This window comes from Butyricimonas synergistica DSM 23225 (genome assembly GCF_000379665.1).
Classification (GTDB): Bacteria; Bacteroidota; Bacteroidia; order Bacteroidales; family Marinifilaceae; genus Butyricimonas; species Butyricimonas synergistica.
The window spans coordinates 57672-115342 of record NZ_KB903371.1; the positions used below are offsets into that span (position 1 = coordinate 57672).

Below are 57671 nucleotides of genomic sequence, written 5' to 3' on the forward strand. Positions count from 1 at the left end.
CCGAGGGATATAGAAGCTTATCGGCGGGGAGAATTGGTGGAACCGATAAAGCCGATTGTATTTTATTTGGATACGTTATTTCCCGCTTCATGGATGCAACCGATTCGAGATGGAATCTCCCGTTGGAATCTGGCTTTCGAGAAAATCGGATTTAAAAATGTGGTGTTGGTACGTGATTTCCCTTCCGATGATCCTGATTTTGACCCCGACAATTTGAAATATTCTTGTATACGATATATTCCCCAAGCTACGGAAAATGCCATGGGACCTTCATGGGTAGATCCGGAAACTGGAGAAATATTAAATGCAAGTGTCTTCGTGTATAATAACGTGATAGACATGCTGCGGGATTGGCGTTTCGTCCAAACCGCTCAGGTAGATGAATCCGTCCGGGGAAAAGAGTTGCCGGAGTCTGTTTTCAATGAATCGTTAGCTTACGTGGTAGCCCACGAGATCGGTCATTGCCTGGGATTAATGCATAATATGGCAGCCTCTCACGCCTATCCGGTCGATTCCTTGCGTTCTGTGTCATTTACTCGAACATACGGAACAACACCCTCTATTATGGATTACGCTCGGTTCAATTATGTGGCACAAACCGGGGACAAAGGAGTGCGGCTTACCCCTCCGAACTTGGGCGTGTATGACGAATTTGCAATACGTTGGCTATATACGCCGATTTATAATGCTTCCCCCGAGGAAGAGGACCGTATCCTGGAACAATGGATAGACGAGAAAGCGGGTGATCCCCGTTATCGTTTTGGGCGTCAGCAAATATTAAGTCGTTACGATCCGTCGGCAATTGAAGAGGATTTAGGTGATGATGCTGTGAAATCCAGCGAATATGGAATTCAAAATTTGAAATATATTTTGTCAAATCTCGAATCCTGGATTAAAGATGATGAAGATTTCACTTGCAGGCAGAAACTATACCAACAGATATTGGTGCAATATTATCGTTACATACGGAATGTGATATATAATATCGGTGGTATTTATTTGTCTGATGCCAAGGAAGAGAGTGGAATCAAACGAGTTGCTCCTGTGGAAAAAGCATTACAGAAAGCCTCCATGCGGTGGATAATGACCCAGTTGCATGACATGGCTTGGTTAAACGAAAGAAATTTGTTGAAGAAAATTACTTTATCTTCTTTACCCTCGTTGGATTTGACGAAAGCTATCGGGGACGTTTTAGCCAATTCTTATTGGAAAGTGGCACTCGCTTCCATGTGGAGTGACGATCCTTACACGTTATCGGATTATTTTGATGACTTATATTGGGGCGTGTGGGACAGCGCCATAACGGGCAGGAGGTTGACTCGGGAAGATCAAGTGCTACATCAAGTGTTTTTGAAACAGATGGAAGAAAATGTTCGTGCTATCGGGGGAAATCCTTTATGGTTCTTCGGTAATGATCAGAAAATAGATATGCAAAAAGTTTATGCGCCATTGGAGTATGACCTTTGTGCGTATGGATTGGAAAGCGGAAGTGAGAATGTATTCACACGAAATTTCGGATTCGGGTATGGGTGGCAACCCATGGTGAATACTAAAATGATCCATGATACACCCGTTTATTACCTGGAGCACTTGAGAAGGGTGCGGGAATTGCTGGAGACAAAGATGGATAGTTTTCCGTCAGAAGAAAAGGACTATTACGAGATGATACTTTATGCCGTGAAACAAATATTGGGTAAACAATCGCGAACTAAATAAATTATCGATATGAGTAAACAGATTATAGTAAATCTAATTTTTGTATTCCTGTTTCAAGTGGCGTTCTCCTTTTCTTCCGTTGCCGAAAAAAAGAAGAACAATGTTAAACCACAGGGCAAGTACGAAAAATTATTTAAAGATAAATCTTGCATAACTGTTTCCAGCGACTTTATGACCTTGCATAAGGTGAATGGCAAGTTATACGCGGAAATACCTTTACGCCTGCTGGGAAAAGAAATGTTGCTATCTTCCACGGCGGCAAAGACGAGTGAAGTGATGGCAGGCATTCCGGGGTACACGCCTAGTTCCTTGTACTTGTGTTTCACGCTACAAGATAGTACCGTGCAGATACGCCTTCTGTCGGATTTGGTGACGACAAACGCCGAATCCTCGAAGTCGGCTCGTTTAATGGCGGAGAATTACGGCAGACCGATATGGATGGGCTTCAATGTGTTGGCATACAACGCAGATAGTACGGCTGTTGTGTGCGATATAACTAAACTCTTTCAATCCAATATCCCGGAATTGACCCCCGTAATAAAAAGGTTCGGGAAATACGACATCTCCGGAACATTTGTCGAGTCGTTAGCTCGATTAGGAGAGATTCGTGCTTTTGAAAACAACATAATGGTTACCTCTAATTTATCTTACCAAGTAGACGCAATTTTTGTCTTATTTCCGTTTTTCCAACAGAAGCCTGTTGACATGGAGGTTGTACGTACCTTGATTTTGTTACCGGAGCAAACGATGGAAACCCGTCTGGCAGATCCGAGAATCGGGGTATTTTCCTCGGAAAAGATAAACATCCCGGAAGAAGGAGGAACGATGAATTCTTATTCTTTAGCTCATCGTTGGCGTTTGGAGCCGAAAGATGAAGCAGCTTTTCGGCAGGGGAAGGAGACGGAGCCGATTAAACCCATTGTGATGTACGTGGATAATAACTTTCCTGATGGTTGGAAAGAAGCTGTGCAGCGGGGTATTTTAAAATGGAATCGACTTTTTGAACGAATAGGATTTAAAAACGCTATACAAGTCATGGATTTTCCCTCGAATGATCCGACCTTTAATCCTGACAATATAGCTTATTCGTGTGTGCGATACGTGGCTCATGAGAATGAAACGGCGAAAACGATTTCTTGGACAGATCCCCGAAGTGGAGAAATATTGCATTCAACGATATGTTTATTCCACGGGCTCCGGAATCGTATTCTGATTGATCGTTTTTTACAGACTGCAACAATTGACCCGCAAATCCGGACAGGAGAATTGACCGATGAAATATGGACTGAGTCTTTGGAACAATATGTCACCCATGAGATGGGGCATGCGCTCGGTCTGCAAGATAACATGTGTGCATCCCGAGCCTATTCGGTCGATTCTTTGCGTTCTGCTTCTTTCACCGGGGTGCATGGCATTTCGGCTTCTATCATGGACGAATTGGGTTTCAACTATGTTGCACAGCCGAATGACCATGGCGTAAAATTGACGGCAGACTTAGGACCCTACGATGAGTTTGCTATCCAGTGGCTGTATTCTCCCTTGTTGGAGGTTCCTTCTGCCAAGGGGAAAAAGGATATATTATCCTCTTGGCTCGATCAAAAGAGTGAGAATCCGATTTATCGTTATGGGCGAGTATCCTGCGAATATGATCCGTCGTGTTTATCCGGCGATTTGGGCGATGATGCGATAAAAGCCGGTAATTATGCGTTGAGCAACTTGAAAGAAATCATGTTGCACATGAATGAGTGGATTCAAAACGATCCGGACGGCAGATTACGGAGTTTATTATACCAGGAACTAGTTTTTTATCATGAAAAATTGTTGGATTACGCCGTCAAAAACATTGGAGGTGCTTACATTAACGTGTCCAAAGAGAATACGGGCATGAATACTTATGACATTATTCCTCGGGAGATACAGGAAGCATCCATGCACTGGGTATTATCTCAGTTCAGGGATAGTGAGTGGCTGGAGAATCCTCAATTGATGACGTTGGGGACTTTCGGAACGCCGCCCCTTTGGCGGGTTCGCAAAAGATTTTTATCTGCTCCCATGTTGCGGGAAGATTACGTGTGTCTGTTTTCCGATCTTTCGGATAATCCGTACTCGCTAAAGGATTTTGCCGAAGACATGTACGAGGAGGTCTGGAAAAGAACTATCGAGAACAAACCTTTAACAGCAATAGATCGCTATATCCAGAAAGAGTGGTTAGGAGCATCGGAATACAGAATCCGGGTGATGGGTGGAAATGGTTTGTCCAAATCACTTGCTCTTTCTGTTTTAGCGGGAGAAGTTCCTGAAAAAATGATTTATGAAAGAGAAAATTTCAATAGTCTTGTTTTCCCTGGACAAATATCCGGAGAATTGGCTAAAATAAATGTCAAACACATGAACAACAGTCATATGTATTTTTTTAAAGTCATGAAAGAATGCGAACAAATGTTGGAAAAAAGAATATATGATAGCGTTGAAGCCGATAGAGCTCACTACAGGGCTATGTTGTATTGTGTGCGTGCATTATTGAAAGAAAAGAAATAATATAAAGATAAAAGTAAATTGAATATGAAAAATAACATTCTATTGTATATCGTTTTGTGTGTATTTTGTTTGTCTAGTATTTCGATGTATGCTGCGACAGACAAGAAAAAAAAGAAGAATGTCAAGACAGAACAAACGGAAGAGCAGAAACAGCCTGTAAAGAAAATAAGTAAATACGCCAAATTATTCAAGGGTAAATCCCACGAAATAGCTAAAAGTGCTTTTCTGACACTGCACAAAGTCGATGGGAAAATTTACTTGGAAATGCCGTTGGCTACCATGGGGCGGGAAATGTTGATTGCGGCAACGACAACTGAAACCAGTGATAATCTTGTGGCAACGAACGGTTACAAGTGCAATGACCCGATACATACCTATTTTACCTTGAAAGACAGTACCGTGCAAATGCACCAGATTAATGCGCAAATAAATTATAATTCAACAGACAAGCGAATAGCACGAGTGGTGGAACAAAATTATCTCAATCCGGTGATTGAAGGATTCAAGGTTTTAGCTTACAGTGAGGATAGTACTGCTGTTGTGTTTGATATGACTTCTATGTTTACCGGGGGAAATGCAAAAGTATCTCCCGTTTCAAGAGGATCATTCCCATTGATAATCAAGGCATCTGTAAACAAATCATTATCTTCCGTGGAAACAATCAAAGCTTTTGAAGATAATGTTTCTGTAAAATCGTCATTATCCTATAAAGTATCCGCGAAATATCTGAAAAACTCTCTATTTGAGGATAAACCATTGACAATTAAGGCAACTTGGAGCATCTTGTTATTACCGGAAGAACGTATGCATCCCCGGGTGTCAGATTCCCGCTTGGGAGTATTCTTGACGATGAAACAGCAATTGCCGACCGACAAGGATGGTTTCAAAAATTACTCTTTAGCAAATCGTTGGCGGTTAGAACCCAAGGATATGGAAGCTTACAAACGTGGAGAGTTGGTAGAGCCGGTAAAACCGATTGTATTCTACTTGGATAATTTATTCCCGGAAACTTGGCAGGTTGCTATCCGCAAAGGTATATTGCGCTGGAATAAAGCTTACGAGAAAATCGGATTTAAAAATGCCGTGCAAGTATTGGATTTTCCGACAAATGACCCGAATTTTGACCCGGACAACTTGAAATATTCTTGTATCCGCTACGTGCCTTCCATGACACAAAATGCGATGGGACCGTCTTGGGTAGACCCTGTCACGGGAGAAATTTTAAACGCATCAATTCTAATATATAGTGATGTCGCTAAGATGTTACAAATATGGAATTTTGTTCAAACCTCTCAGCTAGATGCTTCCGTGCGGAGTAAGGAGATGCCGATTGACGTGTTCCAAGATGCATTGGCATACGTGACTGCCCACGAGATGGGACACTGCTTGGGCTTGATGCATAATATGGGTGCTTCTAGTGCTTTTCCCGTGGATTCTTTGCGATCTGTAACGTTTACTCAAAAATACGGGACAACCCCGTCTATTATGGATTATGCGCGGTTCAATTACGTGGCTCAGCCTCAGGATAAAGGAGTCAAATTGACACCCCCGGAATTAGGCGTTTATGATGAATACGCGATCAAATGGCTATATACACCAATTCCCGATGCCGCTTCCCTGGAAGAAGAGAATAGAATACTGGAGTCTTGGATTGACGAAAAGGTCGGTGATCCTCTTTATCGTTATGGTAAACAACAAGTGGCAAGCCGTTATGATCCGAGGGCATTGGAAGAGGACTTGGGCGACAATCCGATGAAAGCAGGCGATTACGGGATCAAAAACTTAAAGTACATCCTTTCTCATTTAAACGAGTGGATTCAAAATGATCCTGATGCGGAATTTCGTCAACAAGTGTACGATCAGATTGTGACTCAATATGCTCGTTATATTCAGAATGTGGTATATTGCATCGGGGGTATTTATTTGAACGAAACGAAGGAAGGTACTCTGGAAAAAAGATTCCAACCTGTGCCGAAAGAACGCCAGAAAGCAGCCATGCAGTGGGTGATGAAACAGTTGAGAGATATGGATTGGTTGGATAACGAGAAAGTATGTTCTAAATTCAAACTGCAAATGAAGCAATCTGCTGTTCTAAAACAAGCAATTGCTTCGATAATGACAAAGCTTTATAATAATGTCACACTTTCGGCTTATTTAGCCGGGAAAAACTCTTATTCTCTGCACGAATTTTTTGACGATTATTTTAAGGGGACATGGGATGCGGCTATTAATAGCCGTCGGCTCACGATGAGTGATAAATTACTGCAAAAGGAAATGTTAGGTATTATGTCAAAATCCATCGCTTTCATTGGCGGGCAAAAACTGGAAACGGGTTTTACTTCTTCTCTCGCTTACCTCCCCTCGATTGATGAGATTTGTTGGTATGGATTGGATGAAACCGGTATTGTACCCCAGTACGCGGATGTTTTGAAGCAGCAGGAAAAAGAATCGGGATTAAATTATGGGGTTGAGGTTATGATGGAAGAGGTTTGCCTTGGTTATGGTTACGGATGGCAAAACACAATTCGTACTCAAGTAATTGATGAGTCTTCCACTTATTACTACGATATGGCAAGGAAGATTAAGTCATTGTTGGAGAAGAAAATTCCTTCTGTCCATGCCACGGACAGACAACATTATCAAGCGATGTTATTTGCCGTAAAACAAATATTGGCTGAATAATTATTCATATGCGATCTCCTTCACCATAAACAGAGAAGGTGATCGTCCCCAATATATCAGGGTGAATGAAATAATTGTGTGCTTTTATTTGAATTTCAGTTTGCTCAAGACAGGATAGTGGTCTGAATACTTGATGGTATCCCGTGTGTAGGATACCGTGTAGAATGAAGGCGTATGCAGGATGTGGTCGATGCGGAACGAGGGGAATTCCCCGATGTAGGTGTTCCCTAGACCACGTCCTTTTTCTGTGAAACTATCTGTCATGCCTGTGGATAACGTGTGGTAGGCATAGGAGAGGGGGGTGTCGTTGAAGTCGCCGCATATAATCACAGGATAAGGCGATTGTTGCACGTGGGACTTGACTTTTATGGCTTGGTTGGCTCGGTTGCGATTGGCATGCACCAGGCGGGAGGATATTTTTTTTACTCCTTGCGTGGCATTCTCCGTGTTGCCGCTGGTTAGATTCTTGTAAATTTCCTTCTCGTTGTTCCCCAAACGGTAAGATTCCAGATGAAGGGCATATACCCGAATGGTATCTCCTTTTACGTCGATGTCGGCATAGATGCCGGCGGCGGCGTTACCGGGTTCAAATTCAATCTTTCCCTTTTTAACGATCGGGTAGCGGGAAATCAATGCAACATCCTTGTTGCGATAACGATATTTATATCCCGGGAATTTCTGGAATGAAGCGTCCCGGGCTGGAAATTCCTGTATACACACGATGTCTGCATCGCTATTGTTAATGTAGTCCATGATCTTCTTGGGGGTGTCTTTCTCTTGCATCCAGTTGTTGGCGTTCATCTGACAAATATTGTAGGTCAAGATGGAAAGATCGTGGGGAGTATCCGTGGTCGTCTTGGGATTCAAGGCGTAATAAGTGGTGATGAACGGGTAGCCGGAGGCAATGGCTAAAAAAGAGAAGATGGCAATCTTTTTCCAACGGATGAGCCAATATAGGAACAATATAATATTTGCGATCAATAGATAGTGGTAGGCAAGCCCGAGGAGAGAGGACGGGTAGAACACGTTCGGATTCACGTACGGGGAAGTATAGCTTCCCAGCAAGCCGATCATTGCCGCTATCGTGATGATCCTCATAACCGTGTTGAATAGAAGAACCAATTAATTTTAGATTTTAGATTCCGACCGCACAAGGCTGTCGCTTATTCTGTGATTTCTGATTCATTTTCAATTTTCAATTCTCAATTTTCAATTGTTTGATTTGAACAGAATCTCTTTTTCCTCTTTTGTCAAACTCTCGTAGCCGTGTTTAGAGATTTTGTCCAATATATCGTTGATACGATTGTCTTTTTGTTTCTTGTACTCGTTGTATTCCGTGTCGTTCATGTCGGATACTTTCTTTTTGTATTTGACGTGCATCTTTTTTTTCGGTTTACCGAAGAGTTTGTCTAGTTTGCCGAGGAATGCCATAAAGCCTCCCGTGAGGTCTAGATTGCGACGAATGGACAATGTGAACAGGTAGCCGAACACGGCTCCACCCAAATGGGCGATATGTCCTCCGGCATTTCCCGAGGGGATGCTGATAACGTCGATCACGGCGGTGAAAATAGCTAGATGAATCAATTTCACGGGACCGATCAGAAAGACGTATATTTTGTGATTCGGGAGATAGGTACAAACAGCAAACACTATAGCCATCACGGAAGCGGATGCCCCGATCGCCCACGAGTAATATCGCTCAAGCTCGAACGCCGGGAATATAGCGTAGGCGGCAATGTACATGACAGCGCCGCTAATTCCCCCCAGAAGATATACTCCCGTGAGTTTCGGACCGGAGAAGTAACTCAAGAAGATCGACCCGAACCAATATAGCCATAGCATATTGAACAGCAAGTGGATAAATCCGAACTGGGTGAACATATACGTGATGATTGTCCACGGGGTATGGAGAAGATTTTCCGGTAAGGCTGCCACTCCCAGGTAAGGCAGGAGCAGGCTGTCGATATTCTTCTCGCCCATCAAGGTTAACACGACGGCAATCAATTTTATAACGATAAAAATACCGATATTGATGTAGATGAGCCGAGTGAGTGCAGACCCCTGTTTGAACGAGCTTTTTATCCCGCCCCAGATTCCATTTGAAAAGTTCGATCCATACGGGTTGCTATACATATCTCTTTCTAATAAAATCGTTTACTACTTTTTCGCCAGTAAAGAATCAGGAAGAAACCGAAAAGCATACCGCCGAGATGTGCAAAGTGAGCCACGTTGTCGCCTACCGAATTCTGGAGTCCGAAGAACAACTCGGCTGCACCGTAAAGGAGTACAAAATACTTTGCCTTTATCGGGATCGGGATGAACATCAAGAACAATTCCGTGTTCGGGAACAACATACCGAATGCCAACAAGATACCGAATACGGCACCGGAGGCGCCGATTGTCGGGATGTTGGTATATGCTTGAATGATACCTTGCATATAATATTCTGCCTGCCCCACGAGTTGCGCATTGCCGGGAGCCTGATTCCAAGTATCGACGAATTGCATCAATTGGGAGATCAGCCTGGGATTGCTTACATGGGAACGAACGAATTCGGCAAATATACCGGGATCCGGGGTGCTTTGAAAAGCGTAAAATTGTTCCTGCATATTATGCAAGCCGTACCAGCTCACGAGTGAGTGGAGCACTGCCGCTCCCAGTCCGGTCACGAAATAATAGATTATAAAGCGTTTCGTTCCCCACACCGATTCGAGAATTCTACCGAACATGAACACGGCAAACATATTGAAGAACATATGGGTAAGTCCTTCTTGCGTGAACATATGCGTGATGTACTGGTAGATATGAAAATATTGGGATTGAGGTAAATGCAGACCGAGTATGTTGACCAGGTCTATGCCTGACCTCTGTCCCATGATGTTAATCACCAGAAATATGATGACATTAATTATAATGATAACCTTTACCGCGGGGGTAATACCTGCGAATGGTCTATAATTATTCATTGTTCAGCGGGTTTATTGTTTTCTTTATTTTCCGGTTTATTATTGTTGTTTCTGTTTTCCGGTTTGTTATTCGGGTTATTCCCTTGCCGGCGAGGATTCCGATTCCCATTCTCTTGCCTGTTATTGTTAGGACGGTTCCCTTGACGGTTATCCGGTCTGTTACCGGGTTTATTTTCCGGTTTATTGGCAGGCTTGTTTATGGTTTTCTCCCCCAGAGCGTTTACGTTTTTCTCCCTCGGTTTGTTTTCCCCGCCGTTATTTTCCCGTTGAGGTCTTCGGTTCCGGTTGCGGTTGCGACGTCTGCCACCTTGTTCTTTTTTCTCGTCAAAGCGGTTCAGGCTCTCTTCGCCAACACCGTCCGTGTATTTGATGCTTGCGGTTTCTTCCTTGTTCGCCTCAAGTGCTTTTGCCGGGATGGTGCCCTTCTTGTTCATGGCGATGATTTCTTTCACTCGTTCCACGGGTAATTTGATTAGAGCCCCGCGTCCTTCTTTATCGAACGAGTAGGACATATTCCGTCCGAAAATGTCTGTCTTTTGGTGGTAGAGCATACCCTCACCCGTGTTTAGCCATACGTTGGATGACGGGAAATCCTTTTGTTCGTCGATATAGGCATCTACCTCATAGTTAAGGCAGCATTTCAACTTACCACACTGACCTGCCAGTTTCTGCGGGTTTAATGAAATATCCTGGTATCTTGCGGCGGAAGTCGATACGGAGATAAAATTCGTGATAAAGGTGGAGCAGCACAGTTTGCGACCACACGACCCGATTCCCCCGATACGTCCGGCTTCCTGACGGGCTCCGATCTGTTTCATCTCGATGCGTATATGGAATGTCTCTGCCAGAATCTTGATTAATTTACGGAAATCCACCCGGTCGCTGGCGATATAATAAAATATAGCTTTAGTTTTATCTCCCTGGTACTCCACGTCGCCGATTTTCATGTCAAGCCCAAGGTCGGCGGCAATGATGCGTGACCGGATCATGGTATCGTGTTCCAGCGCTATTGCCTGCTGCCATTTCTCAATGTCGTGCGGTTTAGCTTTCCGGTATACCTTTTTCAGTGGATTGCGTTCGAGATCAACTCTTTTGAGCAACATCTGTTCTTTCACGAGTTCTCCTGTGAGGGATACGATCCCAATATCGTGCCCGAGTGCCGCCTCGACAGCCACGATGTCCCCGACGTTCAAACTCAAGTTACTGTTATTGATAAAGAATCCCTTCCGCGTATTTTTGAATCGTACTTCCACGATGTTTGATGAGGTACAACTTTCCGGAGTGTCCTGCATCCAGTCGTAAACGGTAAGTTTTCCTGCCAACAAGCGATGGTCTATCACCGGAACTACCGGGGGACGTTGTTTTATATCTTTATTTTCCGTGTTTTCTTGTTTATCTTCTGTTATTTCGCTCATAGTGTATCAATTGAAAATTGAAAATTGAAAGTTGAAAATGAGAGGACTTCTGTCTCTTGGGCAAATATTTCCGTTTTTCAATGCTTCAATTTTTAGTTTTTATCTTTTATCTTTTTGTTCTCTTGTCACGGTCTGATATTTTGCATCACCTTGATGCAAAGATCCGTGAAGATGATCTTGCCATTCCCGTTTCGAATGATGTCGCTATATGCCCGCTCGAATTCTTCGAAAAGGGGAATGATATTGCCTTCATGAACAAAGGGAGAGAACTTCGTGGAGAACGTTTTCTCTCTTTCTGTCATGTATACTATTTTTTCTATGCCAAAGTTCCTGACAAAATTCTCCCGTAGCATCCGGATACAATGCAATAGGAAGCTTTTTTGTTTCTCTCTCCCGAGGGAAGCCAATTCGTTGACAAATTCGTTGACCGGTAACATTTTTCGTTCCCAGCACAAGCGCATCATTTGCATGAATTTTTCTTGATTATAGACCGACTCGTCGGTCTCGTTCAGCATACGAAGGGCTTTCAGCCAACTACCGGATGCCACGTGTGCTACTTCCTCGGCGGATTCCCGAACCAGTCGTTTTTGTTGCATCAGTTGTTCCGTGATGTCCTTTTGTGTCAAGGGCGGAATATTGATGCGTTGCGTGCGGGAAAGAATGGTGTTGATGATCTCTTCCGCGTGTTCTGCTACCAGAAGAAAGAGTGTGTTCGGGTACGGTTCTTCCAGTATCTTGAGTAGTTTGTTGGAGCATTCTGTTTTCATTTTTTCGGGCAACCAGATAATCATCACCTTGTATTCCGATTCAAATGATTTTAAATTCAGCTTCCGGAGAATATTGCCGCTTTCCTCCGTGTATATCAGGGCTTGAGCGTTCTCGTCCGCTCCCATGGCACCGAGCCATTCTTCCAGGTCGATGTACGGGTTCTCGAGTAAGAGGTTACGCCATTCGTTGATATACTCGTCGCTGATCGGTGTTTTCATCTTGGCTGATTTTACCACGGGAAACACGAAGTGTAAATCCGGATGGATCAATTTCTGCATTTTCCTGCACTCGGGGCATACACCGCAGGCGTCCTCGTGCTTGTCACCCGTGCAAAACAAGTATTGCGTGAAAGCAAGGGCAAGCGTCAACGACCCCGCTCCCGTGTCGCCAGCAAAGAGTTGCGCATGGCTGATTCTTCCCGATTGCAGGGAAGACACCAGCCGTTGCTTTATCTCTTCATGTCCTATGACGTCTTTAAAAAACACCTTGTCAATTTTAGATTTAATGATTTTGTGATTTAGTGATTTCGGATTCAGTGATTAATCACTAAATCTGCAATCGCGGAATCACTTAATTTTTCAATTGAATACCCAGTTCGTCCAATTGTTCTTTCGCGATTTCGGCGGGAGCGTCGAGCATGACATCACGACCCGAGTTGTTTTTCGGGAAGGCGATCACGTCGCGGATAGAATCCAGTCCGGCGAACATAGAAGCCAGACGGTCGAAACCGAAGGCGATACCTCCGTGAGGGGGTGCCCCGTACTTGAATGCGCCCATCAGGAAGCCGAATTGTTCTTGGGCGGTCTCGTGGGAGATTCCCAGGCAATCGAACATCTTGGATTGCAATTCCGAGTTATGGATACGAATGGAGCCTCCTCCAACTTCAACACCATTGATGACCATATCATAAGCGTTTGCCCGAACTTTTCCGGGATCGGTCGTCATCAAAGAGATGTCTTCCGTTTTGGGGGACGTGAACGGGTGGTGCATCGCGTAGAAACGTTGGGTTTCTTCGTCCCATTCCAATAGCGGGAAGTCAACAACCCACAACGGTTTGAACACGTTCTTGTCTCTCAATCCAAGGCGGGTACCCATTTCCAGACGAAGGTCACAAAGCTGAGCCAATGTCTTGAATTTAGGACCTACCAGAATCAGAATTAAATCGCCCGGTTGTGCTTTGCAGGCATCAGCCCACGTTTTCAAATCTTCCGGCGTGTAGAACTTGTCGATGGAAGATTTGAACGTCCCGTCCTCGTTGTAGCGCACGTACACCAAGCCTTTGGCTCCTGTTTGCGGACGTTTCACGAATTCGGTCAGTTCGTCCAGTTGCTTCCGGGTGTAAACGGCACATTTCGGTGCGCAAATTGCCCCGATATATTCTGCTTCGTTAAACACGGCGAAGTCTTTTCCTTTTGCCACGTTGGTCAGGTCAACGAATTTCATGTCAAACCGGATATCCGGTTTGTCACAACCGTATTGTTCCATGGCATCCATCCACGTCATTCTCGGCAGCGTGGGAATATCCACGTTGCGGATTTCTTTGAACAGATGTTTGATTAATCCCTCGAATATTTCCAGAATATCTTCTTGCTCTACGAATGACATCTCGCAGTCGATCTGCGTGAACTCGGGTTGACGGTCAGCCCGGAGGTCTTCGTCACGGAAACATTTCACGATTTGGAAATAACGGTCGAAACCGGAAACCATCAGAAGCTGTTTCAGCGTCTGCGGGCTTTGCGGCAGCGCATAGAATTGCCCTTGGTTCATCCGGGAAGGCACCACGAAGTCGCGTGCCCCCTCCGGCGTGCTTTTTACCAGCACGGGAGTTTCCACTTCAATAAAATTCTGGTCGCTCAGGTAATTTCTCACGAGTTGAGCCATCCGGTGGCGCAATTCGATGTTCTTGCGCACGATGGGGCGGCGTAAATCAAGGTAACGGTATTTCATCCGGAGCTCGTCACCCCCGTCGGTTTGGTCTTCAATCGTGAAAGGCGGAATTTCCGATTCACTCAGCACGGTGAGCCCGTTCAGTGAGATTTCGATGTCACCTGTCGGGATCTTATTATTTTTACTGGCTCTTTCGATCACGGTGCCTTTTACCTGAATCACGTATTCCCGTCCGAGTTTTGCCACGTCGTTTTTAATTTCTTCGGGTGCCGATTCTTCGACCACCAGCTGGGTAATGCCGTAACGGTCACGTAGATCCACGAAAGTCATGGCTCCCAGTTTCCTTACTTTTTGTACCCATCCGCTAAGACAAACGCTCTCTCCTGCGTTCTCTATCCTTAATTGCCCACAAGTATGTGTTCTATACATAATTATCAAATTTAGATTCTGGCATAAATATCCTGCGAAAATAGTAAGAATTTGTCAGTTTAAAGACATAAACCATCGAAAATTGAATGACGGAATTAATTTCTCCGGGCTTTCGGGGATGACGAATAATTTTGTTGAATATTTTTAGTTTGAATACTCGTGTAAAACGTGGACAATTCCTTATCTTTGAAATCTGAAATAAGGTGATTAAATATTTAGCGGTGAATTACATTGATGTGATAATATTGCTCCCGTTAGTATATGGGGCTTATAAGGGGTTTAGTCAAGGATTGATAGTTGAGATGTCAACGTTGTTTGCGTTGATACTGGGGGTTTTTATCTCGTTGAGATATGCCGTGAACGTGGAGGATTTTTTGAAAGACTTCGTGGCGATGCCCGAATCGTATGCCTATTACATTGCTTTTGCGGTTACTTTCCTGTTAGTTATTATCGTGATTCACTTGCTTGGAAAACTGCTTACGAAATTGATTGACATGGTGGCGCTTGGCTTGTTTAACAAGTTGTTCGGGATTCTGCTGGGGGTATTGAAGTCTGCCATTGTGGTATGCGTGATTCTTTTTGTCGTGAATGCGATAGACAACCGCTACGAATTTATCTCTGTAAAAACGAAAAGTGATAGCCTATTGTATCAACCTTTTGTTAACTTCGCGAATGGCGTCTACGAGAGCGCCTTTAAGTGAATGTAAAAGTTAGAGTTTAAAGTGAAAAACATGGGTTCGTGTGTCAGGAATCACAGAATCATGAAATCTAAAATGAATACGAACTATATAAATTTGAGAATCGATGAACTTTGTTGAAGAACTAAGATGGAGAGGGATGATCCATAATATCATGCCGGGTACAGAAGAGCAACTTGCAAAAGAATTGACGACGGCTTATGTCGGGATTGACCCTACTGCTGATTCGTTACATATCGGGCATTTGGTTTCGGTGATGATGATGAAACACTTGCAGATGGCAGGTCACAAGCCCATCTTTGTTATCGGGGGAGCCACGGGAATGATCGGGGATCCCAGTGGTAAATCGTTGGAGCGTAACTTGCTCGACGAGGAAACGATCGAAAAAAACATGGCTGGGATCAAAGGACAATTGTCCCGGTTTATTGATTTCAACTCGGATGCGCCGAATGCCGCGATTATGGTGAACAATTACGATTGGATGAAAAAATTCACCTTCCTCGATTTCATTCGGGATGTGGGGAAACATATCACCGTGAATTACATGATGGCAAAAGACTCCGTGAAGAAAAGGTTGAGTGCCGATTCCGCACAAGGATTATCTTTTACCGAATTCACGTATCAACTGGTGCAAGGTTATGATTTCTTGTATTTGCGTCGCAATTACAATTGCCTGTTGCAGATGGGCGGTTCCGACCAGTGGGGAAATATCACTACCGGGGGCGAATTGATCCGTCGTAAGGATGGTGGTGAGGCTTATGGTTTGACCTGGCCTTTAATGACCAAGAGCGACGGGAAGAAGTTCGGTAAAACAGAATCAGGCAACGTGTGGTTAGACCCGAAACGTACTTCTCCTTACAAGTTCTACCAGTTCTGGCTGAACAGCACGGACGATGATGCGGCCAAGTATATCAAGATATTTACCGTATTGCCCCCGGCGGAAATCGATGCCTTGATCGCCGAACACCAGGAAGCCCCGCATTTGCGTAAATTGCAGAAGGTGTTGGCTAAGGAAGTGACTTGCCTGATACACGGGGAAGAGGCTTATGATGTCGCATTGGAAGCATCGCAAATTCTTTTCGGTAACGCGACTTCGGATGCTTTGAAGAGATTGGACGAGGAAACCTTGTTGTCTGTTTTCGAAGGCGTGCCTCAATTTGACGTTGCCAGAGCCGATTTGGAAGCAGGTGTTCATATCGTAGACCTGATGGCGGAAAAGACATCTATGGTGACTTCCAAGGGAGAGGCAAGACGTTCCCTGAAGGGGAATGCCATCAGCATTAATAAAGAGAAAGTACAGGATCAGGAATTGATCGTTACTCCCGATTATTTGATAGATGATAAATTTATTTTATTGCAGAGCGGGAAAAAGAACTATTTCTTGATTATAGTAAAATAGTATTAAGAAGAGGGACTCCGAAAGTCCCTCTTCTTATTTTATTGTAATTTGAAATTGATTGGAACCGTGTAGGATACTCTTACCGGTTTGCCTCGTTGTTTCCCCGGAATCCATTTGGGCATGGATTTAATCACGCGTATTGCTTCTTTATCCAGTGACGGATCGACAGACCGGATGACTTTTATATCGGTGATACTACCGTCTTTTTCGATAACGAATTGTACGGAAACTCTGCCTTGGATATTATTCTCCTGGGCAATTACCGGGTATTTGACGTGTTTGGACAACCATTGGTTGAGGTCGCCTGCCGGGAAGCGTGGCATATCCTCGACAACGACGAAAATGTCTGATTCTCCGTAATCACCCTCTCCGTTACCCTCACCGTACTCGCTGTACCCGTTGCTCGAATGGTTGTTGCCGTACGAGTTGCTGTTGGCGGCGTTGGATTCTGCATCTTGGATGTCTAATGCCTCGTCGAAATCAAGTTCCTCTTCAACAATTTGAATAAGATCAGTCAGCCTGGGAGCGGGAGGAGGTGGAGGAGGTGGTTGCATCCGTGCTTGTTGCGTGATGGGGATGATGTCCTCCTCTATTGGCTCTTCTGCTACTGTTATGAAGACTTCTTCAACCTTCACGTTAGTTTTCCACTCGAAAGCACCGAGTAGACAGGCTAATGCTATGATTAGTCCTATCTCGAAGAAGATACCCTTCTTGTTTTCGAGGTTTGCTTTAGATGATTTCTTTGTTTCCATAACTTAATTGTTTAGGTTAAGCTTTTACCTCTAATATACAAAAAGTTAGCCGAAAAACCAAATTTCGACATTCTCTTTTATGTAAAAAAGGTGAAAGTTGTTTAACGCACGGATTCTGTGAGCGTGCCTTCCCGAGGAAAGCCCCTAGTGAATTCTCTTCTGTTTATAGAGGAGGTGGCGGCATAGCCGACGGAGGAGTTTTAGAAGGAAGTGGTAAAAGCCCACTCCCTCCATTCGTTTTATACTGTCGATTCAAACAGATTCTTGTGCTATTCTGTTTCGTCGTAGTCTTGATACAAGAAATCGTTAAAAGGAAAACGTGCGGAATGAATATCCTTGACAATGTCGTATAATTTTTCTTTTAATTCTTCGATGTTCTCTTTGCCTTTTGCCGAGATATAGACCGTTTCTCCGCCCTGTTTGGACATCCACATTTGTTTCAGGTCGTCCAAGCTATAATTCTTGCGTTCTATGGGTGTAAGGTCGTCTTCGTCTTTTTTCGTGTAAGTAAAGGCATCTATTTTATTGAATACCGTGATCGTGGGCTTCGGGTTTTCTATAAGCTCGCTGAGTGTTTCATTTACAACCCGTAGCTGATCTTCAAATTGCGGGTGTGAAATATCTACCACGTGAAGGATCACGTCGGCTTCTCTCACCTCATCGAGGGTAGATTTGAAGGATTCTACCAGGTGATGGGGTAATTTGCGAATAAATCCCACCGTGTCGGCTAGCAATAGCGGTACATTCTTGATAGCAATCTTGCGTACCGTCGTGTCGAGCGTGGCGAAAAGTTTATTTTCGGCAAACACTTCTGATTTACTCAAGAGGTTCATTAGCGTGGATTTACCGACATTGGTGTATCCCACGAGTGCCACCCGAACCAGTTTTCCCCGGTTCTTGCGTTGCGTGACCATTTGTTTGTCGATTTTTTCCAGCTGTTCTTTCAAGCGAGTGATCTTGTCCCGGATGATACGCCGGTCGGTTTCTATTTCTGTTTCACCAGGACCGCGTAGACCAATACCTCCCTTTTGCCTTTCCAAGTGTGTCCACATTCCCGTTAACCGGGGAAGTAAATACTGGTATTGGGCAAGCTCCACTTGTGCTCTTGCTTCTGCGGTGCGGGCTCTTTTGGCGAAAATATCGAGAATCAGGTTTGTTCGGTCGAGTACTTTTCTACCTTGTAGTTCCCGTTCGATGTTCCGGAGTTGGGTAGGGCTGAGTTCATCGTCAAAGATGACGAGGTCTATCTCATTCTCCTCGACGTAGTTTTTGATTTCTTCCAATTTACCTTTTCCCACGAAAGTTGCCGTTACCGGTTTGTCCAAATTCTGTGTGAATATTTTCACGGTTTCCGCTCCTGCTGTCTCTGCCAAAAAGGCTAGTTCGTCCAGGTATTCGCACATGGTGTCGTAGCTGATATTTTCTGATTGTAGTGCTACGCCTACAAGAATTGCTTTTTCTGCTTCTTTTTTCGTGTAAAAATAATCGCTCATATATAAGGAAAAGAAAGGGCTGACAAATATTTGACAGCCCCTTTATTAATTTTAAAGTGTTTTTTACTGTAATCTGAAGTTGATAGGTACAGTGTAAGAAACTCGTACTGGTTTGCCTCTTTGTTTTCCAGGTTTCCATTTCGGCATGGATTTTACCACGCGAACGGCTTCTTTGTCCAAAGAAGGGTCAACACCTCTCAGCACTTTCACGTCAGTGATACTACCGTCTTTTTCAATCACGAATTGTACGGTAACTCTACCTTGGATATTGTTTTCTTGTGCAATAACCGGGTATTTCACGTTTTTCCCCAACCACTTGTTGATATCTCCCGGGAACGTGGGCATATCCTCTACTACTTGGAATACGTCTTCTTCACCATAATCTCCTTCATCGTATCCAGCTCCGTCGTAATCATAACTATAATCGGTACGGTTCTCAACGTCTGCTTCAGCGTCTTGGATTTCCAATTCTTCATCGATATCCAACTCTTGGTCCACGATCTCGATCAAGTCTGTCAACTTGGGAGCTGGTGGAGGTGGTGGAGGCGGTTTCATCATCTGTTGAGTAATTGGAATGATTTCCTCATCGACTGGCTCATCAGCAACGGTAACGAAACCTTCTTCCACTTTAGAGTTTGTCTTCCAGTTGAAGGCACAAAGCAGAACAGCTAGAGCAAGTACCAGACCGATCTCGAAGAAAATAGCTTTCTTTCCTTCTAGGTCTGCCTTCGGTGTTTTTTTGATTTCCATGTTATTAGTTTAATATTATAAGCTCTATATATTTCTTGTCTAATTGCGTCGGTAAAAATAAACAAATTCGGATAAAACTGCAATAGTTGCTCTCTTTTTTTTGAAGAAAATGTTAAGATATAGCCTCTGTTCTATTAAAATCTTCTTAAATAAATAAAATAAAAAAGGACAACCATTGGGATTGTCCTTTTTCGGGATGTTCGTATTGTATGTAAATCACTGTATGTTTCAATAGTTTAAACGGAACGAGATCGGAATCGTGAATTTTACTCTCACGGCTTTATCTCTTTGCATTCCGGGTTTCCATTTTGGCATGGAGTTTACCACTCGCAGAGCTTCTTTGTCCAAGTCGGGATGAACGGAACGAATCACTTTCGCATCGGTGATGCTACCATCTCTTTCAATGATGAATTCGATGTACACTCTTCCTTGCACTCCCGCTTCTTGTGCTCTTACCGGGTATTTTAAGTTTTTACCGAGCCATTTTCCTAAATCTCCGTTAAATTGAGGCATAAATTCGGCTCTTACAAATATAGTTTCTTCACCAAAATTCTCTTCTCCATCTCCCGTGTAATCACTATAAGGATCTCCTGTACCATTTACCGAGCCTTTTTGATTTTCGTTGAAATCTATGATTTCTAAATCCTCAAATTCCGGAACTTCGTCCACGATCGTGATAACATCAATGGGTTTTACCATGATCTTCGGTAACGGTCTTGATGCTGTTTGAGGCATCGTGATCGGAAGAACTTCTATATCGTCACCACCTTGAACGGGAATAACAATTTCTTTCGTTTCTTCCTGGTAGAATTTTGTCTCAAAGGCAAAAAACACAGCTGCTAAGGCAACAATAAGCCCTATCTCGCGGAAAATGAACCGCTTGTTTTCCAAATTGGAACGGGATGTTTTTTTTGCTTCCATGGCCCTTGTTTTTGAAATGTTATCTAAACGTTAATTTGATGTTTCAAAATTAGGATATAAAAATGATATAAGCAAGTTTTTTGACCAGAAATGTGAATATTTTCTTAAAATTTTATTCGTTGTGTTTTAAAATAACGTTAAGAGTCCCGTGTTTATTAGGTTTTCTAAAATATTTGTCCTATTGAAAAGATTGTTATTTATATCTTTTCTAACTTTGTGCCATGATTAAAATATTATTTATTCGGGTTCCGTCAGATGAAATGTATGATGAGGTGTTCACTTCTTTGCAAAAAAAGGTGTCGGCGGAGTGTTTCGATGAAGCTCGGGGATTCAGGCATAAGGGGGTGGCAATTCGTCGTATGCTTGGCGAAACGTTAGTGGGGTTGGCACTGGAAAGATATTGGGGATTGCTTTTGGGAAATTATCGGATAGCCCGGGGGAAGAAAGGGAAGCCTTTTATTGCGGATAAGGAGAATATCTTTTTTAATATATCCCATTCGGGCGATTACGTGGTCTGCGCCGTTTCAGATCGTGAAATAGGGGTAGATATAGAGAAGCGGGCAAAGGCGAGAATGGAGGTCGCCGGGCGTTTCTTCCATAAGCAGGAGGTGCAGGCATTGAAAGCGGTGTCCGGTGACGAGCTGAATAAATTATTCTACGATTACTGGTCTGTTAAGGAAAGTTTCTTGAAATATATTGGCACGGGGCTTACCCGTCCCTTGAATAGTTTTCTGGTACAATTTTCAACGGGAGGTATTAATTTGTATGAGGGAGAAAAGAAATTATCCCTGTATGTACATCCTTGCCCGGTGGACTCCGGTTATGCGTGTTATATATGTAGTGAATGTGATGAGGAACCCGAAATGTATGATGTTACAATACAAGAGGTCATGTCCTGAAATTGCTTATTGAAGTATTCATCCCTAGTTGTCCCGCATATGGGAGGGGCTAGGGATGAAAGCGTCGCTCTATTCTTTTGAAAAGCGTGCTATTATATTGTTTATCCGGGAAGAGTTTTCCGGTTGAAGGTTTTTGGCGATCTCCTGTAAGTAGAAGCAAGCTTCTTTTTGTTGTGCAGGGGTTGCGGTCCTTTCAAAATTTTGCAGTTCTTGTAAAACATTCATGAGTTCCTGTTCGTTCTGTATTTGTTTGGGAAGATTTTGTAATACTTTAAGAATTTCGCCAACTCGCTTTGTTTGTTTATTATTGATGATTTGCCGGAAAAGCATGCAATATCTTAGTGACCGGGCTCCTTTGTAGTTATCTTTCTCGAATTGTTTTAGATCTTGCATCCGGCTGTCGAAATCCATATCCATCATTTTCATCATTCGAAATTCATTTGAATAGGTGTTCATGATTTTGTCTTCTACTTTTTCTTGCCCCAGTTGTCGGCTAAATGCTTTTCTGTTATTCACGAGGTAACGGAAAAGCGGGAGGTCGATATTTCCAATTTCATTTTTAATGAGATTCCAGTTCTCTGGTTTACATAATCTGTTTACGCCAAGGGAGAGCATCGTTTCGCTCAGTACTTCCTGCAATTGTTTTTTATCGCGTGTTTGCAAGAAAGCGATGTATTCTTTTAGAAAAGCATCGGAGCGGTCGCCTTTTTCGTATTGTAGTTTCATTTCGGTTAGCTTCACCACGTTCTTGACTTTTTGCACGAAATCGTCTTCCGGTTTGGAAACGGCGCCTCCGTCCAGACGGCAATAAAGGCTACCGTCATGATTCAGGATTAAATAGGTCGGGTACATCTTCACGTTGTATTTTTTAGCGATGTCAATGCCTTCGCCTTCCTGCATATCTTTCATGATACAGATATAATTACTGTTGAAATACTCGCCGCACTCCTTTAACGGGAAGATGAACTTGACCATATATTTGCAAGGGCCGCAAGTTTTCGTGTGGCAATCGATGAATAACTTTTTCCCTGTTTGTTTCGATTTTGCCAATGCTTCTTTAAAAGTGAGGTCTTCAAAATTTGTACCTTCCTGGGCTATGCAATTGCCCGTGAGGCAGATTAGTAAACTGATAAGATAAATGAATTTCATAACTATTGTTTTAACGTGTTTAGAATTAATGCTTTCATTTCCGGACCGGGACCAGGAGCGAACGTGGTCACGATCATCCCTTCTCGGTCTATAATGATGTAACGGGGCACTCCAACCACGAGGTATTCCTTTTCAAAATTGGAATTCTCCGAGGGTGCCGTAATCAGGTTCAACATCTCGCCCATGTGGTTCTCTTGAATTGCTTTCAGCCATTTGCCATGGGCGCTTTTGCGGTCGATGGAGAGAGACAGGAATAGAATATTGTTATTGTCCTGGAATTCATCTTTCAATTGCATGAACTTGGGCATCTTTTCGATACAATTGCAGCACCAGGTAGCCCAGATGTCCACGACAATCACTTTCCCCTTAAAATCAGCGAACGTGTAATTTTTACCGTCAACATCCTGTAAAGGCGACAAGGGGGCGGGCTTGCCTTCCCCGAGAGGGGCATATTGCGCATATAGTTTTAAGATCTCTTGTTTTAACGGAGAATCTGCCACGTGCGATTCGATGAGTGCTTGTAATTCGGCAATTTCTTTCGGGCATCCGTTATTTTGGAAAAGAAATTTCATCTTTTCCAGGTAAGTGTCGTGTAGTAGCGTGTTGTGGTGAGAAAAAATATCTTTCAATTTGGCGTAATCGTTGTGATTGAGCGGGCGCGAGGGAAATAGGGTGGACATGCTAATCCCGTCCCGGGCTGCATCAAATTCCTCGCCTTTTTTCATGGCTTGAAGCATATAATAATAGTCCGTGAATCGAGCTGCTCCGTGTCGGTTCATGAAGGTGGTCACTGTAGAATCTTCGATGTTTATTCGGGGAAGATGTTTTAATAATAATGCAATATCTTGAGTCTTGCCCCGTTGGGAAATAACGTAAGCCCCTCCTTGCAGGATGAAATGGCAGTTGTTCTGTAAACGGGTTGCCGGATCCTTGGAATTCGGGTAAGCGGTTAGGATTTCTCGGACGGAAGCGAAAGAAGTTTTCTGTTTGCCCGTCGATGGTGGTGTTTGTGCCGAAGAGGCAACAACAAGGAATAATGCGAGAATGGGTAATACAAATTTCATATCGTTTCATTTATGGGCATGATAGACGGGAGGGTGTGCTGAAACACACCCTCCTTTGAATTATTCTTTCGGTCCGTTTACGATACCGTCAATATCAAATCCTAAATCTTTCATGTGCTGCACAACCAAGTTGAATTTCTCGTTCACCAAGGGATAAGTCTCCGGTGGGTATTCTTTTTGGAATTCTTCTTGCGTGTACCAAAGAGCGGCTCTTAGATAACTGATGAAATAAACGTAAGATTTGCTTGTCGTTTTTTCATCCTTATAATCTTGGGTCGTTGTGGTATATGAAGTGACAGATAATATGGGCGTAGAAAAGTAAACAGGCGGTCGACCATTGGGGTTATTTGTGAATTTCTCGTTGATACGGTCGATAAACCCGCGGGTTTTATAGTAATTCTTATCATTTTTGTAAGAATCACTTGTTTGATATTTTGTCGTAAAATCGATGCCGTCTTCTAAGTTGGCGGGTTCACTAAGAACTCCTGCCATGAGAGCTTCGGTAAACATTTTTGCCAAGAATGTACAGCGTTTGATTTTATAGGCTTCTTTGTTCTTATTTGCCATTTCCGCAGCGGTAAAGGATACTGCCCAATAATCGAAACCGTTTGTTTTTAAAGGAACAAAGTTCGGATCTACCGGAGTTGTTCCGGTGCCTGTTCCAGTACCAGTACCCGTTCCGGTGCCTGTTCCTGTGCCTCCGGTTCCAGTGCCAGTACCCGTCCCGGTGCCTGTTCCCGTGCCTCCGGTTCCAGTGCCAGTACCCGTCCCGGTGCCTGTTCCCGTGCCTCCGGTTCCAGTTCCAGTACCCGTCCCGGTGCCTGTTCCTGTGCCTCCGGTTCCAGTTCCAGTACCTGTTCCGGTGCCTGTTCCTGTGCCTCCGGTTCCAGTGCCAGTACCCGTCCCGGTGCCTGTTCCCGTGCCTCCGGTTCCAGTACCAGTACCCGTTCCGGTGCCTGTTCCCGTGCCTCCGGTTCCAGTACCAGTACCCGTTCCGGTACCTGTTCCTGTGCCTCCGGTTCCAGTCCCAGTACCTGTTCCCGTGCCTCCCGTGCCACCGGTTCCTCCTGTCCCAGAGTCAGTGTTTTCTGTTACAATTCTAAAGTTATCCAACAAATAGATTTTAACAGGCAGGGCATGTCGTGCCACTTCCGGGGTAATAAAATCGAAAACGTGATTTTTAAAGAAATTGATATAAAACTCTGCTTGTTCGTCATTCAAATCGTTTCCGGCATAGAGGTCACCGCTTCCCAACGAGGTCCATTTGCGGTTTAAGTCATAGTCGGTAATGTCTTTGTATAATAAATAGACTTGGTACTTCTCGTAGATCTCTTCTGCGTCATGATCCCAAGGATTGTCTCCTTGCGGGAATTCGAATCGAAGCGTGGAGTAGTTTCCCGAGGGGGGTACTGCATCCTCATCATAACATCCTGTCGCTAAGGAGAGGAGTCCTGCCGCGAATAATGGTAATAGATGTTTCTTCATATCTGCTTTTATTTTAGTTGTTTGTTCTTGTCACTGTTCCTTTACGCGGGGATTCTGCCAATGGATTCTGGTGCAGGTAAGCATTCGCTTCCAATGCCGTATTGGGGAGCGGCAGAGTATAGCCCGGGTCATTTTTCTGTAGCGTGTACACGATTTTCGTGTCTTCGTCCGGATACCAGGTGTGTTGGATTTCCGGCATGCCCCAACGACGCAAGTCGAACCAGCGGTGATCCTCGAAGCACAGCTCTCTCCGCCGTTCATCCCGGATGAAATTGATCAACTCTTCCGTGCCGCTGATATTGGTCGCTTGGTAATCTTCCGGGGCAAAGCGTTTCACGCGCAATTTTTCCAAAGCCCGGATGGCTTCGCCTTGGGCAGCGGCCTCGCCTTGTTTTGCCAACATGGCTTTTGCCTCGCAATAGTTCAAGTAGGCTTCCGACAGGCGCAGGCTTCTTCCGAACATTAACGTACCGTTGGTTAACGGTTGGTAATAACGATCTTCGCTCATGGCGACTTTACCGAATGCCTGGTACATGCTTTCGGTTTCTCCGGGGGCTATATACCAACTGCGGCTGATGTAACGGTTCTTCCGTAAATCCTTCTCGTCAAACGTGTTCAATAAGGTCTTGGATGCCCGGAAATAGGAATGCTCGCCGTCTTGATTACGCGCGTTGTATAACCAGCCCACGCAATCCGATATGTTGGAATACGGGAAGATGGTTTCCGGTGAAGTCCGGTACGCGTGGTGGTCCATGTAGACAGGCATGCCCATGTTATTAGCGTCGGCAACGGTGTTCAGGTCTAACAACTGGAAATTCTTGTTCGTCATGACCGAGTCGGCGTATATGGCGGCCTTGTTCCACTCCTCCATGTACAAGTAGGCTCTGGAAAGCAGCAAATGCACCATGGGCAGGCTGGTCCGGTAGTTGGCATCCCATTGTTGGTCTTCCGGCAACAAGTGGTAGAGGCGTCCCGCTTCATCGAGATCCTTGATGATTTGGGCGTACACCTCCTCGACGCTGTTTCTTGCCAGGTCCTTCTGCTCCACTCCGCTGTTCAACTTCAACGGTACTCCCATCGCCGTTTTGTCTTGATTATAGGGGGCTCCGAAAATATTGACCAACGTCAGGTAATAGAAGGCGCGTAACGTCAACGCTTGTGCCGTCACATAATTTACCATGTTGACATCATCATCGTTGATGTCTTGGATGTAATCCAACACGGCATTTGCCCCCAGGATCAATTCGTAGTATCTTTTGTAGGTGGAGTAATTACTCCCGTTGGCTTTATTCATTTGGTCGTACATCTCCGGTTGCCAACTGAAGACTGCCGTCCAAAGGCTGGGATTGACCCCCGTGGCCGGTTTTTGATAAGGCGCACCGTCCACATCATCGTCCAACAAGCCGAGAAAGAGGTTCAGTTCTGCCCGGTCATAGCGGGGATAAGCTTCTCCCAGCAGTAATTCATTCATTGATGAGGCATCTTTGGGAACGAATTCGCTTTTGGCTTTCGGTTCCAGAAAATCACTGCAACCGGAAAGGAAACTGGCTAATAGTATAAATATAATGAGTTGTTTCATAATTCCTATTGATTAAAATCCGACACTCAAGCCGAAAGAGAAGATCTTCGGCATAACACTTTGAGAAGAATCATTACTTAATTCTGGGTCGAATCCGTCGAATCGTTTGCTGGCGATAACAAACGGATTGCTTACCGTGGCGCTCAAGCTGAAAGAGGTAGCCCTGAATTTTTGGCATAGCCTGGAAGGCATATTCCACGAGATGGCGATTTGGGTGCAACGCAGGAAGGAGGCGTCTACCACCATGGCGTCTGATTTTGCCCACATGTCGTACCGGGAATTGGTTGTGATACCGTCCGGGGTCGTCAAGTTATAGAGAGGGTCGACGGAGGTATACAGCGCCGGGATGATTGTCGATGCTTCGTCGCCTGTTTTCTTCCAACGCTTGGTCAAATCTTTCGACAAATTGTTGAGCGGATCGGGCAGTTTGCCGCTGACGAAATCGGCGTAGGGATTGGGCAAACGCTTCTTGGCTCCCACCAGCGCGGAGAAATAAGCCGACAGTTGCAATGATTTGTAACGGACACTGGTATTGAGACCTCCCGTGAAGTAAGGGTCTGACTGACCGGAGTACACCAGGAATGTAGTGGGATCTACTTCCGGGTCATAGGCTTCCACGTCGAGCAGGTTGAACTCCGGATAACCGTTTTCGGGATTCAAACCCGCGAACGAGTAGGACCAGAAAGAACTCAGGGGTTTGCCTTTCTTCAACGGACGCTGGCTGCTGCCGCTGAGGAATTGGCCTTTCGTGAGACGGTCTGCCTTGGCGGTCAAATCATCATTTTGCGACGTGTTCCAGTTTTTGGAAGCGTTCAAACCGATGGTCCACACGAAATCTTTCTGTTTGAACGGGGTCATGTTCAAGGAGAACTCCAATCCTTCGTTGTAGATACGTCCACCGTTCAACCGGAGGGAGGACATACCATATTCTTCAGCCACGTCTTCCGACAGGAATGTATTCGAGCGTCTGCCGTAATATTCGAATACCATGCTGATGCCCTTGAATACTTGCATATCCAAACCGAAGTTCCAGGTGTGCGTGCGCTCCCATTTCAAGAATGGATTGGGAATGCTGGAGATGGAGACCGCGTATTCGTTGTATCCGCCGATGACCCCTTCCTGGTGTGCGATCAATTCGGGACTGATAGAAGTTACCACGTATCCCTGGATCCCGTAAGTGGCGCGAAGGTTCAATTGGTCAAGCCAAGTGATGTTGTCCTTGATAAAGTCCTCTTCCGCCATTCTCCACGACAGACCGAAAGAGTAGGTCGGGTCAAAGCGTTTCCGCATATCCTGTCCGAACCGGTTGGATCCGTCCCCCCGGATATTCGCGTTGAGGACGTAACGATCTTTTAGCGAGTAAGCAATCGTCCCGAAGAAAGACAAGGAGTTGTTCGTGACGGTCGTGTTTCTCCACCCTCCATTGAAAAGGTCTTCGTATGCCGCCCAATTTCCGACATCACTCATCCCGATGGGTTTGATTTGAGAGGGTGCCGTGGGTTTTACCAAAATTTCTCCCCGGTCCGGGACATATCCCCACACGGTATTGGCGTTGTTCCGGTTTACATTGGAGGTAAGCTCTAACGCGAACATGGCATTCAGTCGATGGATCTCTTTGAACGTGTGCGAGAGGGTCACCTTGTGCTGCATGTTATAGTTGGTGGCGTTCGTGGTGTTGGTGGTCAACTGTCCCCCGAAAGGCAGCATGGCGGCGTTGAATTTGTCCGAGTTGGGTTTTTCCGTCCCGTAATCGTAGCCCCGGTAGTTTTTAGCGATGTAGGAAGTCTCTTCCCCTGCGTACGCGGTCGATTGGTTCACGTTGGAGGAGATGCTGCCGACAAACGAGTACTTCAACCATTTGGTGACATCCCAGTCCAAGTTGACCGACGTGCTCAGGCGGGTCAGTTTGTTCTCGGAATAACTGTGGTCAAATTCGTTCATGAAATTGAACCCGTATTCGATTGTCCCGTTCTCCAAACCATTCCATTCATACGATCCGTATGTTTTGTAAAATGCGCGTTCGCCGTTTTCTTCAAAAGCGGGGACAGCGCGGCTCATTTTCGTGGCATACGATAACGGCGACACGCCGGGACCGAATCCGTCACTCTCGTTCAGCGTGGCGTTGAGGTTGATGCTTACCCGTACCTGATCCCACAAGGTGGACGTGATGTTCAAGCGGGAGGTTAATTGTTCGGATTCATCCCCGATTTCTATACCGCGGCTGTTGTTATACCCGAAAGAGGCATTGTAGGTCGTTTTTTGCGATCCCCCGGAAATACTGATATTATGGTTGTGGCTGAATGAATTGCGTGTCAGCAAATCAAACCAGTCCGTGTTGTTCGTTTCCAGCCATTCCATGTAATGCATGAATTCGCTTTCCGTGATTTTGCGTTGGTTGTACAAGGCCATCAATCCCTCGTACGTGTAAATCTGGGGTAGCGGTTCTTCTTGATACCGTGCTCCGGCATCGTAAGCTTCTTTACTGAATTGGATGCGCTCTTTGGAGTTCATGAGGTTGAACATTCCGTAATTCGGGCGTGCCCGCATGGAGAAGTTCGCGGAGTAGCGGATGCTCGTTCTTTCCGTTTTACCTTGTTTTGTCGTGATAACGATAACCCCGTTAGAGGCTTTCGAACCGTAAATGGCGGTTGCCGAAGCGTCCTTCAACACGGTGATGGTCTCTATGTCTGCCGGGTTCAACCAGGAAATTTGATTCCCGATCAAATTCGTCAAATCCGAGGCGATGTATTGGGTCGCGTCGATGGAAAGCGGGTCCGGTTGGATAACACCGTCAACCACCCACAACGGGTCCGTGTTTCCCAATAGCGTGGAACGTCCCCGGATGGTGATTTGAGGTTTGCTACCTACGCGGGAAGAGCTGTTCACGACTACCATCCCCGGGATTTTCCCTTGCAACATTTGGTCGATGGAGTTGGCTCCGGGCATCATGATGTCCTCTGCCTTTACCGTGGTGAAGGAACCTACCATGTCCTTGCGGGGAAGACGGTTATAACCCGTTTCCACGACTTCCACCTCTTCCAGTTGAGTCTCGTCCAATTTCATCACGATATGCAACGGTTTGTCGTCTTTGCAGGCCACTTCCTGTCTTTGCATTCCGATGAACGTGAAAACAAGAGTTTGTTCCTTGGAACCGGGAATCGAGATGTTGAAATTACCGTTCACGTCCGTGGAAACACCCACGCTGGTGCCCTTGATGAGTACCGTCACCCCGGGAAGCGGTTCTCCGCTTTCGTCAACCACGGTTCCTTTGACGGCCTTTTTCGTTTGCGGTTCTTCTGTTTTTTCTTTCACCACGACCACGCCTTCCACCATCGAGTAAGTTAACCCGAAATGCTTCAGCACGATGTCAATGGCTTCTTTCACGGGTGCGTTCTTGACGATAAGATCTTTGCACCTTTTGTCTTTCACCTTTTCCAGGTTGTACATGAATTTTACTCCGGTCTGTTTGCGGAACTCGTTAATGACTTCCACAAAAGAGGCATCTTTGTAGTTCAGGTTTACCGTCTTTTCTTGCGCGTAACCCTGTTTGCCGCACAACAATGAAACGGATAAGAATAGAAAACTAACAAAAATGTACGCTGTTCTGTTCTTCTTTTTCATAATATTGATTTATTGTTTGATCTGGTTATCCGCTGTCGCCGTTGGTATTATTGTATTCCGACGATTAGCTTTCTTCCTTGTATTTCAATTTTTATATCCGAACTCTTCTCGAACATTTCGATGAATGTGCCGATATTTTTGAAACGGCTCAAGTCGCCTGAGAAGTGCAAGTCTTTTGCCTTTTCCTCCGTGTAGCACACTTGGACGTCATACCATCTCTCGAGTTGGTTCATGATATCTTCCAACCTCATTTCCTGGAACAGGAACATGCCGTTTTTCCATGAAGTGGCGTAACGCGTGTCCACGTTTTTAATTTCTTTCTGCCCGTCTTGGTTTATGGTGATTTGTTGATTGGGAGTCAAGACAAGCTTTTCCCCGTCAGGAGAGAGATAGGCTATTTTCCCGTTTACCAGGGTGGTCACGGTTTCCCGGTTTCCCGGGTAGTTGTTCACGTTAAATTCCGTGCCCAGCACGGCGATGTCGCCCCTGTCCGTTTTCACGATAAAGGGAATGTCCGAACGGGCAACGCTGAAATAGGCTTCTCCCGATATGGATACTTCCCGTGTCGTGCCGTTGAAATTTGTCGGGTAGGTAAGCCGTGAATCGGAATTCAGCCACACTTTGGTCCCGTCCTGCAACGTGAGCGTGAACTCTCCGCCCCGGGGAATGACCAACGTGTCGCGGAACGTGTCTGGTGCGGTGCTATCGTTCGCGTGGTATTGCAGTCCCGCCGTGTCGATCTGCATCCTCGTCCCGTTTTGCCTGATGGTTTGGCGGGTATTCCGGTTAAGTTCTATCCTCTGCCCGTCATGCGTGATTAACAATGCTTGTTGTTTGCCTGGATGAATATTCGATAAGAATATCTCGTTATAATATTCCTCGTTATTATCTTGCTGGTGCGTGTACAAAAATATGCCTGAACCGACCAGAAGCAAGATGGCTGCGGCGATTTTTAAATAGGGACCGCGGCGCATGGCTTTAGCGGGTGCGATATTCTTGTGATAGGCTTTCAAGTAATCGAACCGTTCCTGGTCTTCTATTTTTTTACGCAGATACCGTTTGTCGGATAATTTCCGCACGAGATCCTCCAGGCGGGCGTCCTCGTGAGAGGATCCTCTTTCCTTGCCCAGTATCTGGCGGAACAACTGTTCCGATTTGTCTGAAAAAGTATTCCACTTCATGATATAATATTTTTTGCCTATTATATCCCAAAAGTGGTCCTGCGGGTGACAGCTGGAGTGTTTTTTTTTCTTAAAAAATTATTTTCGAGAGCTAAAACGTTCAATTACTTCAATATATCCAGCAAAAGCAATAACCCGAAATAGTCTTTTAAATTTTCTTTTATAAATGAATATGCCCTTTTCTTCTGTGTTTTGACGGTATTGGCGCTTACGCCGAGTTGCAATGCGATTTCTTGGATGGAAAGCCCGTCAATGCTTAATTGCACGATCGCTTGGCGTTGCTCGGGGAGGCGGCTGATTGCGACACGCAATTTACGGATGACGTCTTCCTCTATGGCCTGGTAGAACATGTTATCTTCCAGTTCCTCCTGCGTGAGGCTCCATTCTGTTTTTCGCTTGTCTTCGACCTTCTTGTCCCGGATGTATTTTAACGTGTTATTGTACACAGAATGGTACAAATAAGAGGTAAGTATTTTAACATTCTGGAAATACAAGTCCGATTTCCAGACCACAACTAGGCACTCCTGCACGATATCCTCGACGAAGTTCGTTTCGTTCACGAGCGAGGAAGAATAATTACATAATGCCCCGTAGTAAAAGCGATATAATTCTTTCCATGCGAGAGGGTCCTTGTTGTTTATGCCTTGTATGAATTTATCGGGTTTTACCATGGCACGGGCGTTTTTCATGCGACAAAAAAACGAAAAATAGTTGAAATAGCAAAGTACAATCTTGTTAATGATTGTACTTTGTTATTATTATCGGTCGTTTCAAAGTTGCTCTTTCAAATATTTTTCAAGTTCCCCGGAGGAGGCTTTTGGGAGGTGGCTGCCCGCTATTTTCCCGTCCGGGGTGATTAAGATGAATTGGAACATGTCCCGGGGATTGTAATGGTATTTCGAAAGGAATTCTCGTGTCCCCTCCAGGTAAAGGTGGGTTCCCGTCTGGAGATTTTTATTCCTGATCACTTTCCTCCACGTTTCGTTTTTGGGTTCGATGGAGAGGTTTACCAGGTGGACGTTCTTTTCCTTGAACAGGGGGGCTACTTCCTGCAGGTGGGCGAATTCCACGAGGCAAGGGGAGACGTTTTGCCAGATATAGAGGCAGACGTATCCGTCGCGGAAATTTTTTAGGCTATACTCTTTGCCCGTTGAGTCTCTGGCGATGAAATCTATCGCTTCATTGCCCGGTTCCAGGCGTTTCCAGCTATCATATACGCTCGTGTAACGGGAGAGTAAGTCCGGGTTTGTCAGTCTCTCTCTCGTGATTTTATCCAGTTCCTCGATTTGCGTGATGCCGTTGCGTTGCACGTGCTCGCTAGCCCAAGTGGCGATGAACCTTTGTATCACTTCATCTTGTTTGAAATTTCGGGCGGCGTATTGTATTTGTTTCAGTACATTCTCGTAAGGAGTCGCTGCATTTTCTTCGTTCCGCGAGCCCAGGAATGAGCATGCATGCGTGACGAATGTCCGGTATTCCGGAAGGTCGAGGTAGTTGTTGTCCTCCTCGATCCAGTTTTCGAGCATGGTGTAGTAATCGGCATCGATGTCCTTTCGGTTTTTCCAGCCGTGGGCGTAAGGATAATTCACGAGGACAGACCCGAGCAGGTATTTCAAGCGGGCGCGTTCCAGTTTCACGAATTTCTTGCTTGCCTTGTTCAATGCACTTTCACAAGAATCCAGCAAACTTGAATTTGCTTGTATCGTTTCTTTCAATTTCATCTCAAACTCGGGCAACGGCAGGGTGTAAATGTCGCGGGAGGGGAATACGGCTTTCCAGCGGGACAGGTATTCCGTGATGGGCGGGCGGTCCCCCGTGATCTTGGACGTGCGGTGAAGGTTTTTCCCGTCGAAAGCGAGGTGAATATGGTCTCCTTTTTCCGCGTAAAGTTGTTTGCGTTCACTGAAGCCGTTGTGTAAGGTTAGATAGACGGTTGCGGCGTCTTCTATGATACGTTCCCCGTGTTTGGCGGAATCGAATTCAACGACTCGCAGGTCAGTGGTTGTTGTCGATATGCCTAGCCCGATTTCCGGTAATTCATCAACGTCGACGGAAATTTTTATATTGTCCCCGTGGCGCAAGGGGGTGGCGCAAGAGAATAGCGCAAATAATAAAAGTAAAAAATAGCATTTCATCTTCGGATATTGTTTAAGTGATTACTATGTATAGTAATCCCAAAAAATGCGAAAGGGTGACAGGAAGGGCGAGAAAAATTTGTGATGAGAGAAGAGCCGCCTTCGTGGCGGCTCTTCCCGTGTTATATTAGATGATGTTCATTCAAGTATTCCGCTATTTGTACGGCGTTCGTGGCGGCTCCCTTGCGGAGGTTGTCGGAAACGACCCACAGGTTGAGGCTGTTTGGCTGGGAGAAGTCCCGGCGGAGGCGTCCCACGAATACCTCGTCTTTCTCGTTGGCGGTGATTGCCATGGGGTAGAGGTTTTGCGAGGGATCGTCTTGAACAACGATTCCGGGTGTGTGAGCCAGCAGGTCTCGGAGTTCTCCCAGGTCATAATCTTGCTCGAACTCGATGTTGACGCTCTCGGAGTGACCGCCTTCGACGGGAACTCTTACCGCGGTAGCGGTTACCTTGATGGTGTCGTCGTTCAATATCTTGCACGTTTCGTTCACGAGTTTCATTTCTTCCTTCGTGTACCCGTTATCGGTGAACGAGTCGCAATGCGGCAGGCAGTTGCGGTCGATCTGGTGGGCGTAGGCTTTTTTTACCTCTTTGCCTTCCCGTTCCCCTTCCAGTTGGTTGATGCCTTTCAGACCGCTTCCGGTGACGGACTGATAAGTGGATACTACCACCCGCTTAACGCGGTATTTCTTGTGCAGGGGGGCGAGTGCCACTAGCATCTGTATGGTGGAACAATTGGGGTTGGCTATGATCTTATCCTCCCGGGTCAGTGTGTCGGCGTTGATTTCCGGGATCACGAGTTTTTTCGTCGGATCCATTCTCCACGCGGATGAGTTGTCGACCACGGTAATGCCAGCGGCGGCAAACTTGGGAGCCCATTCGAGCGAGGTGTCCCCCCCGGCGGAGAAAATAGCGATCTGGGGTTTCATGTCGATAGCGTCCTGCATTCCCATGACTTTATAGTTTTTCCCTTTGAAGGTGATTTCTTTACCCACGGAACGCTCACTGGCGACCGGCAACAATTCTGTAACCGGGAAATTTCTTTCTTCTAAAACCTGCAACATTTTTCTCCCCACGAGTCCTGTTGCTCCTACTACTGCTACTTTCATTTTGAATGGATTTTTTAATGTTTAAATGCCTGTTGTGGCATTTTTGATACAAGTTAGTTGTTTATTACCGGGTCAAAAATAGTGAATAAGCCTTGCTTCGGCAATAGGGAAGAGGTATTTTTTCAACACGGTTGCCTTGTGTTAAATATTTAACATCTTTCGGGGTGCTTCCTCTCTTCTCCTACTCTTCTCCTACTCTTCTCCCACTCTTCCCCTAGTTTTCTAGGGGAATTAGCGTGTTGATATCATATTATAAGCTTATTGTTGTTCTATTTAAATAGAATAGCAATAGAATAGTAATAGAATGACAATAGAATAACGGGTAGGGAAATGTGCGGGAAGACTAGGAGAAGACTAGGCTAAGAGTGGGATAACAAGGATTGTTTAACGGGAGATGTCTACCGTGCAGTCCATACCCCTGTGTTTTACCATTTCCTTGTCTTGTTTTTTTAGACCCACTTCATAGTAATTGATCGGGGTGTCGTGATCGCCGAGGTACATACGCGGTTGCCGCTTGAATACCGGGTTGACAAGCGAGAGTTCCGGCTCGAAGTGTGAGGTGTTGATTTCGGCAAGGTTCAACAGGGTATGGAAAATGTGGTTCGTGGCAACGGGGGCGTTGCTGTTATAGCGTGCCACCTGGTAGAAATTGGGGCGAGCCTCGATGTAGTTGTCCGAGAACCAGATCAGGAACGGGATGTGCAACTGGTAATAAGTCGGGATGGGCGAGGCGTGCAGGAAGCGTTTCCGGTTGTCGTCGAGCAGGTCTTCCCCGTGATCGGGGGAATAGATCATGGTGGCGTCGCTGCCGGATTGCTTTAGAATCTCGATCACGTTGTACAGGAAGTTGTCCGTGTACAGGATGCTGTTGTCGTAGGCGTTGACGAGTTGCGTTTTGTTTTTGTACTCGATTTCCGTGGCGTTCGCCGGGGTAAAGCGGACGAACTCTGCGGGGTAGCGTTCCTTGTAGTTGAAGTGCGACCCGTAGGTGTGGAACACGATCAGGAGGTTGTCGTTTGTCAGGGAATCAATGTAGTGGCGCATGAGCGGCAACATCTCCTCGTCGTAGTTGTTTATCGTGATTAACCCGCCGTCCTCGATGGGGCGGATGTTCACGTAAAAGTCCGCCTCTTTACCGAAATAGTCGGTAAACGAGCGATTGGGCACTTGATTGGAGAGAAACACGGTTTTGAAGCCCGCTTCCTTGAAGGCTGTCAGAACGCTTTTCTGCGTGTATAGTCGTTCGTAGTGGCAGGCGTCCGCCGCAGAAAGGATGAGCGGCACGCTTTTGTGCGTGGTGTTCGATTGCGTGATGGCGTCTTTATATAGTACGAGTTGCGATTCCTGCTTCAATTTCGGGTTGGTTTCCCGCCCGTAGCCCCACAGTTCCCAGTTTTCGGCACGTCCGGCTTCCCCGATGACGAGGACGTATATTTCCCGGCGTTCATGGGCGGAGTCCCTCGTGGCACGGAACTCGAAATCTTTGGAGGTGACGGGATAGTTCATGCTGCGGTTCCATTTCTCGCAGGCAAAGTAGAAGTTGTACATCACGTTCGCGGGGTAGATGTCTGTTTTGACTTCGTAGGTATTGTCCCGTCTTTTCTCGTAAGCGGTAAGTCCCGCGCTGATAATAAGGAGGACGATGCCCCACGTGATCATCTTCCGGCGGAAGGCGGCAGGGCGTACCACCTTGTGGTGGACGGCGATGGAGGCAAGCGTGATGACGGGGACGTAGAGCACGCACACGATGATGATGGAAGGCCAGATATTGCCTAACAATTCACCCGCCTCGGAGGCATTCGTGGTGGGTAGGTTCAGGAACATATCCACGGCGATGACGGATTCCCCGAAGAGGTAGAATAGCACGAGCTGGAAGGCGTGCAGGATAAGCACGGGTATGAGTATCAGTTGCATGATGCCCGCCCGTTTGAGCAGGGAGAGGACGATCATGTAAATGCTTAACGGCGCGAGAATGAGGATGACTTTTCCCACGAGGGAAAGTGGTTCCGTGAATAACAGGCAAAAGTTCGGGACGAGGTTCAACACGATGAAGAGCCAAAACAAGGTTTTGCTCTTTTTCACGAAGTTGACAATTCCCCTAGAAAGCCTCGTTAATATTGAAGTAGAATGCTTTGACGCCTTTGCCGATTCCATAGTCTAGTCTTACGTTAATTCTATTTTTAAATTCCCAACGGTAACCGATACCGTAAGTGGGTAAAGTTTGATCCCATTTGAACCCGTCCATGTCCGGGAACACGTTGCCGGCACCACCCCAGAGGGTGATCCCGTGGCGGTTGTATATCTTTTGCCGGAGTTCTACCTGTGCCTGCACGAGGTCGTTGTCCCGATAACGTCCCTCGTAATAGCCTCTCATGCTGTACGAGCCTCCCATCAGGGCGACCATGCTCCACGGGGTGTCCCCGTAATTGAATATGCCCTGTAATTGCGATGCCACGATAGCTCCTTTCCAGGCTTTCCTGTAATACCGGAAGTCAAAGCTGGTGCGTTTGAAGTCCTGGTCGTTGCCGAGGAAGCCGGGGAAGAACTGTTGTTCCAGTTGTACGAATATTCCTCGTGCCGGGTTCGGGATGAAGTCCCTTGAATCATACGAAATGATGATACCGGGTCCGAAGGTGGTAACGTTCTTGGGGGCGCCGTTCAAGTAACTGATGTCGTCGAAGTCTTTCGCTACCACGTTACGGAACATGAGGTTAGGGCCCACGTACAGGTTAGGCGCCAGCCGCCAGAGGAATTCGAATTTGACTTGTTGTTCCAGGCGTTTGTATTCGGTACTATTGTCGCTGTGTCCCGCCTCGTAACCGATACCCCAGAATTCGCTGGGGAACGAGAAAAAGTACATATTGGCGTTGAGCCGGAAACGGTCTTGCGGGAAAATGACGTTGCCTCGGATACCCAGCAGGTAGAATCCCGTGGTGGTGATGTCCCCGTAAATGGAAATGTTGGATGGGGATATGCTCTTGTCATTCCGATCGATGCGAAATAACCCGGAAGCGACTAGCCCGAGCCCGAGTTTCGTGTCACTCGAGAAGTGGGGTCCCCCGATGACGGAGAAGTCGAATCGTTTCTCTTCTTTTTCTTTGTTGGCGTCCGCGAAATAGCGGTAGAAGCGATGGAAGAAACCGTTTTTCGAGGTTGTCGTGTCCGTGGAGCTGTTGGTTGCCAGGTTATTGTCCTGGGTTTGACCAAAAACAGAGAGCGACAAAACGCACAATAACGTGATATATAACGTACGTAAAATCATTTTAGGTTGATAAAGTTATATTAGCATAGATTAAATAATCATTCGTTCCGTGATTACGTTGTACGCAATATTTGTGCCAATTGTTTAGTTAGCCGAGAGAGTTTCTGCCCGCGGGACGTATAATCATCAGGGAGAAATAAGGGAAATCCATGTCGAGAAGGCTGCACGGTTCCGTTTCGTGGCGTTCGTCGGGAGTGCCCACGTTCTGGTAATAGTGAAACTCGGCGGGGGGATTCCGGCGAATGAACTCGTGTACTTCCCGGGTGCACTGGGATAGCTTCATGATGACAGCAACGTGGTTCGTGGCTATCAACTCGCCGAGTTCTTCCGGGGTGGTTTTGCCCGGCAGGACGACCAGCCGTTCTTCCTGTTTCACGATATGAAGCCCTGATGCGGCTCCCGCGGCGATGAATGCGGGGACTCCGGCGATGACGGAGATAGGAACGTGCATGGATGCTAGTTTCCCGAACATGTAATTCCCCGAGGAGTAGAAGCCGGAGTCGCCTTCCGCCGTGACGGCAACGGTTTTGCCCGTGGCGGCAAGTGACGCCACTTCCATGCTGAGGGCGTCATAAGCCCGGTTGGCAAGCGTGCGGTCTTTGGACATCGGAACGTGGAAAAGGCTGATTTTGGTAGTGTCGACAGGTAACGCTTCGATGATGTTCCGGGCGTATGATTTGAAGTTGCCTTCTTTGTCTTTCGTGCCGGGACAATAGATCACGTCGGCTTCTTGCAAGGCTTTCAGTGCCTTGACAGTGATCAGTTCGGGGTCGCCTGGCCCCAGGGATACGCTAACGACTTTACCTTTCATATGATGAGTTTATAAACTGATTTCGGGTGCAAAAGTCGTTAAAAAACGGATACGCTCAAAATAATATTTATATATTTGCAGGCGTCTTGGTGCTTCCTTGTTGGAAGAAAAGGGAATCCGGTGAAATTCCGGGGCTGTCCCCGCAGCTGTAAAGTCGTTTCCTGCCTCGAAGGTGGGCAGATCTTTTCGGTAAAACCACTGGATCGAATCTGGGAAGGAGAAAAGATGACAAGCCAGAAAACCTGCCGGACGACACGAATGATTAATACTTTCGGAGGAAAAGAGATGAATGGATTAGTACGTTTATTATGTTTTTTGTGTGCCTGCGGCGTGTTCTGCTGCTGCAAGTCAGGCACGGGTAAGAAATCCGCGGAGAAACAAGCGGTTCAGGCGGGGAAGGATTCGATTCCCCGGGTTCAGATTAGATATGCCAAGGGGTTCTGGTTGGAATACCGGGAAGGGTATGCCGTGTTGAATATCAAAGACCCGCAGGAGAGTAGTCATACCCATTACCAGTACGTTTTGATTCCCCGGGGGACAAAGGTACAAACCCCGGCGGAGCTGCCCGTGGTGGAGATCCCGGTGCGGAGCGTGGTGTGTATGACTTCTTTGCAGTTGTCGAATTTTATCAAGCTGGAGGCGATTGATAAGGTGGTGGGGATTACGAGTACCCGTTTCCTTTTCAACGGGGAGATGCAGCAACGGGTAGATGAGGGGAAGACCCGCCGTATCGGTATCGAGGGAAACTTTGACAACGAGGTGATTATGAGCTTGAATCCCGATCTGATGCTGATTTCTCCTTTCAAACGCGGGGGATACGATGCCGTGAAGGATATTGACATTCCTCTGGTGCCGCATCTCGGTTACAAGGAGATGACCCCGCTCGGACAGGCGGAATGGATTAAGTTCGTGGGGCTGCTGTTGGGGATGGAAGATAAGGCTAACGGGGAGTTCGACCGGATAGAGAAGCGGTATAATTCGCTGAAAGCCTTCGTCGGAGAGGTGAAACGCCGTCCGGTGGTGTTTAGCGGGGAGTTGCGGGGAGGGGTATGGTATGCAGTGGGAGGCAAAAGTTTCTTGGCTCAGCTTTTCCATGACGCGGGGGCGGATTATTTCCTGAAAGATGATCCCCGGTCGGGCGGGGTGACACTAGACTTCGAGACGGTGTACAATCAAGCGGAGAGTGCCGATTACTGGCGGATAGCGAATAGTTTCGCCGGGGAGTATTGTTATGACGCATTGAAGGCTCAGGACGAGCGTTACGCGGACTTCAAGGCTTTCCGGGATAAACGTGTGATCTATTGCAATATGCGTGAAAAGCCGTTTTACGAGAGTATGCCTGCCGAACCGGAGGTGGTACTTGCCGATATGATTCGGGTGTTCCACCCGGAGATATTGCCCGATCATGATCCGGTGTATTACGATCTGCTCAAAAAGTAAAGGTATGGGACGAGGACGGAATACTATATGGATGTTTTTTATCACGGTGTCGATCGTCGTGTTTCTGTTGTTGAATATGTTGCTGGGTTCCGTGTCGATCCCGTTTTCCTCGGTATGGAACGTGCTGGTGGGCGGTGGTGACGAACCGGTGGCATGGCAGAATATTATATTGAAATCCCGGTTGCCACAGGCGTTGACGGCGTTGGTGGCGGGTGCGGGACTTTCTATCAGCGGGTTGCAGATGCAGACTATTTTCCGCAATCCTTTGGCGGGACCTTCCGTGTTGGGTATCAGCTCGGGGGCGAGCTTGGGGGTGGCTTTTGTGGTGCTGTTGTCTGGTAAGTTGGGTGGGGTAGCTTTGAGCCGTTTGGGATTTATCGGAGAGGTCGCCTTGTCGGTGGCGGCTATCGTGGGCGCCCTGTCGGTCATGGGGTTGATCGTGTTCGCTTCCCGGAAGATACGGGGAAGTGTCACGCTTCTGATTATCGGGGTAATGATCGGGTATATCGCGAATGCCGTTATCGGGGTGTTGAAGTTTTTTAGCGTGGAGGAAGATATTAAGGCATACGTGATCTGGGGATTGGGTAGCTTTGCCCGGGTGTCGGGAAACCAGATGATGTTGTTCGTGACGATCATGGCGGTGATTATACCCCTGTCTTTTCTACTGATTAAACCCTTGAATTTGTTGATGCTGGGTGACGGGTATGCCCGTAACCTGGGACTGAATATCAATCGTGCCCGGGTGTGGGTGATAACCTGTTCCGGTGTATTGACGGCGATCGTCACGGCTTATTGCGGTCCGATTATCTTTTTGGGATTGGCGGTGCCTCACTTGTGCCGGGCGATATTCCAGACTTCCGACCACCGGATATTGATGCCGACCTCGATGCTGGTGGGGGCGTCGCTGGCGTTGCTTTGTAATCTAATTGCCCGTTTGCCGGGGTTCGAGGGGGCTTTGCCCGTGAATTCGGTGACGGCATTGGTGGGTGCCCCCGTGGTGGCATCCGTGTTGTTCAGGAAAAGGAAGAGGAATGAGGTGGAAATCTGAATAAATTTTAAACTATGTCTACGGTTCGTTTGGTAAATCTTTCTATCGGGTACAAGAGTAAGCATGACACGAAGGTGGTGGCGGAGGGGATTTGTACGGAGATAAACGGGGGTGAGTTGACTTGCCTTTTAGGGGCGAATGGGGTTGGAAAGTCCACGCTGTTGCGAACTTTATCGGCTTTTCAGCCCAAGTTGAGCGGCGAGATTTTTATCATGGATCGGGAGCTCGGGACTTATTCCGACAAGGAATTGTCAAAAACGATCGGCGTGGTGTTGACCGAGAAGTGCGATGTCCGTAACATGAGTGCCCGGGAGTTGATCGGTATGGGGAGAAGTCCTTACACGGGTTTTTGGGGAACGCTCGGGGAGGAGGATAGCCGGATCGTGGAGGAGTCGATTGCTTTGGTGAAGATCGAGAATCTGGCATCCCGCATGGTACACACGCTGAGTGATGGCGAGCGGCAGAAGGTAATGATTGCCAAGGCTCTGGCTCAACAGACACCCGTGATCTTTTTGGATGAGCCGACGGCGTTTTTGGATTTTCCCAGCAAGGTGGAAATCATGCAATTGCTCCATCAGTTGACCCGGGAAACGGGAAAAACGATATTCCTTTCCACGCATGATCTTGAACTAGCCTTGCAGATTGCCGACAAGATATGGCTGATGGATAAGCAACACGGTATCACGATAGGGACGCCGGAAGACTTGGCTTTGGAAGGTCACTTGAGTAGTTTTTTTGCCCGGAAGGGGATTGTCTTTGACATGGAAACCGGGTTATTCCGGATCGAGAATCAATATACTTCCCGGATTCGGTTGATCGGGCACGGGCAGAAGTATGCCATGGTACGAAAAGCGTTGCAGAGGAACGGTGTGTTGGCGAACCGGAACGTGGAGGCGGACGTGTGGGTGGAAACGGGAGATCTGACGACATCGGGCTTCAAGATTAATGCGCCCGGGAAGCCTGTTATGGAGGTGGCAAATATCGCGGAGTTGTTAAGCGCGGTGGCGAACGTGTTGCCGAGAGGGTAAAAAATAAGGCAGATCCTTATTCAGATCCGCCTTATTCCGTTTGCGGTTGTAAACTTTCTTTGACTTGTGTACCCTGTTAATGTTCACGGGGTGGAGATGTTCCCTGATCTCTTCTTCTCTCCGGGCTTTCCTCATGGCTTTCAAGTAGTCTGCCCGGGTAATTTTGGTTTTGTTTTTCATTGTAAATTGTTTTCGCAAAGATAGTAACCTTTGATGAAGGTTGCAAATTCAGGTGAAATCGTATTCTGTAATGGCGTTTTTTTGCACTTTCTGGATAAATCGGCTACATACGTTTCTCGTGATAATACAACGTGTAGAGTGCAATTGCCCCGACGATGGCGCAAGGAATTCCTGCCAAAGCGGGTGAGGCCAATCCGAAGCCATGTTTGATGACCGCTCCACCTAGTATCGCGGCAACAGCATTGGAAACATTGAAGGCTATCTGTATTCCTGCACCGCCAAGCATCTCTCCTCCTTTGGCATAGCGTACAATAAGATACTGCAACGGTCCCCCAAGACCGAACAACAAACCCGGGGCGATGAATGCGAATAGCAGCGATGGGATTTTATAGCTGGCAAACATATACATCATTGGCATAAGCACGATGGTGAGGGTCGCGATGATTGCTGTAACGATAGAGGGGGTATATTTGTCCGATAGTCGCCCGGCATAGAAATTGCCGAATACCATGCCTGCACCGACTAAAACCATGATGAATGTCATCGAGGATTCGGAGAAACCGGCAACTTTTGTCATGATCGGGGATATATAGCTTAGCCAGCAATATACGCTTGCCTGTTCGAAAAAGACTCCGGCATATATCAGCCACGGGGCTGGCTTTGACAGGAACCGGAACTGCCCTTTCATGCCGGAATCAGGTAGTGGCGACAGTATGGGTACCCAATATTTTATCGCGATGAATGTAATTAACCCGAATAAGGCAACCATTCCGAAAGGTAAACGCCATGAGAGTATATGACACATAAAAGTAAAGCCCGGTACTCCGATCAGGTTTGCAATGGTCATGCCGCCAACAAGAACCGCAACAGCAGATGCCCCTTTACCGTTATCAGCCAATTTAGAACAGACTATGGCACCGGCACCGAAAAATGCCCCATGGGGCAAACCGGCAATAAATCTTGCTGACAGCAGACAAACATAATTGGGCGACAGGGCAACCAAGGCATTTCCAACAGCTATTATAGCAGCTAGTAGTAACATCAGACGGCGCAATGGAAATTTGCGAAGGAATAACAATGATGGCGCTCCTACAGCCACACCTGCCGAATAGGCAGAGATTAAATGCCCAGCCTTGATGATGCTTATATTTAAGTCATTGGCAATATCACTCAGAATCCCCATCATACCGAATTCGACTATCCCGAGTGCAAACGTACCAAATGCGAGTGAAAGTAACGATTTCTTCATGACGATCTTTCCTTTGGTTTTTAGCCCACAAAAGTACTTAAAAATGTGAGTTGCGATTTTTTCCAGTACTAATTTTTAAATGAAAAATCAGTGCGTATTTGTCGTTAATCCGGAATAAGAATGATCTCCAGTCGAGTGTCGGTTAGCAGAGGGAGGCAGTGGGAGTAACAATGCTGCACGAGAGTGTCGAAGAAGGCGGGGACGTCGGCGAAGATGTCCCATAGTTCACGGGCGAGGGTGATGTCGGCAATGCGGGCGATGGCAGGAGCGGGACAGTGGCTCTCGGAGGCAAGGCGGGTGATGAAGGCTTTGTTCATGACCACGTGTTTGCTGTGCGTGTCGAGGTTGCCTTCGGCGAGTTTGACGGCTTTGCCGATCATGATGCCCATGGTGACGGAAGCGATGGACTCGGCTTCTGCTAGTTTGAGGGTTTCGCCGATGAAGTTGCCGTAGTGGATAAAGGCTTGCTGGGGTAACTCGGGGAAACGGGCACGGAGGGTCTTTTCGCTTTTGGCTCCGGAGTTGATGACGATACGGGAGCAACCGAGGGCTTTGGCTACTTGTATTTCTTTACGGATGCTGTTGACAAAGGCTTCCGAGGAGAAGGGGCGAACGATGCCGGAGGTGCCGATGATGGATATACCACCCGTGATGCCGAGGCGGGGGTTGAATGTCTTGGCAGCGAGTTCTGTACCGCCGGGGACGGAGATGCGGATGTCGATGCCGGAAGTGACCTCATGATGATGAATCATGCGTTCCGCTTCCCGGATCATCATGGCTCGGGGAGTGGCGTTAATAGCGGGATCGCCGAGGGGGATACCCAAGCCCGGGAGAGTGACTGTGCCAACGCCTTCACCGTGCAGGAAACGGATGCCGGGGGTATCGGACAGGGATACTTCCGAATAGATGGTGTAGCCGTTCGTGACGTCAGGGTCGTCGCCGGCGTCTTTGGTGATGCCACAGGTGCAGGAGCGTGAGGCAAAGGTACACGAGGCGACGGGGAAGGTGATCGTTTCGTCGTTGGGAAGGGTGATCGTGGCGGTATGTTGCGGCATACCCGAGAGAAGTCCTTGCAGGGCGGCAACTGTGGCAGCCGTGGCGCAAGAACCCGTGGTGAATCCGCTGCGCAGGGGATAGAATCCCGGCACGAGTCGTTCCACCCAGTAGCGTAGTCCGTGTTCGCCGTTCACCGTGTAGAAACTTTCCGGTAGCGGGGGACGGCGGATAACCAGCACGGGGATGCCGAGGCTTTTGGCGGCGGCGATCTTCTCGGAGTAGAATCCCGATTCTCCGCTTTCTTTGGTGAGGATGGCATCCGGTTGGATTTCCCGGAATAGAGCTAGTTCGTCTTGTTCATTTTGCCAAAAGAGTAATCTTTCCCGGGGAAAGCCAGCCCGCAGGGCTAGGGCGAGTGATTCTTCCCGATCGAGCACCCGGAACCAGCAAGGAGTCTTTTCCCAGTAGCGGCGCATTTTAGTGATGGTCTGTACTCCCGAAAGGGCGAGAAGGTTGCGGATATGATGTTGTTCGAGGAATTCGATGGCGTCGTCAAAGGTATCACACCAGAGGTGTGATTCGTCCCGCTCGGGGTAAAGGCGCTCGAAGCGAATCACGGGGAGTTCAAGGCGTTCGGATACGGTGGCGATATTGGCGTGCAGGAGGCTGGCAAAGGGATGGGCGGCATCGACAATCAGGCGGATGTCATGGCGGGAACAGAAATCTGCTATGGTGTCGGCATCCATACCTCCGGAGACACGGGAACCGTGCTTGCACTCGATTTGCTGCGTGTCGCTCTTGGTCGAGTAATAATAGGGGGAACCTGCCTCGTCAAGTACCCGAACAGCTGTTCTGCCTTCTGTTGTGCCACCGAAAATGAGAACCATAATGATTGAGTGATTTAATTTCTAAACAGGTGTTTGAATTTATGCGAGTACAGCTTCGATAGTCCTTTCCGGTTGTCGATGGCGTCACCGACGACAATCATGGTGGTGAGGGTAAGGTTGTTTTCCTTCACGATGCGGGCGAGGTTTTGTAGCTGTCCCCGGAAAATGCGTTCGTCCTTCCACGTGAGGTGGTAGCAAGCTGCCACGGGGGTGGTTGGCGGGTAGTGTTGCAGGAGTTCATCCTGTACTTGGTCGACAATGGAGGCACTGAGAAAGATGCACATGGTGCTTTGCGAACGGGCGAGCAGGTGCAGTTTTTCTTTCTCGGGCATAGGGGTACGTCCTTCGCCCCGCGTGAGGATAATCGTCTGTACTTTTTCGGGTATGGTAAATTGTGATTGCAGGGCAGCAGCGGCGGCGAGGAAGGAGGAGATGCCGGGAGTGATGTGGTAGTCCATGCCGTATTCGTCGAAGAATGCCATTTGTTCCTGTATTGCCCCGTAAATGCAGGGATCACCTGTATGTAAGCGTACAATGAAAAGTCCCTTGTTATAGAATTCTTTCATGAGAGAGAATTGTTCCTCCAAGGTCATGGAGGCAGAACTGCGTACCGTGGCGTTGGGTTTGGCGTAATAGGTCAGTTCCACGGGCACGAGGCTTCCGGCATAGAGAATCAGGTCAGCCGCCTCGAGGAAGTTTTTGCCCTTCACGGAGATCAGTTCCGGGTCACCGGGTCCGGCTCCCACGATCTCGATGAATCCCCGGCGTTCAGCTGTCCGGTCGAGGGCGACGGCAAAGGTGAAGTCATTGCCGTCGGACAGTTTCTGCTTCTGTTTTTCCACGAGCAGGCGAGTGTTCCTGGCGCTCTTTAAAGCACAGGCTTCTGCCACTCCCGGTACGGAGGTGACTTCCGTGACTTTCTCCGAGGGATTGGGGACTTCTATTTCCTTGAGATCATCCGCCGTGTAAACGTGAAGCGGGATGCCGGCTTTTCGGGCGATGTCATGCACGAGCGGTTCATCTTGCTTCAAGTCTATTGTCGACACGCTGGCGAGGGAGTGCGGGGACAGCTTTTCCGCTGTAAGGGTTCGGGTGATGCTTTCCCATACTCCAGTCGGGTCGCAGTTCTTGCGACAACCGACACCGAGGTGCAGGACGGCAGGGCGATAATATAGGGTTTGTACCGGGCTTTCGTGTTGGTATGGGGTGACCGCGACGAGCAATTCAACGGCTTGAAAGTCGATGTCCTCGAAACGGTAGAATATTTTCACGTGCTCGGGAGCGGTACGTTCCAAGTAACGGGTACCCTCGTCCTTCACGTCGAGAAGCAGTGCCGTGGGGCGGGTGTTGACGAAAGCCGTGATGATGGCGTTCATGGGAACGGTTGTTTCCGGATGCCACCTGTGTTCCCGTGCGAGGGTGTCGAGTGCCCAAAGCCCGGTGTTGTCGCTTTGTGTCGTGATGACGGCTTCTGCCCCGAGAATGTTTGCTACCCGGCGGGTAAGTTGATTGGCTCCCCCGATGTGTCCCGACAACACGGAAATGACATGCCGTCCGGTGGAATCCACGTTAATGACGGCGGGGTCGGTGTATTTTGATTGAACGGATGAGGCTATGGCACGGACGCATATCCCGAGAGCCCCTACGAAGATGAGGGCGTCGTATCGAGAGAATTGTTCGGACACGAAAGCAGTGATCGAGTCCACGGAGGTGCAACTTTCCCGTTTCCCTGTCGCGAATAATTCTGCCTCGGGCAGTTCTTGCCGGATCGTTCGGGCGATTTGTACGCCTTGGTCGGAGGATATGATAATAGCTATTTTATTCATGTGCGGTTGTTTTTTGTACTTGTATAATGTCTATCGGGTTGTGTGCGTCCACCGTGAGGCGGTGTTCCCGGGTCACCCGGAACCCGTGGCGGGCGGCGCATTCGATGAACAGGCTCCTGCTTTCCGCGGATACCGAGTTGAAGACGATGATCCCGCCGGGCAGGAGTACTTCGTCAAGGCGGCGGATGATTTCGTCCATTTTGCCACCATGTCCGCCAATGAAGACTGCGTCCGGGGCGGCTATGCCGGAGAGGTCGGCCGCGGTGAAGTCGCCGGTATGTGCCTCAATGCCGGGTGTGCCGAAGCGTGCGGCGTTGACGTTCATCAGGCGTTCGCCTTCCGGGCGTTGCTCGAAAGCTACCACGCGGAGGTGGGGAAACTGGAGTTTCGCCTCAATAGAAACCGAACCCGTGCAAAAACCCACGTCCCAAAACGTGTGCCGTTCCCGTAAGTCGAGCAGGGCGAGGGTGAGTAGGCGGACGGGCATTTTCGTGATCATCCGGGTGCGGCCGTCGAGCAACTCGAAGTCGCTTTCCGGTATGCCGAAAGGACGGTGGCGTGCTTGGGTACGTTGCAGGATGATGCAGTTGGGGGCGAGGAATGTATTTTCCTTGGCTTCTTCCAATGTGAGGGTACGGACACGTTCGTGTTCGTTGCCAAGGAGTTCGCCGGCGTGCATCACGTAATTGTCGTACCCGTAAGCGAGCATCCGCCGGGCAATAGCGTCGGGCGAATGTTGTTCGTCCGTGAGTAAGCCTATTTTCTCGTGTCCTTCGATTAGAGCCCGGTCGAACTCGTGCCACGGTCTTCCCGTGAGCGACACGACGTGCATATCATGATAGGGAAGCACGAGCCGATGTGCCAGAATTTGTAAAGAGTTGAAATAGGGATACAACCGGATGTTCGCTTCGGGAAGGCGTTTGCGTATGGTGTTGGCAAAACCGAAGAAGAGCGGGTCACCGGAGGCAAAAACGACAATCTCGTTGTGCCCCTCATACTGCCGGAACACGTCGTCTAGCGGCACGGTGATGTCTATCCAGCGGTAGCCTTCCGGCAAGAGCGTCCGCACGATGCCGTGGTGCCGCTTTCCTCCCGAGAATACGGTGTGAGAGGCGATAAGCCCGAGAATCTCTCTCGTGAATTCCTGCTGTCCGTTGTCGTCAATGCCGATGATTATAAAGTTCATAAGGTTTACTTTTGTTTACACGTCTCTTCCCGGGCGCAGTCCTTCCGCGTCATCGAAGCAGAGGAGGGCGTTGACGAGGGTGGCGGCTAAGTTGCTGCCTCCCTTGCGTCCCTCGATGATGAGCTTCGGGATGTTGGTGAAGGATTTTAGCATATGCTTGGATTCCCGCACGTTGACAAAACCGACGGGAGCTCCGATGACCCCGGCGGGGTGCGCTTTCCCGGTACGCGTCAAGCGACAGAGTTCCATGAGGGCCGTGGGGGCGTTGCCGAAAACGTAGAGGGCGTCGGGGTGTTCTTCTGCGGCAAGGCGGATGCCCGCCTGCGTGCGGGTAATTTTCAGCCGGGATGCCATCTCCGCGGTACGTTCGTCAGCGAGGTAACATTTTACCTCTATCCCCAGCCGTTCGAGTGCTCCTTTGCGGATACCGGATGCAGCCATGGTGACGTCCGTGACGATCGTGTTGATCTTCCCGTCATGCAGGAGAGCGTGAAGGGTTTCCACGGCACGGTCGTCGGTGTAGAGAATGTTTTCCATGTCGAAGTCTGCGGTCGTGTGGATGGCGTGCAATAGAGCCCACTTGCGGCCGAGGGGTATATCTTTGTTTTTCAATTCCGACTCGATGGTGCGGAAACTGCGTATCATGATCTCCTGCCCGATGCCGACGTCTTCCGTGAATTGTTCCCGGTAGTAGCCGCGGGGAGTGATGATTTTATCGTTCCACGCGTAGGATTGCGAGTTGCCGATAATCACGATGGTGAACATATCGATCTCCTCGGGGTCGAAGTCGGCGAGAGTGGTGATCTTTATCTCCTGTTCCTCCCGACCAGCCTGGCGGATAAACCCGATAGGGGTGTCCGGGGTACGGTGTTGCCCGAAGATTTCTTTCAGGCGGTAAAGCTGCCAGTAACGCCCTTCACTCTTGGGGTTGTACACGGCAGTCACGAAGTCGGCAGAAGCAGCTGCTTCTACGCGGCGTTCGATTCTCTCCCACGGGGTCATGAGGTCGGAAAGGGAGATGATGCAAAAGTCGTGACCGATGGGTGCGCCGAGCAATGCCGCTCCTTTCTGGAATGCACTGATACCGGGCAATACCTCCACTTCCACGGGGCTTGCTTTCTCCTTTTTCATCTCGAGAACGAGGGGGGCCATGCCGTATATCCCGGCATCACCGGAACTGACAACGCAGACTGTTTTGCCCTGTTCTGCATACTCAAAGGCGAGGGCGGCACGGTCTTTCTCTTTTTTCATACCCGTGTCGATACATTCCGTGCCGGGGTGAATGATGGTGCGGATAAAGTTGAAGTAGTACTTGTAGCCGACCACCACGTCCGATTGTGCGATTGCCGCACGTACTGCGGGGGTGATGTCTTCTTCACTTCCCGGTCCTATGCCGGCAACGTATATTTTTCCTTGATTCATAGACTAAGAATTTTGTTGTAGAGGACAAAATTACATATTAATTTTAAATTTAGAGGTTCTCGGTCTTTTAAACAGCCGGATAATGTATTTCACGGAAAGAATAATTCCCGTGAACGAAACGGCAGCTCCTCCCAGTAAAAGAGTCCAAATGACAATCGTCCACAACACGGGGCGTTCGACGAGGAACTTGATGTCCAACGTGTGTAGTCCCCGGTATAGCCAACGTTTCCAGCGTCCGTTTGTATCGTAGTGCATGGGTTGGAAGGATTCCAGGTTATAGTAATAGACATCTTTTGCCTCGTTGTCGAGGGCGACTTTGTACGCGGGTAATGGCAGGGAACGGCGGCGTGAAATGTAATAATTGTCGTATTCGTCCATGCGGGTTACCTTGTAGGGAACCGAGTCCCGGGTGAGCCGTTTGATGGCGGCAAACAGGTGTTCCTCCGTGATGCGGAAGGGGCGTATCGTGTCGACCGAAGCGTCGAGGGTGATCGTGGAGTCAGCCGTCCGCAGCCTGTACAAGGGGATGCCCTGGTAATGGCTCCATTCTACTTGTTTCACGTTGCCGACTGTTTTATTGATTCCGGCTATAGCATGGCGATAGTCCAGGGTGTAGTTTGCGGGTGTCGGGGCGTCCCTTTCCGAACTGCCTTGCCGCATCGTACCGCGTTTTTTTTGTTCACCGAATAGCCACGAGGGGAGCGGTGCCATGGACATATACCCGCTCAGTAACCACGTGAATACGAATATTCCGAAGAAGAATCCGGTGATGTGGTGCCATTTGAACCACTGTTTTTTGTACGGCGAGCGTAAGAATCCTTTCCGGCGGTTTAGCCAGTAGGAGCGGATGCCGAGGATGAATCCCGCGAAACACATGAACATGCCGAGGTAGCATGACCAGTACATGAATTGCGTCCACAAGTTTTGGTTTTCCCGGAGTATCCTGAAATATACCCAGTGAGGAATAGCCCCGAACCATGCCCAGAGGCGTTCGTCGGAGTCGGTGAATTGTAATATTTTGCCGCTGCGGGAAGATATATATAGCTGGTAACCTTCCGACCCGTCGTAGTGGAATTTGTAGATAGGCAATTCCTGCTTGTAATGGGCGAGGGGGATCCATTGGTCTAGCGACCGGAGGGTGTCTACCCGGGTGATGCGGTGGGCAGGGCACCAGTTTTTAGCCCGCCACTCGCAGAGGGCGTAATCCACCACGGGGGTGACGGCGTTGGTGTCGGCATAGACGTCGAGGCTTTTTCGCCAGTTGCCGAAATGGAACTGGGCTTGCCCCTCGGGATTGTCAAGGCTCATGCCTTGGGTACGGGTGTCAGTGGGCAAACGGCTGGTGATTTCCTGTATCGAAGGGAGTCCCGCCGTGTCGAGAACGCATTGCCGGGCGAACCGTTCTTCTTGGCTAACCCGAGGAAACGAGTGGTAAATCATCACGATGCCGGAGATAAACCACATGAAACACAGGATACAAAGAAGTAATCCCAGTATCCTGTGCGTGTGAATGAGTAATCTCGTTAACATATCTTTAGTTGATGTCGTCCGTATTCTCGTATTTCTTTTTCTTCACGATGATGTCCTCCCGTTGGTGGGTGGCGGCGAATTTGGCATGACCGATAAAAAGGTCTTGTATTGCCGGGTTCTGCCCCAGTCCTTCAAGGATGACGTTGACTGTATATCCTTTCTTTTCCAATTCGTCTTTCCAGTCACCGGCGATGTCGTTCTTGGCATGGTCACCTGCCACGAACATGAAAGGCACGAGGGTGACTTCTTTCGCGTTATTGGCTTTTAGTTCCCGGAGCACGTCATCCATGGTCGGGTAACCTTCGATGGTGCCCACGTGGAAATTTTTGTGTCCTTGTGCCTTCATCACGTAATCTAGCATCCCGTAAGTAGAGTTTGCCGGGTGGTAAGTGCCGTGGCACACGAAGACGCAATCGCCTTTTGCCTTCCCTTTCAGTGATGCGGCAATCGCTTTCACGGTAGCCTGATAATCTTCCGGGGAATACAGCAGGGCATTGCCCAAGCGAATGTCCTTGAATTTGTTCCGGTAGGAAGCCACTTCCTTGCGCAGGGCTTCCATCTCGATGCCCTCGATGATATTCGAGGGTTGTATGATCAAGTGAGTGTACCCGTCGGCGATGAGTTTGTCCATTGCTTCCGTGGGGTTCAGTTTCACCATACCTTTTTCTTTCAAACGACGCATGATCATGCGCGAGGTGTAGGCTTCCCGGAGTTCCAGACCGGGGAATGCTTTTGCCATTTTCCGGTTGATGGCGTCGATCGTCAGAGCCCGGGTGTCGTCATGGGTGGTTCCGAAATGTACCATCAGGATGGCTATCTTATCGTTTGGACCAAGGGTTTTGAATATATCGGAGTCTTTGAATCCGTCGTCCCCGTGACCGAAAGCGCTTAAACTCGTGAAAATGGATAGTAGGATAATGATTGTTTTCATTATTTTTTGAATTTGATGGTTAAACTGGCAAAGAAGCTTCTACCCGGGCTTAATGTCCCGAGATTCGAGCCATAGGGAAGGTTTTGGGAGTAGTCGAACAGGTTCTCGATTCCCGCATTCACTTCAAAAATGAACATACCCACGGGGGCGAAGGAATGATTGGTGGTCAGGTTCCAAATCTGGTATTTTGGCGCATCGATCTCGTCTACCTTGACGAACTTCTTGCCTTGTAGCCGCCCGTTAAGGTTCACGTTAAGGCGATAGTTGTCCCACTCGTGCATGTAATTGACTCTCATGCTTCCGGAGTGGCGGATGCTTTCCTCCAGCCGGATTTTGGTCTTTCTGTCACGGGCATCCACGTAGCTGTAACCGCCGCCCACGGAGAAGCCCGCGCCGAGATAGCTGTTGACGGAAATATCGATACCCTGTGTGCGTGCTTTGTCTAAGTTCTCATAGGTGGAACGGGAAGTAACCTTGTTTGCTTCGTCTTCTGCCGTCAATTCTAATTTTTTTGTTTCAATAACATCCCGGAGGTCGTTGATGTATCCGTTCACGGAGATGTTGAGGTATTTACCCGCGTACTCGGTGTTGAAAGCATAGTAGTTCGATTTCTCCGGTTTCAAGTCCGGATTTCCGATGACGATGGTCAGTTTCCCTTTTTTAGCCGATTCTTTATAGTAGTAGAGGTCAGTCAGGAGGGGAGCTTTGAATCCGGCAGCATAGGAGAGCCGGAAGTTGAAGTCGCCGAGGCTGTACATCGCCGCTAGCTTGGGTGTGATTTTGTTTTTAAATGTTTCGTGGTATAGGTAGCGGAAACCGGGTACCAATTGCAACTTCTTGAAAATGCGTATTTCATCTTGGGCGTACAAGGCAAGTGTATAGGCATTTTTGCTTTCCGTGAGATCTGTGGGGTTTTTGAGATAATCGTTGACGTACTCCGTTCCCACGGAAAATTTGTTGTATTTGCCGACTTTAAATACCCCTTTCAAGTTGGCACTTAGGTAACGTTGCCGTTTGGTCAGAATGTCCTCCCCGGCGAGAGCCGTCGTGTCGTTTTTCTCGATCACGGTACGGGTATATACTTTCGAGTATTCGTAGTTGTTCGCGTTGATGTCAAGGCTGATGTACGCGGAGTTCCCAAACAGGTATTTTCCTCCTAACCCGATGCCGTAGTTCTCGTATTCCATGTTGTAGTCGAAGCCGGATTTGTCATCGGCATCTTTGTTGACGGGGCGGTCGAGTTTTTTGGTGAAATAATTTCCTTCCACGTATAGGTTCAGACTCTTCGACGGGTCGTAAGCGAAACGCTGGGTCACTATGTCCGAATGAAATTTGTCGGATACCTGGCGGCGGGTATAAACACTGTCTTCCGTGATATTGCTGAGCTTCCAGCCATTGGATTGTCTTCTCTGGTAAGAGGTCGATGACGAGAATTTGCCTGTATTTATATCTGCATTTATATTCTCGATAAAGCTGCCTTTTCCCCCGAAGCGGGTGGTGGAGGCGATATTGAGGGCGTCATGTGGTTGATCCGTGATGATATTGATAACCCCCGCGATGGCATCCGAACCGTAGAGAGAGGAGGCTGCTCCCTTGAGCACCTCGATACGTTTCACCTTACCCATGTCTACACGGGAGAGGTCTACATACCCGGAGATGTCCCCCATCATCTTTTTCCCGTTGACAAGGATGAGGATATATTCCCCTTTCATTCCGTTGAGTGTCATGTTGGTCCCCATGGCTGTCGGGCGGAAGCTGAACGAAGGGTTGAGCATCACGAGTGCATCCTCTATGGTGGAGATACCGCTTTTCTTGATATCTGAAGCGGTCATGACTTCCACGGGAACGGGGGAGTCTTTCAGCTTTCGGTGGGTACCCGTACCGGAAACGACTACTTGATCGAGGTTAATCGGAGTAACTTCCAACCGGAAGATGATATCACTCTTGCTGCTGTTGATTTTCATGGAACTTACCTCGTATCCCGAGTAACTCGCCCGGAGCGTGTAGCTCCCGTCCGGGATGCGGTTCAATGTAAATTCACCTCGGTTGTTCGTGGCGGTACCAATGCTTGTGCCGACCAGACGAACATTTGCCCCGACAAGGGCTTTTCCCGTTTTGGCGTCCGTGACTTTTCCTTTCAGGGTGATTTCCGCGAAGGAAACACTCACTAAAGCTAATACGAATAATGTAGTTAGCGCTACAAATTTCTTCATGTAAGATTAAGTTTAAAAAGTTTGTAATAGTATTCCTGACCCCGGGAATACGCTATTATCTTTTTTTTGCTTTGGCAGGTCTCCTGACTACGCCCAAGAAAAATACCTTCCCGTCCCTCGGGACAGTGGTGTAAGAATCTTTCTTAGAATCTCCCGGCGGGAGAAACGGGCATCACAGTAGCGGGCACTGTGCCGGATTCTAACCGGCTTCCCTCTTGTGTGTTATTTGAATATTAACACATCACCAAAGACTTCGCAAATGTAGGCAGATTCAAGTAAAAAATGCAATTTAATGTAGAAAAATTTATAGCAACAGGTAAACCTGCCCAATGGTTCATGACTTGCAGAAGAATAAAAAAATAAGTCAGAAAATGTATAATATAGAAAAATATATTACTTTTGCCCCTGTTTTGGTGTTACACCTTCTCTCGTGGAGGTGATGCTTAATAGGGAATCCGGTGAGAATCCGGAACTGTACCCGCAGCTGTAAGTTCCTTTAAAAGGATTTTGTACTTCAAATGTCACTGGTGTTACAACCGGGAAGGCAACAAAATCCGGAACAAGTCAGAAGACCTGCCGAACGAGATAGACCATAGCTTTCGGGAAAAAAAGCGAGAGGGAAAAGATGTAATTTTACCTTGAAACTCATGTTGCCCTAAAGACTATGTTAATAATGCTTTATTCATTATTAATATATAGTTTTATGAAAAAAGTTGTAGTATTAGCATTAATGCTATTTGTGTGTGCCGGGTCACTCTTTGCTCAGGAGAATGACAAACGGAAAAAGAAAAGTATCACGGATTCTATTTTCGAGATCAAGAGTGTGGAGGTGATGGGGAAAAAGAATCATGCGGATGTGATGGGGTTGAATGTTCCCCTTCGATTTATCCCGATCAATTTGGTTAAAATGCCTTCCGAAATGCTGGAACGTAAAGGAATTACCGAGTGGGTGGATGCTGTTCGCTTCTTGCCTGGGGTGCGCATGGCTGATCAGGGTGGTTTGTGGAAACGATTTTATGTCGGGGGATCTAATATGCCGGCAGTACTGATGATCGACGGTATCCGGGATGACCGGCAAAGTATCAATACTTTCCCCTTGGGCGACCTCGCCTCGGCGGAGTCTATTGAGGTTTTGCGGGGTCCTGCGGCAATATTAGCCGGTTATGGAGCGATGGGTGGCGTGATTAATATCGTGCGCAAAAAGGTTTCTTCCCAGTTTTCTGCGGACGCCCGGTTCAGTTATGGGCGTTGGGACGTGAAGAAGGTTAGTCTTGGGTTCGGCGGTAAGTTGATCGGTCCCGTGGAATACTTGGCAAACTTGCACTACGCTACTCACGGGGGATGGCGGCGTATGTCACCAGAGCGTTTGTCCGGAATGGCGGCGTTGGGTGCCACGTTAGGCAAAAGCCGGGTAGATTTTACTTTCGGTTTTGAGAACGACCATTATACTGTTGAGCTGGGTGCCGCACCTTATATGCCGGGGGATATGCTGGATTTGGAAAATGAGAAAGTCGTACTCAAGAAAGGTGATAAACACCCGACTGCCGACATGGGACAAACGTACAACGACTTTGCCAACGATTCTCACAGCCGTAAGGGTTATAATTTCAAACTTAGTTACGTGTATTCCTTCTCGAATAGTTTGAAGTTGAAAGAAGTATTTGCCTTTGATCATAGTTATCACCGTACTTCAGGAGCCGGGAGTTTAGCTTACAAGAGCTCTACATCTCCTTTTGATGGGGCGGATTACAAGTATTATACCACGAAGAACGGCAAACAAGTTGCTAATTACGTGGATCTTGATTCTTTGCGCCGTTACGGACCAAGCGGTTTTTTCCCGAAACATGATACCTATAATAATACGGTGGAATTGACCGGTGACGCAGAGCTCGCTTCCATGCAGCACCACTATGCTATCGGTTGGAATTGGACGTATTTTGAACATTTCCAGTATAACGGTTGGAATTCGGGCGACACGTATGGTCCCGGCTCTGATGTGATGTTATCTGTCAAAGACCCCCAGCTCGTACAGGGATGGTGGGATCAGAATGTTTCCGATATTTATATTCGTAAATTTTGGACTCAAGGGATTTATTTCCGCGACGTGTTCGAGTTGAACGAGAAATGGAAGTTCATGGCTTCCGGGCGTATGGATTTCTACAAGCGGAAATACTCTGGTTATTTCCCCACGATTGACGGGAAATCATTCGACTATAAAAAAGAGGACATTGGCGAATGGCAGAGTTTCCATACTTCCGCTTTCACGTGGCACGTGGGAGCCGTTTATTTCCCGACACCGGAACTTTCCATACACTTGGCTCACGGGTCTGCTTTTACCCCGAATACCACGACTTACGCGGTGAATAACATTTACCTGGATAAAAATGGCAACGAGATTAATCCCGACACGGAAGGGGACAAGATTTTTGATCCCGAACGCGATTATTCTTTTGAGGTGGGCGCACGCTATACGCCGTGGGAATGGTTTGATGCCAGCGTGAATTACTCGTATGTCCGCCGTAATAATATGGTGACCAACGTGGGAACGCGTGAAGTGGACGTGGAACAACCGGATGGCTCGATGCAACCGACGAAAATGACGGTTAGGGCACAAGTGGGACGTGCCGACATGAGCACGATCGATATGGATGTGACAGTTCGCCCAATTCCGTCGTTAGCGTTGCACGGGGCTTTGTGTTTCTCGGACTACCGGGTACGTTCCATCCGGGAGAGTGATGCTTTTCCCGAGTACAAACAGACAGGAAAGAATATGCGCACGACGGGAGTGCCCCGCACGACATACTACCTTATGGCTGATTACACGATCCCTTCTGGGATTTTCCGCTTCCTTTCTTTCCATTTGAGTGGTAATTTCCGGGATAAGGTGTACCGTGACGTGGCGTCTAACTTGTATTATCCCTCTTTGTGGTTGATGGATGCCGGAATATTCTATACGATTCACAATCATGTGACGCTGTCTTGTAACGTGAATAATATTCTGAACAAGAAATATTTTGAAACGA

At 47.6% G+C, this 57671-nt stretch carries 42 protein-coding genes and 3 riboswitches (2 of these 45 cut by a window edge); of the genes, 10 read left to right on the forward strand and 32 right to left on the reverse strand.

What is annotated here, in order from left to right:
* The 3 genes in view from A3CY_RS0117390 to A3CY_RS0117400 are tightly spaced (at most 24 nt apart) and all read left to right on the forward strand, a layout consistent with a single transcriptional unit that may run on beyond the window.
* Positions 1-1716: the 3' portion of a zinc-dependent metalloprotease gene (locus A3CY_RS0117390; protein WP_018339222.1), read on the forward strand. Its footprint begins 867 nt before the window's first position; only the last 1716 of its 2583 coding nucleotides appear in the window; its start codon lies off the left edge, out of view; its stop codon occupies positions 1714-1716.
* A gap of 9 nt (positions 1717-1725) precedes the next feature.
* Positions 1726-4254 (forward strand): zinc-dependent metalloprotease, encoded by a 2529-nt coding sequence (locus A3CY_RS0117395; RefSeq protein WP_018339223.1) that lies wholly within the window; start codon positions 1726-1728, stop codon positions 4252-4254.
* Between the two features lie 24 nt (positions 4255-4278).
* A complete protein-coding gene (locus tag A3CY_RS0117400; RefSeq protein WP_018339224.1) occupies positions 4279-6936 on the forward strand; it encodes a zinc-dependent metalloprotease in 2658 nt (885 codons plus the stop codon).
* A gap of 84 nt (positions 6937-7020) precedes the next feature.
* Here the strand turns inward: A3CY_RS0117400 and A3CY_RS0117405 are convergent, their stop codons facing one another.
* From A3CY_RS0117405 to aspS, 6 genes are all read right to left on the reverse strand, one after another.
* Entirely contained in the window at positions 7021-8058 is a 1038-nt protein-coding gene (locus tag A3CY_RS0117405) for an endonuclease/exonuclease/phosphatase family protein (protein WP_205619922.1), read from the reverse strand.
* An 87-nt stretch (positions 8059-8145) separates the two neighbouring features.
* A complete protein-coding gene (locus tag A3CY_RS0117410) occupies positions 8146-9069 on the reverse strand; it encodes a rhomboid family protein (protein WP_018339226.1) in 924 nt (307 codons plus the stop codon).
* A gap of 8 nt (positions 9070-9077) precedes the next feature.
* The gene (locus A3CY_RS0117415; protein ID WP_018339227.1) at positions 9078-9902 is read right to left on the reverse strand and encodes a rhomboid family intramembrane serine protease; all 825 of its coding nucleotides are present in this window, start codon (positions 9900-9902) and stop codon (positions 9078-9080) included.
* Entirely contained in the window at positions 9899-11317 is a 1419-nt protein-coding gene (gene ricT / locus A3CY_RS0117420) for a PSP1 domain-containing protein (protein WP_018339228.1), read from the reverse strand. Before ricT ends, A3CY_RS0117415 begins: the two co-directional genes overlap by 4 nt.
* A 125-nt stretch (positions 11318-11442) precedes the next feature.
* Positions 11443-12570: a DNA polymerase III subunit gene (locus A3CY_RS0117425; protein WP_018339229.1), complete on the reverse strand. Its 1128-nt coding sequence runs from the start codon at positions 12568-12570 to the stop codon at positions 11443-11445.
* 85 nt (positions 12571-12655) lie between these two features.
* Entirely contained in the window at positions 12656-14401 is a 1746-nt protein-coding gene (aspS, locus tag A3CY_RS0117430) for an aspartate--tRNA ligase (protein WP_026207814.1), read from the reverse strand.
* Between the two features lie 203 nt (positions 14402-14604).
* Between aspS and A3CY_RS0117435 the strand changes: the two genes are divergently transcribed.
* Entirely contained in the window at positions 14605-15102 is a 498-nt protein-coding gene (locus A3CY_RS0117435) for a CvpA family protein (RefSeq protein WP_018339231.1), read from the forward strand.
* 103 nt (positions 15103-15205) lie between these two features.
* On the forward strand, positions 15206-16498 hold the full coding sequence (gene tyrS, locus A3CY_RS0117440) for a tyrosine--tRNA ligase (protein WP_026207815.1): 1293 nt from the start codon (positions 15206-15208) through the stop codon (positions 16496-16498).
* 38 nt (positions 16499-16536) lie between these two features.
* On the opposite strand, the gene A3CY_RS0117445 is transcribed toward tyrS, so the two are convergent.
* From A3CY_RS0117445 to A3CY_RS0117460, 4 genes are all read right to left on the reverse strand, one after another.
* Complete coding sequence (locus A3CY_RS0117445; protein ID WP_018339233.1) at positions 16537-17250, reverse strand: energy transducer TonB; 714 nt, start codon at positions 17248-17250, stop codon at positions 16537-16539.
* A gap of 269 nt (positions 17251-17519) precedes the next feature.
* Complete coding sequence (hflX, locus tag A3CY_RS0117450; RefSeq protein WP_018339234.1) at positions 17520-18743, reverse strand: GTPase HflX; 1224 nt, start codon at positions 18741-18743, stop codon at positions 17520-17522.
* Positions 18744-18806: 63 nt separating this feature from the next.
* Entirely contained in the window at positions 18807-19493 is a 687-nt protein-coding gene (locus A3CY_RS0117455; protein WP_018339235.1) for an energy transducer TonB, read from the reverse strand.
* Positions 19494-19721: 228 nt separating this feature from the next.
* Positions 19722-20414: an energy transducer TonB gene (locus tag A3CY_RS0117460; protein WP_018339236.1), complete on the reverse strand. Its 693-nt coding sequence runs from the start codon at positions 20412-20414 to the stop codon at positions 19722-19724.
* A 221-nt stretch (positions 20415-20635) separates the two neighbouring features.
* Between A3CY_RS0117460 and A3CY_RS21525 the strand changes: the two genes are divergently transcribed.
* Positions 20636-21313 (forward strand): 4'-phosphopantetheinyl transferase family protein, encoded by a 678-nt coding sequence (locus A3CY_RS21525; RefSeq protein ID WP_018339237.1) that lies wholly within the window; start codon positions 20636-20638, stop codon positions 21311-21313.
* A gap of 69 nt (positions 21314-21382) precedes the next feature.
* On the opposite strand, the gene A3CY_RS22295 is transcribed toward A3CY_RS21525, so the two are convergent.
* The 13 genes from A3CY_RS22295 to cobI form a co-directional block, all read right to left on the reverse strand.
* Positions 21383-22462: a thioredoxin family protein gene (locus A3CY_RS22295; protein WP_018339238.1), complete on the reverse strand. Its 1080-nt coding sequence runs from the start codon at positions 22460-22462 to the stop codon at positions 21383-21385.
* Positions 22463-22464: 2 nt separating this feature from the next.
* On the reverse strand, positions 22465-23526 hold the full coding sequence (locus A3CY_RS0117475; protein WP_018339239.1) for a TlpA family protein disulfide reductase: 1062 nt from the start codon (positions 23524-23526) through the stop codon (positions 22465-22467).
* A gap of 60 nt (positions 23527-23586) precedes the next feature.
* On the reverse strand, positions 23587-24093 hold the full coding sequence (locus A3CY_RS23060) for a hypothetical protein (RefSeq protein WP_026207816.1): 507 nt from the start codon (positions 24091-24093) through the stop codon (positions 23587-23589).
* Positions 24094-24161: 68 nt separating this feature from the next.
* Positions 24162-24584: a hypothetical protein gene (locus A3CY_RS22300; RefSeq protein ID WP_018339241.1), complete on the reverse strand. Its 423-nt coding sequence runs from the start codon at positions 24582-24584 to the stop codon at positions 24162-24164.
* A gap of 440 nt (positions 24585-25024) precedes the next feature.
* Positions 25025-26590: a RagB/SusD family nutrient uptake outer membrane protein gene (locus A3CY_RS0117490; RefSeq protein WP_018339242.1), complete on the reverse strand. Its 1566-nt coding sequence runs from the start codon at positions 26588-26590 to the stop codon at positions 25025-25027.
* A 12-nt stretch (positions 26591-26602) separates the two neighbouring features.
* Positions 26603-30211: a SusC/RagA family TonB-linked outer membrane protein gene (locus A3CY_RS0117495; protein WP_018339243.1), complete on the reverse strand. Its 3609-nt coding sequence runs from the start codon at positions 30209-30211 to the stop codon at positions 26603-26605.
* 47 nt (positions 30212-30258) lie between these two features.
* Positions 30259-31392, reverse strand: a complete 1134-nt coding sequence (locus A3CY_RS0117500) for a FecR family protein (RefSeq protein ID WP_018339244.1) — start codon at positions 31390-31392, stop codon at positions 30259-30261.
* A 104-nt stretch (positions 31393-31496) separates the two neighbouring features.
* On the reverse strand, positions 31497-32063 hold the full coding sequence (locus A3CY_RS0117505) for an RNA polymerase sigma factor (RefSeq protein ID WP_018339245.1): 567 nt from the start codon (positions 32061-32063) through the stop codon (positions 31497-31499).
* 99 nt (positions 32064-32162) lie between these two features.
* Positions 32163-33527 carry a peroxiredoxin family protein gene (locus A3CY_RS0117510; RefSeq protein ID WP_018339246.1) on the reverse strand — a complete coding sequence of 455 codons (1365 nt, stop codon included), beginning with the start codon at positions 33525-33527 and terminating at the stop codon, positions 32163-32165.
* Between the two features lie 122 nt (positions 33528-33649).
* Positions 33650-34639: an aspartate-semialdehyde dehydrogenase gene (locus A3CY_RS0117515; protein ID WP_018339247.1), complete on the reverse strand. Its 990-nt coding sequence runs from the start codon at positions 34637-34639 to the stop codon at positions 33650-33652.
* Between the two features lie 384 nt (positions 34640-35023).
* Positions 35024-36721, reverse strand: a complete 1698-nt coding sequence (locus A3CY_RS0117520; protein WP_240388180.1) for a lipid A phosphoethanolamine transferase — start codon at positions 36719-36721, stop codon at positions 35024-35026.
* Positions 36722-36737: 16 nt separating this feature from the next.
* The gene (locus A3CY_RS0117525) at positions 36738-37901 is read right to left on the reverse strand and encodes a BamA/TamA family outer membrane protein (protein WP_018339249.1); all 1164 of its coding nucleotides are present in this window, start codon (positions 37899-37901) and stop codon (positions 36738-36740) included.
* An 88-nt stretch (positions 37902-37989) separates the two neighbouring features.
* Complete coding sequence (gene cobI, locus A3CY_RS0117530) at positions 37990-38712, reverse strand: precorrin-2 C(20)-methyltransferase (protein ID WP_018339250.1); 723 nt, start codon at positions 38710-38712, stop codon at positions 37990-37992.
* A 69-nt stretch (positions 38713-38781) separates the two neighbouring features.
* Positions 38782-38976, forward strand: a riboswitch (cobalamin riboswitch).
* 21 nt (positions 38977-38997) lie between these two features.
* On the opposite strand from cobI, the gene A3CY_RS0117535 reads away from it, so the two are divergent.
* From A3CY_RS0117535 to A3CY_RS0117545, 3 genes are read left to right on the forward strand one after another with little or no spacing between them, the layout of a single operon-like run.
* Positions 38998-40152 carry an ABC transporter substrate-binding protein gene (locus tag A3CY_RS0117535; protein WP_155828458.1) on the forward strand — a complete coding sequence of 385 codons (1155 nt, stop codon included), beginning with the start codon at positions 38998-39000 and terminating at the stop codon, positions 40150-40152.
* A 31-nt stretch (positions 40153-40183) separates the two neighbouring features.
* Entirely contained in the window at positions 40184-41200 is a 1017-nt protein-coding gene (locus A3CY_RS0117540) for an iron chelate uptake ABC transporter family permease subunit (protein WP_026207819.1), read from the forward strand.
* A 14-nt stretch (positions 41201-41214) separates the two neighbouring features.
* Positions 41215-42228 (forward strand): ABC transporter ATP-binding protein, encoded by a 1014-nt coding sequence (locus A3CY_RS0117545; RefSeq protein WP_018339253.1) that lies wholly within the window; start codon positions 41215-41217, stop codon positions 42226-42228.
* Here A3CY_RS0117545 and A3CY_RS22585 read toward each other — a convergent pair.
* From A3CY_RS22585 to A3CY_RS0117585, 9 genes are all read right to left on the reverse strand, one after another.
* Entirely contained in the window at positions 42193-42408 is a 216-nt protein-coding gene (locus A3CY_RS22585) for a hypothetical protein (protein WP_065218796.1), read from the reverse strand. The two genes, A3CY_RS0117545 and A3CY_RS22585, sit on opposite strands and share 36 nt — an antisense overlap.
* Before the next feature lie 103 nt (positions 42409-42511).
* Positions 42512-43657, reverse strand: coding sequence for an MFS transporter (locus A3CY_RS0117550; protein ID WP_018339254.1), 1146 nt, complete (start codon positions 43655-43657; stop codon positions 42512-42514).
* Between the two features lie 104 nt (positions 43658-43761).
* Positions 43762-45540 carry a cobalt-precorrin-5B (C(1))-methyltransferase CbiD gene (gene cbiD, locus A3CY_RS0117555; protein ID WP_018339255.1) on the reverse strand — a complete coding sequence of 593 codons (1779 nt, stop codon included), beginning with the start codon at positions 45538-45540 and terminating at the stop codon, positions 43762-43764.
* Positions 45541-45554: 14 nt separating this feature from the next.
* A complete protein-coding gene (gene cobM / locus A3CY_RS0117560) occupies positions 45555-47366 on the reverse strand; it encodes a precorrin-4 C(11)-methyltransferase (RefSeq protein ID WP_018339256.1) in 1812 nt (603 codons plus the stop codon).
* Positions 47359-48552: a precorrin-6y C5,15-methyltransferase (decarboxylating) subunit CbiE gene (cbiE, locus tag A3CY_RS0117565; protein ID WP_018339257.1), complete on the reverse strand. Its 1194-nt coding sequence runs from the start codon at positions 48550-48552 to the stop codon at positions 47359-47361. Before cbiE ends, cobM begins: the two co-directional genes overlap by 8 nt.
* 15 nt (positions 48553-48567) lie before the next feature.
* A complete protein-coding gene (gene cobJ, locus A3CY_RS0117570) occupies positions 48568-49974 on the reverse strand; it encodes a precorrin-3B C(17)-methyltransferase (RefSeq protein WP_018339258.1) in 1407 nt (468 codons plus the stop codon).
* 30 nt (positions 49975-50004) lie between these two features.
* Complete coding sequence (locus A3CY_RS0117575) at positions 50005-51504, reverse strand: PepSY domain-containing protein (protein WP_026207820.1); 1500 nt, start codon at positions 51502-51504, stop codon at positions 50005-50007.
* Positions 51505-51508: 4 nt separating this feature from the next.
* On the reverse strand, positions 51509-52435 hold the full coding sequence (locus A3CY_RS0117580; RefSeq protein WP_018339260.1) for a sirohydrochlorin cobaltochelatase: 927 nt from the start codon (positions 52433-52435) through the stop codon (positions 51509-51511).
* A complete protein-coding gene (locus A3CY_RS0117585; protein WP_018339261.1) occupies positions 52435-54648 on the reverse strand; it encodes a TonB-dependent receptor in 2214 nt (737 codons plus the stop codon). The genes A3CY_RS0117580 and A3CY_RS0117585 overlap by 1 nt, the downstream gene beginning before the upstream one ends.
* A gap of 56 nt (positions 54649-54704) precedes the next feature.
* Positions 54705-54912, reverse strand: a riboswitch (cobalamin riboswitch).
* Between the two features lie 130 nt (positions 54913-55042).
* Positions 55043-55243, forward strand: a riboswitch (cobalamin riboswitch).
* Positions 55244-55351: 108 nt separating this feature from the next.
* Here A3CY_RS0117585 and A3CY_RS0117590 point away from each other — a divergent pair.
* Positions 55352-57671: the 5' portion of a TonB-dependent receptor gene (locus A3CY_RS0117590; protein ID WP_240388182.1), read on the forward strand. 62 nt of this gene lie beyond the right edge of the window; 2320 of the gene's 2382 nt are visible here — the first part of the coding sequence; the start codon lies at positions 55352-55354; its stop codon lies off the right edge, out of view.

Bases quoted from the DNA above. Each gene is read 5' to 3' on its own strand.
- A3CY_RS0117395 (WP_018339223.1), top strand. From the start codon at position 1,726: ATGAGTAAACAGATTATAGTAAATCTAATTTTTGTATTCCTGTTTCAA.
- A3CY_RS0117400 (WP_018339224.1), top strand. From the start codon at position 4,279: ATGAAAAATAACATTCTATTGTATATCGTTTTGTGTGTATTTTGTTTG.
- A3CY_RS0117410 (WP_018339226.1), bottom strand. From the start codon at position 9,069: ATGTATAGCAACCCGTATGGATCGAACTTTTCAAATGGAATCTGGGGC.
- A3CY_RS0117415 (WP_018339227.1), bottom strand. From the start codon at position 9,902: ATGAATAATTATAGACCATTCGCAGGTATTACCCCCGCGGTAAAGGTT.
- ricT (WP_018339228.1), bottom strand. From the start codon at position 11,317: ATGAGCGAAATAACAGAAGATAAACAAGAAAACACGGAAAATAAAGAT.
- aspS (WP_026207814.1), bottom strand. From the start codon at position 14,401: ATGTATAGAACACATACTTGTGGGCAATTAAGGATAGAGAACGCAGGA.
- tyrS (WP_026207815.1), top strand. From the start codon at position 15,206: ATGAACTTTGTTGAAGAACTAAGATGGAGAGGGATGATCCATAATATC.
- A3CY_RS0117445 (WP_018339233.1), bottom strand. From the start codon at position 17,250: ATGGAAACAAAGAAATCATCTAAAGCAAACCTCGAAAACAAGAAGGGT.
- hflX (WP_018339234.1), bottom strand. From the start codon at position 18,743: ATGAGCGATTATTTTTACACGAAAAAAGAAGCAGAAAAAGCAATTCTT.
- A3CY_RS0117455 (WP_018339235.1), bottom strand. From the start codon at position 19,493: ATGGAAATCAAAAAAACACCGAAGGCAGACCTAGAAGGAAAGAAAGCT.
- A3CY_RS0117460 (WP_018339236.1), bottom strand. From the start codon at position 20,414: ATGGAAGCAAAAAAAACATCCCGTTCCAATTTGGAAAACAAGCGGTTC.
- A3CY_RS21525 (WP_018339237.1), top strand. From the start codon at position 20,636: ATGATTAAAATATTATTTATTCGGGTTCCGTCAGATGAAATGTATGAT.
- A3CY_RS22295 (WP_018339238.1), bottom strand. From the start codon at position 22,462: ATGAAATTCATTTATCTTATCAGTTTACTAATCTGCCTCACGGGCAAT.
- A3CY_RS0117475 (WP_018339239.1), bottom strand. From the start codon at position 23,526: ATGAAATTTGTATTACCCATTCTCGCATTATTCCTTGTTGTTGCCTCT.
- A3CY_RS23060 (WP_026207816.1), bottom strand. From the start codon at position 24,093: ATGGCAAATAAGAACAAAGAAGCCTATAAAATCAAACGCTGTACATTC.
- A3CY_RS0117490 (WP_018339242.1), bottom strand. From the start codon at position 26,590: ATGAAACAACTCATTATATTTATACTATTAGCCAGTTTCCTTTCCGGT.
- A3CY_RS0117495 (WP_018339243.1), bottom strand. From the start codon at position 30,211: ATGAAAAAGAAGAACAGAACAGCGTACATTTTTGTTAGTTTTCTATTC.
- A3CY_RS0117500 (WP_018339244.1), bottom strand. From the start codon at position 31,392: ATGAAGTGGAATACTTTTTCAGACAAATCGGAACAGTTGTTCCGCCAG.
- A3CY_RS0117505 (WP_018339245.1), bottom strand. From the start codon at position 32,063: ATGGTAAAACCCGATAAATTCATACAAGGCATAAACAACAAGGACCCT.
- A3CY_RS0117510 (WP_018339246.1), bottom strand. From the start codon at position 33,527: ATGAAATGCTATTTTTTACTTTTATTATTTGCGCTATTCTCTTGCGCC.
- A3CY_RS0117515 (WP_018339247.1), bottom strand. From the start codon at position 34,639: ATGAAAGTAGCAGTAGTAGGAGCAACAGGACTCGTGGGGAGAAAAATG.
- A3CY_RS0117525 (WP_018339249.1), bottom strand. From the start codon at position 37,901: ATGATTTTACGTACGTTATATATCACGTTATTGTGCGTTTTGTCGCTC.
- cobI (WP_018339250.1), bottom strand. From the start codon at position 38,712: ATGAAAGGTAAAGTCGTTAGCGTATCCCTGGGGCCAGGCGACCCCGAA.
- A3CY_RS0117535 (WP_155828458.1), top strand. From the start codon at position 38,998: ATGAATGGATTAGTACGTTTATTATGTTTTTTGTGTGCCTGCGGCGTG.
- A3CY_RS0117540 (WP_026207819.1), top strand. From the start codon at position 40,184: ATGTTTTTTATCACGGTGTCGATCGTCGTGTTTCTGTTGTTGAATATG.
- A3CY_RS0117545 (WP_018339253.1), top strand. From the start codon at position 41,215: ATGTCTACGGTTCGTTTGGTAAATCTTTCTATCGGGTACAAGAGTAAG.
- A3CY_RS22585 (WP_065218796.1), bottom strand. From the start codon at position 42,408: ATGAAAAACAAAACCAAAATTACCCGGGCAGACTACTTGAAAGCCATG.
- A3CY_RS0117550 (WP_018339254.1), bottom strand. From the start codon at position 43,657: ATGAAGAAATCGTTACTTTCACTCGCATTTGGTACGTTTGCACTCGGG.
- cbiD (WP_018339255.1), bottom strand. From the start codon at position 45,540: ATGGTTCTCATTTTCGGTGGCACAACAGAAGGCAGAACAGCTGTTCGG.
- cobM (WP_018339256.1), bottom strand. From the start codon at position 47,366: ATGAATAAAATAGCTATTATCATATCCTCCGACCAAGGCGTACAAATC.
- cbiE (WP_018339257.1), bottom strand. From the start codon at position 48,552: ATGAACTTTATAATCATCGGCATTGACGACAACGGACAGCAGGAATTC.
- cobJ (WP_018339258.1), bottom strand. From the start codon at position 49,974: ATGAATCAAGGAAAAATATACGTTGCCGGCATAGGACCGGGAAGTGAA.
- A3CY_RS0117575 (WP_026207820.1), bottom strand. From the start codon at position 51,504: ATGTTAACGAGATTACTCATTCACACGCACAGGATACTGGGATTACTT.
- A3CY_RS0117580 (WP_018339260.1), bottom strand. From the start codon at position 52,435: ATGAAAACAATCATTATCCTACTATCCATTTTCACGAGTTTAAGCGCT.
- A3CY_RS0117585 (WP_018339261.1), bottom strand. From the start codon at position 54,648: ATGAAGAAATTTGTAGCGCTAACTACATTATTCGTATTAGCTTTAGTG.